General features: G+C 49.1%; 37 protein-coding genes and 1 pseudogene (1 of these 38 only partly in view). 11 read left to right on the plus strand and 27 right to left on the minus strand.

Features of this window, described 5'->3' with window-relative positions; genetic code table 11:
- The 4 genes from E6W40_RS26200 to E6W40_RS26215 all read right to left on the minus strand — a co-directional run.
- Positions 1-125, minus strand: the 5' portion of a protein-coding gene (locus tag E6W40_RS26200) for an HlyD family secretion protein (protein ID WP_136608915.1). Its footprint begins 511 nt before the window's first position; 125 of the gene's 636 nt are visible here — the first part of the coding sequence; the start codon lies at positions 123-125; its stop codon lies off the left edge, out of view.
- Positions 126-143: 18 nt separating this feature from the next.
- Positions 144-1,796 (minus strand): MFS transporter, encoded by a 1,653-nt coding sequence (locus tag E6W40_RS26205; protein WP_246073201.1) that lies wholly within the window; start codon positions 1,794-1,796, stop codon positions 144-146.
- Between the two features lie 226 nt (positions 1,797-2,022).
- Positions 2,023-2,448 (minus strand): MarR family winged helix-turn-helix transcriptional regulator, encoded by a 426-nt coding sequence (locus tag E6W40_RS26210; RefSeq protein ID WP_136608550.1) that lies wholly within the window; start codon positions 2,446-2,448, stop codon positions 2,023-2,025.
- A gap of 90 nt (positions 2,449-2,538) precedes the next feature.
- The gene (locus E6W40_RS26215; RefSeq protein ID WP_136608551.1) at positions 2,539-3,024 is read right to left on the minus strand and encodes a DinB family protein; all 486 of its coding nucleotides are present in this window, start codon (positions 3,022-3,024) and stop codon (positions 2,539-2,541) included.
- A gap of 142 nt (positions 3,025-3,166) precedes the next feature.
- Here E6W40_RS26215 and greA point away from each other — a divergent pair, with 142 nt between their 5' ends.
- The 4 genes from greA to E6W40_RS26235 all read left to right on the plus strand — a co-directional run bounded on the left by greA (position 3,167) and on the right by E6W40_RS26235 (position 6,006).
- Positions 3,167-3,640: a transcription elongation factor GreA gene (greA, locus tag E6W40_RS26220; protein WP_136608552.1), complete on the plus strand. Its 474-nt coding sequence runs from the start codon at positions 3,167-3,169 to the stop codon at positions 3,638-3,640.
- 233 nt (positions 3,641-3,873) lie between these two features.
- Entirely contained in the window at positions 3,874-4,623 is a 750-nt protein-coding gene (locus E6W40_RS26225) for an SDR family NAD(P)-dependent oxidoreductase (protein WP_136608553.1), read from the plus strand.
- A gap of 76 nt (positions 4,624-4,699) precedes the next feature.
- Complete coding sequence (locus E6W40_RS26230; RefSeq protein ID WP_136608554.1) at positions 4,700-5,305, plus strand: TetR/AcrR family transcriptional regulator; 606 nt, start codon at positions 4,700-4,702, stop codon at positions 5,303-5,305.
- Between the two features lie 272 nt (positions 5,306-5,577).
- Complete coding sequence (locus E6W40_RS26235) at positions 5,578-6,006, plus strand: VOC family protein (RefSeq protein WP_136608555.1); 429 nt, start codon at positions 5,578-5,580, stop codon at positions 6,004-6,006.
- A gap of 58 nt (positions 6,007-6,064) precedes the next feature.
- Here E6W40_RS26235 and E6W40_RS26240 read toward each other — a convergent pair whose 3' ends face one another.
- The 3 genes from E6W40_RS26240 to E6W40_RS26250 all read right to left on the minus strand — a co-directional run bounded on the left by E6W40_RS26240 (position 6,065) and on the right by E6W40_RS26250 (position 12,178).
- Positions 6,065-9,088: a glycoside hydrolase family 2 TIM barrel-domain containing protein gene (locus E6W40_RS26240; protein WP_136608556.1), complete on the minus strand. Its 3,024-nt coding sequence runs from the start codon at positions 9,086-9,088 to the stop codon at positions 6,065-6,067.
- Between the two features lie 101 nt (positions 9,089-9,189).
- Positions 9,190-10,644 (minus strand): sulfatase family protein, encoded by a 1,455-nt coding sequence (locus tag E6W40_RS26245; protein ID WP_136608557.1) that lies wholly within the window; start codon positions 10,642-10,644, stop codon positions 9,190-9,192.
- Between the two features lie 94 nt (positions 10,645-10,738).
- The gene (locus E6W40_RS26250) at positions 10,739-12,178 is read right to left on the minus strand and encodes an arylsulfatase (RefSeq protein WP_246073235.1); all 1,440 of its coding nucleotides are present in this window, start codon (positions 12,176-12,178) and stop codon (positions 10,739-10,741) included.
- A gap of 283 nt (positions 12,179-12,461) precedes the next feature.
- On the opposite strand from E6W40_RS26250, the gene E6W40_RS26255 reads away from it, so the two are divergent.
- From E6W40_RS26255 to E6W40_RS26270, 4 genes are all read left to right on the plus strand, one after another.
- Positions 12,462-13,076 (plus strand): chromate transporter, encoded by a 615-nt coding sequence (locus tag E6W40_RS26255; protein WP_136608559.1) that lies wholly within the window; start codon positions 12,462-12,464, stop codon positions 13,074-13,076.
- Between the two features lie 76 nt (positions 13,077-13,152).
- The gene (locus tag E6W40_RS26260; protein WP_136608560.1) at positions 13,153-13,689 is read left to right on the plus strand and encodes a chromate transporter; all 537 of its coding nucleotides are present in this window, start codon (positions 13,153-13,155) and stop codon (positions 13,687-13,689) included.
- Positions 13,682-14,908, plus strand: coding sequence for an ROK family protein (locus E6W40_RS26265; protein WP_136608561.1), 1,227 nt, complete (start codon positions 13,682-13,684; stop codon positions 14,906-14,908). The genes E6W40_RS26260 and E6W40_RS26265 overlap by 8 nt, the downstream gene beginning before the upstream one ends.
- Positions 14,909-15,046: 138 nt before the next feature.
- Complete coding sequence (locus tag E6W40_RS26270; protein ID WP_484217474.1) at positions 15,047-16,042, plus strand: formylglycine-generating enzyme family protein; 996 nt, start codon at positions 15,047-15,049, stop codon at positions 16,040-16,042.
- An 83-nt stretch (positions 16,043-16,125) separates the two neighbouring features.
- On the opposite strand, the gene E6W40_RS26275 is transcribed toward E6W40_RS26270, so the two are convergent.
- The 6 genes from E6W40_RS26275 to E6W40_RS26300 form a co-directional block, all read right to left on the minus strand.
- Positions 16,126-16,944 (minus strand): carbohydrate ABC transporter permease, encoded by an 819-nt coding sequence (locus E6W40_RS26275; RefSeq protein ID WP_136608562.1) that lies wholly within the window; start codon positions 16,942-16,944, stop codon positions 16,126-16,128.
- Positions 16,945-16,960: 16 nt separating this feature from the next.
- Complete coding sequence (locus tag E6W40_RS26280; RefSeq protein WP_136608563.1) at positions 16,961-17,866, minus strand: carbohydrate ABC transporter permease; 906 nt, start codon at positions 17,864-17,866, stop codon at positions 16,961-16,963.
- 61 nt (positions 17,867-17,927) lie between these two features.
- Positions 17,928-19,379 (minus strand): ABC transporter substrate-binding protein, encoded by a 1,452-nt coding sequence (locus E6W40_RS26285; RefSeq protein ID WP_168929062.1) that lies wholly within the window; start codon positions 19,377-19,379, stop codon positions 17,928-17,930.
- 136 nt (positions 19,380-19,515) lie between these two features.
- Positions 19,516-21,057: a response regulator transcription factor gene (locus tag E6W40_RS26290; RefSeq protein ID WP_136608565.1), complete on the minus strand. Its 1,542-nt coding sequence runs from the start codon at positions 21,055-21,057 to the stop codon at positions 19,516-19,518.
- Positions 21,045-22,736 carry a sensor histidine kinase gene (locus E6W40_RS26295; RefSeq protein WP_136608566.1) on the minus strand — a complete coding sequence of 564 codons (1,692 nt, stop codon included), beginning with the start codon at positions 22,734-22,736 and terminating at the stop codon, positions 21,045-21,047. Before E6W40_RS26295 ends, E6W40_RS26290 begins: the two co-directional genes overlap by 13 nt.
- Positions 22,737-22,773: 37 nt before the next feature.
- On the minus strand, positions 22,774-23,643 hold the full coding sequence (locus E6W40_RS26300) for an AraC family transcriptional regulator (RefSeq protein WP_136608567.1): 870 nt from the start codon (positions 23,641-23,643) through the stop codon (positions 22,774-22,776).
- A 206-nt stretch (positions 23,644-23,849) separates the two neighbouring features.
- Here E6W40_RS26300 and E6W40_RS26305 point away from each other — a divergent pair, with 206 nt between their 5' ends.
- Complete coding sequence (locus E6W40_RS26305) at positions 23,850-25,829, plus strand: beta-galactosidase trimerization domain-containing protein (RefSeq protein ID WP_136608568.1); 1,980 nt, start codon at positions 23,850-23,852, stop codon at positions 25,827-25,829.
- Positions 25,830-25,960: 131 nt separating this feature from the next.
- On the opposite strand, the gene E6W40_RS26310 is transcribed toward E6W40_RS26305, so the two are convergent.
- The 12 genes from E6W40_RS26310 to E6W40_RS26365 all read right to left on the minus strand — a co-directional run bounded on the left by E6W40_RS26310 (position 25,961) and on the right by E6W40_RS26365 (position 41,194).
- Positions 25,961-26,551 carry a TetR/AcrR family transcriptional regulator gene (locus tag E6W40_RS26310; protein WP_136608569.1) on the minus strand — a complete coding sequence of 197 codons (591 nt, stop codon included), beginning with the start codon at positions 26,549-26,551 and terminating at the stop codon, positions 25,961-25,963.
- 67 nt (positions 26,552-26,618) lie between these two features.
- Entirely contained in the window at positions 26,619-27,662 is a 1,044-nt protein-coding gene (locus tag E6W40_RS26315) for an alpha/beta fold hydrolase (RefSeq protein ID WP_246073203.1), read from the minus strand.
- Between the two features lie 288 nt (positions 27,663-27,950).
- Positions 27,951-30,029: a GxGYxYP domain-containing protein gene (locus E6W40_RS26320; protein ID WP_136608571.1), complete on the minus strand. Its 2,079-nt coding sequence runs from the start codon at positions 30,027-30,029 to the stop codon at positions 27,951-27,953.
- Positions 30,030-30,397: 368 nt separating this feature from the next.
- Positions 30,398-31,066 carry a ribonuclease H gene (rnhA, locus tag E6W40_RS26325; RefSeq protein ID WP_136608572.1) on the minus strand — a complete coding sequence of 223 codons (669 nt, stop codon included), beginning with the start codon at positions 31,064-31,066 and terminating at the stop codon, positions 30,398-30,400.
- A 132-nt stretch (positions 31,067-31,198) separates the two neighbouring features.
- Positions 31,199-31,666 (minus strand): acyl-CoA thioesterase, encoded by a 468-nt coding sequence (locus E6W40_RS26330; RefSeq protein ID WP_136608573.1) that lies wholly within the window; start codon positions 31,664-31,666, stop codon positions 31,199-31,201.
- Between the two features lie 59 nt (positions 31,667-31,725).
- Positions 31,726-32,445 carry an N-acetylmuramoyl-L-alanine amidase family protein gene (locus E6W40_RS26335; RefSeq protein WP_136608574.1) on the minus strand — a complete coding sequence of 240 codons (720 nt, stop codon included), beginning with the start codon at positions 32,443-32,445 and terminating at the stop codon, positions 31,726-31,728.
- Positions 32,446-32,502: 57 nt separating this feature from the next.
- A complete protein-coding gene (locus tag E6W40_RS26340; protein WP_136608575.1) occupies positions 32,503-33,999 on the minus strand; it encodes a VWA domain-containing protein in 1,497 nt (498 codons plus the stop codon).
- Between the two features lie 196 nt (positions 34,000-34,195).
- Complete coding sequence (locus E6W40_RS26345) at positions 34,196-35,785, minus strand: response regulator (RefSeq protein WP_136608576.1); 1,590 nt, start codon at positions 35,783-35,785, stop codon at positions 34,196-34,198.
- 9 nt (positions 35,786-35,794) lie between these two features.
- Positions 35,795-37,582, minus strand: coding sequence for a sensor histidine kinase (locus E6W40_RS26350; protein WP_136608577.1), 1,788 nt, complete (start codon positions 37,580-37,582; stop codon positions 35,795-35,797).
- A gap of 55 nt (positions 37,583-37,637) precedes the next feature.
- On the minus strand, positions 37,638-39,269 hold the full coding sequence (locus E6W40_RS26355) for an extracellular solute-binding protein (protein ID WP_168929063.1): 1,632 nt from the start codon (positions 39,267-39,269) through the stop codon (positions 37,638-37,640).
- 50 nt (positions 39,270-39,319) lie between these two features.
- On the minus strand, positions 39,320-40,210 hold the full coding sequence (locus E6W40_RS26360; protein ID WP_136608579.1) for a carbohydrate ABC transporter permease: 891 nt from the start codon (positions 40,208-40,210) through the stop codon (positions 39,320-39,322).
- A 12-nt stretch (positions 40,211-40,222) separates the two neighbouring features.
- Entirely contained in the window at positions 40,223-41,194 is a 972-nt protein-coding gene (locus tag E6W40_RS26365; RefSeq protein WP_136608580.1) for an ABC transporter permease, read from the minus strand.
- A gap of 199 nt (positions 41,195-41,393) precedes the next feature.
- On the opposite strand from E6W40_RS26365, the gene E6W40_RS26370 reads away from it, so the two are divergent.
- Both E6W40_RS26370 and E6W40_RS26375 read left to right on the plus strand, forming a co-directional pair.
- Positions 41,394-42,170, plus strand: a complete 777-nt coding sequence (locus tag E6W40_RS26370) for an ABC transporter ATP-binding protein (protein WP_136608581.1) — start codon at positions 41,394-41,396, stop codon at positions 42,168-42,170.
- Positions 42,171-42,286: 116 nt separating this feature from the next.
- Positions 42,287-43,426 (plus strand): phosphodiester glycosidase family protein, encoded by a 1,140-nt coding sequence (locus E6W40_RS26375; RefSeq protein ID WP_136608582.1) that lies wholly within the window; start codon positions 42,287-42,289, stop codon positions 43,424-43,426.
- A 97-nt stretch (positions 43,427-43,523) separates the two neighbouring features.
- On the opposite strand, the pseudogene wrbA reads toward E6W40_RS26375, so the two are convergent.
- Both wrbA and E6W40_RS26385 read right to left on the minus strand, forming a co-directional pair.
- A pseudogene (gene wrbA / locus E6W40_RS26380) lies at positions 43,524-44,144 on the minus strand (NAD(P)H:quinone oxidoreductase).
- Between the two features lie 352 nt (positions 44,145-44,496).
- A complete protein-coding gene (locus E6W40_RS26385) occupies positions 44,497-45,693 on the minus strand; it encodes a Gfo/Idh/MocA family protein (RefSeq protein WP_136608583.1) in 1,197 nt (398 codons plus the stop codon).
- Positions 45,694-45,754 lie beyond the last annotated feature (61 nt).

Raw genomic sequence — 45,754 nt, forward strand, 5'->3', positions numbered from 1 at the left:
ACGACAGCATCCTCTGTTTTAATAAAATTAGATTTTTCATAGTAAAAGTAAGCGCCGGCGGCAATAAAAAAGCAGATCACCAGCACCCCTATGATATTTGCAATGATCAAGCGACTGCGGTTAATCATATGAATGAACTCTCCTCACTTTGTAAAATGGGTTGTACTTGGATGCAGCTCTGTATTTTCAGATGTTGGCATCATTAATCTTTTCTCTTTTTGGACCAGCGATCTGCCTTTCCCCGTCACTATTTTCCCGACTGAAGCAAGCAGCATAATAACACCCACACAGGCCATGATCGTAAATAGATTGTGATATGCACCCAGGATCGCCGCTCTTTTGGTATGAACAATCAATTCATAAGATGCCATACTTTGCGCTTTCGCTGCTGGCAGACCCTCACTCATTAGTCCTCGGGTTAACTGTGTAATCTCCGATTTGGCTTCACCGCTGAACTGGCCGAGTCGGCCGCGGATCTCCTCATAATTCATTGCATTTAGCCGGGTCAGGTACCAGCCAAGCACCGGCGTAATAATCGCACCCGCAAAATTACGAATGGAGTGCAGCGTCACGGATCTCATCGAGGCCTGGTGAATATCACCCGCAAGGGCGGTTCCCAGCGCTCCGCCAACCAGCACCATACTCACACCCGCCCCCAGAAGGGCGATTTGGAAATACAGCAGATTCAGCGAAACCTCCGGCCCCATGATTCTCCACTGCAAGCTCACATAGATGACGGCCAATGAGCCGATAAAGCCCAGAATACCGGCACCCAGACGGTCATACAGCAATGTTTTGAGCACAGCCGTCACGAGAATTCCAACAAAAAACCAGATGTAAAAATGCACGAGATACCGGTAAGGCAGATCCAGGTTATTCCGCAGAAATCCGTTGATTCCGGCTATGGCGAAAATCAAGCAGATATGCGAGGCGATCGCCATTACGGTTCCTGACACCGGTTTGGCTGCCTTTAATGTCCTGAACGGAACGATCGGCGTCTTCGCCTTCAGATCAAACACAATAAACAGAATCAGAAGTACCAGTGCAGCAATCAAGAATGGCCACACGTAAAGGGATGTAAAGCCCTCTTGCATCAGATTGCAGAGAGGCACCGTCAGCATCAGCATAAGTGCAATCAGCAGAATTACGTTAAACTTGTTCACCGGCTGCGCATCATGCTGCTCCTCTTCGCCTTTTGGCAAACCGGTAAATCCAACGATCAGACATAGCAGCGCCGACACGATGTTCAATATAAAGAGCCAACGCCATGTATCCGCGCTAAGCGATACGGAGCCAAATATGGCACCCACCGCGCTTGCGCCGAACAATCCGGTAATCACCATCAGCAGGAAATAATTACGGATTTTATTCGGGAATGACTTTAAGCTGACAGGCAGAATGGTCAGAAACAGAAAGCCTGAGCTCAACCCCTGAATGATTCTCCCCAGCGTTAAAGAAACCGTATCCCCGGATATGACGTTGATAGCTGATCCCAACAAAAAGACGGTTACGAACATGAGATAGGTTTTTCTCACACCGAGCTTTCGGGATAACACCGGACCGAGCGGCACGCCAAGTGCAAAAGCTATATTGGACAAGGTGGAGGGGAGCAGCAAGTCGCTCGAGCTGAGGTTCAAGCCGTTTTGAATAATGACCTGATTCATAATGTAAGATAAGTTGATAAAATACTGCGGACCAATCGCAAATATCGTCAGGATGGATATCATCAGATATTTGGGCAGCGGCATTTTCATCGTTTCGGATATGGCAGTAATACGGCCTGATTGTGTTTTCATCAGACTCCTCCTTTCCTATAATGGTCTGAATAACACCGGACTTGTGACCTGAATGAATCTATATATTGTAAACAGCAAGTTGTATTATACAACATTATTTTCAAATGTGGCAATATCCATTTTTGAACAAAGCAGCCGGATTAAATGCCTTCACGCTTAGCAAATAGCAAAAAAAGCCGTCACAGGATCATCGTCCCGGGACAGCTTTGTCATATATTATTATCATTCACTTGCGCCATGCTTTAAAGTCTCGGTTCAAGCGCGTAAGACCGGTTTTCAACTGATCCAGCTCCTCGGGCGACCAATTATGGAGCACCTCGGCGTAGACGTCAAAACGCGCTTGTTGGACCTTATGCAGGATATCCAAGCCTTCTGGCGTGATCTCCACTAGGCTGATTCTGCCGTTATTCGTATCCGGAAAACGTCTGATGTAATTTTTCCCTTCAAGTACAGCAACCTGCCGGCTAGCCGTTGAGAGATTCAGCAACAAATGTTCCGCAAGAGCATTAATCGCAAGAGGGCTGTATTTTTCCAGCTCACTTAGCAAAAGATATTCCGAACGGTCCAGGCTTCCGAGCTTTGGACTATGAGCTGTTGTAAGACGTACCAGTAAAGCAATTTCATATTCAATCAAATGAAGCGGAGCATCCATTTTCTCTGTCCTTCCTCCTCTTATGCTGCCAGGATCCTGTACAAAAAATGCATTAGGACCAGTATAACATAAAGGAGACCGACCGCCGAGTCAGCTCTCGCTGACAGAAGCCAAACCCCGTCCAATTAAATTGGCAGATACAGGCTGCTTTCCGATCTCGCGTGACCATACGGACATCTGACCGATATGGTGGATTTCATGGGCAATCATATGCCGCATAACTTCTCCCCATGTATCCAGCGTTTCCCTGCCATCAGGGCTAATGTCACGGAACTCAACGTTCTCGAAGCTGTCACTCCAGCCCAAGACGAACGCTTCCACTTCTGGACGGAATGCTGCTTCCAGATCACGAACCTGCTGAATGCTCCGGTATTGATCGAAGCTTTCATTAAAGTCGCTTTTTCCTTGCAATGTCCGAACCCAGCTCCATTCCACATCAATAATGTGAAACAGCGTGTGCAGAATTCCGCCGACGCCACCTACGCGCTTTTGCAGAAGATCGGCTTCGTCGACTCCTTCACACCACTTGAACCAATCTTCACGCACAGCCCAGTTGTACTTAAACATCATATGCAAACGTCATTCCTCCACTTCTTTATTGAAAAGTATACAGGCTGAGAATCAAGGTTTTCCAGCGCAAAAATAGTTATAACGAATTAATATTATTTCGCTTTAGTCCGCTCTATCGTGTACAATTTAAGAAAGAGGAGTTGTAGACATGACCAATGATGAATTAATTTTAACCCCTGAGGGTCTGGCCGAACTGAAAGCAGAGCTCGAAGATCTGAAAACTGTAAAGCGGAAAGAGCTTGCAGAACGGCTTAAAGTAGCGATCAGCTACGGTGATCTGAAGGAGAACAGTGAATACCATTCCGCCAAGGACGATCAGGCATTTATGGAGACAAAAATTCTGCAGCTGGAGAAAACGCTGACCAAAGCACGGGTTGTAAAAAGCATCGATGCTTCCGTCGTAAGCGTGGGTTCCTATGTAAAGCTCGATGACATTGAGTTTAAGGAAACCGTGGAATACCGGATTGTCAGTCCGGCAGAAGCTGATGCCCATAACAATAAAATTTCTTACGAAAGCCCGCTCGGCAAAGAGCTGATCGGCAAGTCGATAGGCGATGTCGTCAGCGTAACAGCACCGATGGGCGTCATCAAGTATGAAGTGCTTGATATCCGCGCCAAATAAGAAAACTATAACTTTTATTATACGTAAACAAACATCAGAACCTTGTCTTTTCTGGCAATCAGAAAACAAGGTTCTTTTCTTTTGATTTGTCTATGACAAAAATCATTGAATTCCAGTTGACATTATGATTCTTAAGGAGCATAATCGATATTAGTTAGTAAGTACTAACTTATGATTAATGAATCAAGGCCACTTCATTTTATTTATTATTTCATTTCTGGGAGGCATCTTTTATGTCCACAACAAGAGTTGCAGTTATCACAGGCGGAGCCAGCGGTATTGGCCGGGAAACATGTCTGAAATTTGCTTCCAAGGGAGATCGGGTTGTCGTCGCTGACTTCAACGAAGCAGGCGGTCAGGAAACCGTCCAAATGATTATAGACGCCGGTGGCGAAGCCATTTTTGTACAAACCGATGTATCCAAGCCTGAGCAGGTAGAAGCACTCGTCAACAAAGCGGTTGAAACCTTCGGCCGTATCGATGTGATGTTCAACAATGCGGGGATCGGTCTGCAAACGCCCGTTATGGATCTGGATCTGGAAAAATACCATAAAACCATCAATGTGAACCAGCATGGCGTAACTTACGGCATCATCTATGCCGGACGCAAAATGAAAGAACTCGGCATTAAGGGCGTCATTATCAATACAACTTCTGTTTTCGGCATCCTGGCATCTCCTGCCACGTATGCATATCATGCCGCTAAAGGTGCTGTGAATATGATGACCAAATCTGCAGCACTCGAGCTTTCCCCTTACGGAATTCGCGTTGTCGGTGTTGCACCAGGTGCGGTGGATACGCCGATCATTTCAGGTTACAAGGCATCCGGCATGCTCGACAGCATGAAGGCGAAAGTTATGGGCGGCGAGCTCACCAAGCCTGAATCCATTGCCAGCTCCGTATATCTGATCTCTCTTGATGAGGCTGACGCGATTAACGGCAGTGTCGTGATGGTGGACCAAGGCTTCGCTTCTTTCAAATAATCCTGTTATAATAATTGCAAAAATGGAAGGCCAGCCCCTGCTGGTCTTCTTTCATTCATAAAGGGGATCCGGGACCGTGAACAAAGGGGAAATAACGAAGCAGCGGATTATTGAGCAGGCAAGAGACTTGTTCTCAAAGACGGGTTATGATGCGACCAAGACCAGTGCGATTGCCAAAGCCTGCGGAATATCAGAAGCCGCCATGTATAAGTATTTCAGCAGCAAAAAAGAGCTTCTCGAAGCCAGTGTGGTTATTGACTTCGCCTCTGAACCGTCCGCTGCGGCGGATTTCAGCCAATACGGAAACGAGCAATTGGTCGAATATTACATTAACCGGCTTATTACAACCATTCAGGAAAATATGGAGCAGTTCAACATTCTCTTCACCGAATCGCTTCATCATCCGGAGCTTTCGGATTACTTCGACCGTTCGGTGTACCGCAAGAGCGCCGAGGTACAGGAGATGCAGAAACGGATTCAGGATGGCACGATGAACCCGATTATGGATATTTTTCTGTTTGAGCTGGGAACCACAACCAGCATTTGGTCCATTCTTCATTATGATCGCATGAAGCTTGGACGTGAGGACGGGAAATCCGAACAATTCCGGAAGGAAGTCATCCGCTTCGTCAAATATGGAGTTATGGGAACTGGCAGCCAGGAAGCACCGCAACTACGGTAAGCATTCCGGCTGTTTTTTTTGCGTCAAAATCCGGTTTCCTGAAAATAATTATATGGTATTATTAGGAAAACGACACAGGTTATAGGAAGGCAGTGGTTTCCATTCATCCTCTCTCCGAAAAAAATCTTCAACCGAGCTGCTGCTTGCCAATCCTACCGGGATATCCGCAGCAGCGGAATGGAAGTGACGCGCGTGTCTCCCATTTCTTTTGCCAAAGGTAATCCGTTTAATATAGTAGAACAAAATCATGGATCCTTAGGAGGAACAATATCATGGCAGCAAAATCACTTCATATCCAGGTTATCGAATTGCCCGTTAAGGACGTAGCCAAATCAGCAAAATGGTACACAGAGGTGTTTGGACTTGGCTTCTGCTTCCCTTTTATCGAAGGGGATGACGCCGCGTGGCTCAATCTGAACGGTATGGCTCTCGGACTTGTGGAAGCCGTCGAAATCCCGAAATTTGAATTTGTCAGCTCCAAAGGCGAAACAAAGCCTGTCCTTACCTTCCAGGTGGATAACATCCAGGAGCTCAGTAAGGAGCTGGGGCAAAAAGGGATCGAGGTTGGAGAAATGGTCTACAAACAGGGCGGTGGCTATAGCTTCCAACTGGTAGATCCAAGCGGCAACCTCCTGGGAATTTGGGGCGGCTGGCCGAAGGAAGATGAATCGCAGCTTTTAGGGAAACCCGGAATTGTATAATTAATAGTAATAAAAAAACGGCTCCGTTTGATCGGAGCCGTTTTGCTCTTATAGCACTTTACTCGTCTTCTTTGAAAATAGGACGCAGATTCAGCGCAAATTCAAATTCCTTCTCATCAAGGCGATACTTCTCCAGCAGCTCCGGACCGCAGGAATTGGAGCCGATACCGCTCATCTTATAATCAAGATGAACGATGGTCTCTTTCCGCTTCACCAGCTCATGCAAATGTTCCGCCTGATCCAGATCCTCCGGCAAATAATGCGATGCATTGAACGAGAAAGGAAGATTTCCCGTAAACATCAGCCCCATGCCAAGCTCATTCGTAACGGAAACCCATTCCGTCCCGTATCGGGATCCATTCTCCTGGGGCATCACATAAGGCTCGAACATGTCATTCACACGGAGCAGGTACTTGCCCATCCGCACGCTATGCCGTTTGTCGACATAGCTTTCGTGAGGGCCAAAGCCGAAGTACTCCACTTCTTCCGTTCCCTGCGGCATCGTAATCTGGAGACCAAAACGCGGCAGGAATGGAAGTCCCTCTCTCACTTTAACCTTTACCGCCAGCGACACTTCCCCGGAACCGTCTACCCGCCATACTGCCTGACCTTTTAGTACCGGATGCTTCATATAGCCACCCAAGGAGAAATCAGCCGCGATTTCAACCTCATGATCCGTTTGGTTTTGAACTGAGCACGCATACAGCTTCATTCCAGCACGGTGATAGCCCTCTTCCATCCATTTATGCTTGATGTTGCGGTCATTATCCGTCGGAGCCCGCCAAATGCTGAAACCAAGCGGTGACTGAATCATATTCACATCCTGCTTCGATAGACGGACCCATGTCCCTTTTACCTTATCGAATACATGGCAGAATTCATTACCTTCCACCGTGATGAGCGCTCCGTCCTCCCTGATGTCAATCGGACGCTGTCTCAGCGCATCCAGCCAGGCATGTGCTTTTCCAGTTGAGTTCTGTTCCTCTCCGATTTCAAACTGGGCAAATGTAATCTCGTATCCAGTCTCTGCCCACACGGCTTCTTCTTTTAAACGCACCATTACCGTAAGGAAATACCGGCCTTCGGCCAAACTTTGCTTGAAAGGCACCGTGAATACAGCTGATTCATGCGGTCCTGCGTCAACCGCTTCCAGCACTCCCTGTTCCACAAGCATCCCTTCCGCTTCAAGCTTCCAGGTAAATGAAAGATGGCTTAAACCGTTAAAATCATACAGGTTCGTCACACGGATTTTTCCGGCTTCCAGATCCTCTGCTTCAATTCGGACCGGTGCGATAACCTGCTTCAGCTCCAGCAGCCCGGTATGAGGAACACGGTCCGGCGAGACCAGGCCATCTATACAGAAATTGCCGTCATTCGGATGATCTCCAAAATCACCACCGTATCCGAAGTATTCAGTACCCCCGATAGTTCTTGCACGAATACCGTGGTCATTCCATTCCCAGACACAGCCACCCATCAGCTTCGGATATTTGTAGAACATATCCCAATACTCCTTGAGATCCCCTGGTCCGTTGCCCATTGCATGACTGTATTCGCATAGGAACAGCGGCTTGCTGCGGCTCTCATCAGCACCATATTCGCCTACGTATGCGGGAGAAGCATACATTTCACTCTCGATATCCAGATCCTCCGTATCCGTGTCGCCTTCGTATCTTTTCGCTGCTCCCTCATAATGTACAAGGCGTGAATCATCCCGCTTCTGTGCCCATTTGGCCATGGCGATATGGTTGGCGCCATAACCTGATTCGTTGCCAAGGGACCACATGATGATGGAGGCATGGTTCTTGTCCCGTTCCACCATCCGCTGCATACGGTCTACAAAAGCCTTCTCCCAAGCCGGATCGCGCGTCAGCTGATGGAAATCGCCGGATACCGTGAGTCCATGGCATTCCAGGTCCGCTTCATCCACAACATAAAAGCCGTACCGGTCGCATAATTCCAGGAACCTAGGATCATTTGGATAATGGGAGGTCCGCACCGTATTGATGTTATGCCGTTTCATTAGCATGAGATCCTCAATCATGTGGTTGAGTGGTATCGTCTGCCCCAGATCCGGATGGGAATCATGGCGATTGACCCCTTTTAGCTTGACCGCTTGCCCGTTTATGGTGAAAATGCCGTTTTCCACGGATACCGTCCGGAATCCGACAGGGAAATGAAGTACTTCATGTCCATCGCTCAGATACAATTCATACAGATATGGCGACTCTGCATTCCACAAAACAGGCTCGGACACGTTCAGCGTAAGTTCAGCCTGCCCGTCCGCCTGTACCTGCCCCGTCGTACACACCTTTCCATCCGCGTCACGCAGCTCCGCTTTCAGTGTAAGCGGTCCTGTCGTATCCAGCTCGCAGCGGAGAACCCCTTCGGTAAGATCACTGGAAAGCTCCGGATTAATAAATGCATCACGAACATGCGCCCCATCACGTCCCAGCAAATAAACGTCACGGAATATTCCCGAGAAGCGCCACAAATCCTGATCCTCCAAATAGGTTCCGTCACACCATTTCAGCACCATAACAGCCATACGGTTTATACCAGGTTGTATATGCGGGGTAATATCAAATTCTGCCGGAATGCGGCTTCCCTGGCTATAGCCGACAAATTGACCGTTCACCCACACATAGAAGCAGGAATTAACTCCCTCAAATACCGTATAGGTCTTTTTCCCGCTCCATGATTCTGCAATACGAAAATCCCGAACATACAAGCCGGCCGGGTTCTCATCCGGCACATACGGGGGATCGCAGGGAATCGGATAATTCACATTGGTATAATGAAGCTGGTCGTAGCCCGCCGTTTGCCAACAGGATGGCACTAATAAATCATCCCAATTCGCAGCATCGAAGTTTTTATCATAAAAGGATTCTGTAATGTTATGTACACTGTTGTAATATTTAAACTTCCAGCCGCCGTTCAGCGTCCGGTAAAACGGGGATCTCGATCTTTTGCCTGCCTTCGCCGATTCTGCGTCCGCATATGGAATGTAATATGCCCGCGGTTCTTGCCGGTTAACTTCAAGGATTTGCGTGTTTTCCCAATATTTCTCCAACTCTAGCATGTCATCAGCTCCTTTAACGTTATCCTAACAAATGAAAACGGAGCGGGGAAGCTCTGTTTTTTTGAAAAAGTATAACTTTTTCAAGATATGAAGGCGCTTTCCTACCAGAAGGCTTTACGTACCGGCAAAGGGTCCTGATCCCGCATCAGCCGGTGAACGAGTGTTTCCATCAGCTTATGTTTCATTTCCAGATAAGACGGATCGAAGAAACGATTATGCAGCTCATCCGGATCAGACTCCAGATCAAACAGCTCTCCATAAGCTTCATCCGCAAAAATAACCAGCTTATACCGGTCTGTACGCAAGCATTTGGCGTGAACACCGCGGTCATGGGCATCATAAGCCGTCATCGCGGATTCGCGTACCCGCTCAGTCTCCCCTGAGGCTACCGGCCGCTGCGAGATTCCCTGAATCCCTTCCGGTATTTCCGCTTTCCCGATCAGCTCCAGCAGTGTAGGTACGATATCCACATGCTCCATCAGCGCATCTGTCTTGGCCCCCTTTTTCACACCAGGTCCTTTAAGAATCATCGGGATGCGTGTGAGTCCCTCATAGAACCATGGCCCCTTATACAGAAGACCGTGATCTCCAAGGAGCTCACCATGATCGCTCGTAAAGACGATCAAAAGCTCATCGTCCATTCCTTTGTCTTTCCATGCGCCGAGAATCCTGCCGATTTCTTCGTCAATGAACGTAATCATGGCATAGTAATTGCGGATCAAGCGCTCCATATGCTGCTGATCCCAGGAATGAAGCTCCCCGCCCCCCGGCCAGTAGCTGCCTTTTTGAAGAAGGAGATGCTCCGGGCGTCCCTTCACATCTGAAGCATCTCCTGCCGGTTCGGGAATTTCTGTATGCTCATACAGCCTGCTGTATGCCTCTGGAGGATTAAAGGGATGATGGGGATCCACGAAGCTGCTCCATAAAAATAAGGGTTGCTCCGGGGAATGCTCCTCGATTGCGCGTATGCTTCTGTCAGAAATCCAGCGTGTCTGGTGAAGCTCGGGCGGCAATCCGCTCTCCCACACGTCACCTGCAGCATCATCGGACCGGAACAGATCCTTCCGCAAACGACCTGCCACATCCGGATCGCGTTCACCAATCTCATCCAGATATTCGCCGATCATGTTGTCTTCCGAAATATGGTGCTCATCAAAACCGTAATAAGTACCATCCCGCTCCCTCCCCCGGTCACGGACGGACACTTCCTCCGCTTCATAGGTGAACCCCGTTTTACACTGCTCCCTGAAATGCATTTTGCCGACCCCAATCGTGTAGTAGCCGGATTGCTTCAAATGATCGCAAAGCGTCAGTTCATCCTCGTTTAACGAAACCCCGATATTCCAGGCCCCATGAATATGGGGATAACGTCCGGTAAAGATCGATGCACGGGAAGGCGTGCAGACCGGACTTGCACAGTATGCTCTGTTAAAAACCATTCCTTCGCGGGCCAAGCCGTCCAGATTAGGTGTGATGACCGCAGGATTTTCATAGCCCAGCGCATCCCCTCTCATTTGGTCGGTCGTGATCAGCCATATATGTTTTTTACTGGACATGGGCAGGAAATTTCCCCTTTCAATAACTGCAAAGTCAGCCTGATCAGGAACATTCACTCGCGACCAGGCTTCGATGTTCTTTCGGGTACGGTACTTATCCGTTCCGCATATGTGAGAGAACGGTAACCGGTTTGCGGCCGACAAACAGCTGCTTGCCATCGGAGTATCCTTCTTCCCGTCCCTCCAGCTCCTGAATAAGAACGGAGCGCCAATAATCCATCCGCTCTTGATATGCCTGATCACGCGCAGCATTATGAAGTTCCTGCGGATCGTCCGTAAGCAGGAAGAACTGCTCTTCTCCCGTTTGTGAGAACCAGATGTACTTTTCTTTGCCATCTGTCAGCCAATGGTTGGACTGCATACCCTGCGTATGCTCACCGTGCAGATAGGAGCGCCATGCTGCATTGCCTGATCCTTCCTCAGTAGAAGAAGCGGCGAGCTTCAGGACGCTCCCTCCATCCACAGAACCTGGTATGGCTACACCTGCCGCATCCAAAAGTGTCGGCATAATATCGCGCATTTCCACAACCTCCTGCACCACTTTGCCGGTGCCAAGGCTCAGACGGTTCCCCGGATCGTTGACGATAAACGGCACCCGGGCACTTCCTTCGTACGGCAGCGATTTTCGGAACAGATGATGATCTCCCATCAGTTCGCCATGATCTGACGTGAACAAAATGACGGTATTGTTCCTCTCTCCGTATTCTGCCAGCACCTGCATGAAGCGCCCGATCTGATGGTCAATATGGGTAATAAGCGCATAATAGGCAGCCATGGCGTTTTGCAGACGACGTTTGGGCACAAGCCCCTTACTCGTATACGGACTGAGCCCGTCCAAGTCAGGATCCGATTGAAGAGCCCAGTCTCCTACAGGCGGCTCGGGAATTTCAATATCTTTATACAGATCCAGATAAGCCTGCGGCGGATCCAGCGGTGAATGCGGCCGGACAAAGGACATCCATAAGAAGAAGGGCTTGTCCGGATCGCGGCGGCGGAGGAAATCGATCGACTCGGTAACGACCCAGTTCGTCGGATGCAGCTTCTCCGGCAGATGCCATGGACGGGCTACCGTAGAGGAATTGCAGTCGAGACCGAGATCCGTCAGGTCCGCCCCCGGCACTTGCTGGCGCAGCCAATGCAAATAATCATCCACCTCGTCATAATGCTCACGGACCGGAATGCTGTACTTATTGCGGTTATGATGCAAGTATCCGTCATGCAGAACAACATTGTGAAAGCCCATCAGATTTCTGGCAGGATAAACATGCATCTTCCCAACACACTGGGTGTGGTATCCTGCCTTCGCAAATTCTCCCGGCATCGTATGTTCATAGTTCCACGGTACACAATCCTGGTATCCCACTCGGCCATGGCTTTTCTGAGATTGGCCTGTAAAGATTGCGGCTCTAGCAGGCACGCATGTCGGCGTAGCCGAGTAAGCACGGTCAAAGCGGACCCCTGTGCGCGCCAGCTCATCCAAATTCGGGGTTTCTACTACGGGATGCCCGGCAATGCTCAGGCAGTCATAGCGCATTTGATCCACGGTAATCAGTAGAATATTCGGTTTAGAATCCGGTTTGGTCTGGTTCAAGCTTTTCCCTCCTTTAAGATGTAGAACAACCTGTACATCTGTAATTAATTCCATTTAACCTCCAACATGATAAAAAGTAAATGGATATATTGATGTATTTACCTGTATAAAAGTATGATTATTTATCAAATCACCTTATTAAACAATTCTTTATTCCAAAAAGAATTAAAGTGCGATATACTGATTTCGAACACCGCAGGATGAACGGAAAGAAGGAATATGGATCATGGAACTTCGCGATGAAAGTAAACTTAGGTTAAGCGGCAAGCTTTTTGTTTCTTTTCTTAAAATAGGACCTACCACTTTTGGAGGTGGCTACGCCATCCTTCCAGTGATTGATAAAGAAGTTACCGAAAATCGCAAATGGCTATCTTCGAAGGAAATGAGTGAGATTACTGCACTGTCAGGCGCGGCTCCGGGAGGAATCGGAGTCAATGTGGCCGCTCTCGCAGGCTACCGTATTGCCGGCATACCAGGTTTGCTCTCCGCTGTCGCCGGCATTTCCCTGCCAACCATTCTCATTATGCTGATTCTGTGCGCAGCAGCCACTGGCCTTAGCGACAACCGCTATGTGCAGGCTGCCCTCCATGGCATCAAACCTACGGTAGTTGCTCTGATCGTATATGCCGCCATTCGGATGAGAAAACAGGCCCTCTATAATCCGGTAACCTGGGGCGTCGCCGCTACTTGTCTGATTTTGCTCCTCTTCTTCCCTATTCAGCCTCTATTTGTTCTTGCCATCGGCATTGTCATCGGAATGGTAGCTGAAGCCGCTTCTGCCTCCAAAAGCTCAAACAGGATGAAGCAGAAGCAGGAACAAGACAAACATCATTCGATGTGACCTCGGGCATATTGGATACATCCGCACCCATTCAGGATTTATATCAAATCCTCATTCGTAGAAAAGAGGTTGAACCATGCTGTTCGAGCTGTTTTGGACTTTTTTTAAAATTGGCTTCATGTCTTTCGGCGGCGGTTATGCCATGCTTCCTGTCATTGAACACGCGGCTTTGAAGGAAGGATGGATGACTACTCAGCAGTATACGGAGGCCATTGCACTGGCAGGCATGGCTCCAGGGCCGGTGGCGATGAACAGCGCCGTTTATGTCGGTTATACGGCCAGCGGTTGGATCGGCAGCCTGATCGCCTCACTCGGCATCGTTTTCCCTTCGGCCATCATTATGTTTCTGGTTGCCACGATTTTTTACCGTGTGTATGATAATCATTGGGTACAGGCTGCGCTGAACGGCATGAAGCCGGCTGTCATTGCCTTGATTGCCTACGCAGCCTATACCATGACGATACATTCCGGTTTCATAACCGGTTTTTCCGTAAGCACCTTTGCCAGCATTGCGATCTTCATTGCTGCACTGATTGCAATGATCCGTTTTCGCGTGCATCCGCTGGCGATGATTCTGGTTTCAGGAATTGTGGGGATTTTAATATATGCTTAATGAGAAGAAACAACGAATTGACGCTGAAAAACGCATCCCCTCGCCAAAGGCGAAGGAGCTGTTTCACGATATCCGCCGCAAGCATGAAATTGGCAAAAATGATCTGCTCACCTCAAGCGGCCTGACGGTAAGCACGCTTACACGGGTGCTGGATGAGCTCGTCAGCATCGGGATTATTTCCGAAAGCGGGCTTGGTGCCTCCACCGGAGGGCGCCGTCCTATCCTGTATCAAGTCAAAGCTGACTACGGCTACGCGTTCGGACTGGATATTTCCCGGGTGAGCTCCAAGCTGGTACTGCTCGATCTGGCAGGAACAAAGATAGATTCCAGGGAATGGCGCATGACTGAAGAGACAACACCCGAAGTCCTTATGCAGGAGGTCACCGCTCAGGTGAAGTCATGGATGGACAAGCATCTCATTGCTTATGAGCAGGTGATCGGCATGGGAATTGGCGCGGTCGGGCCACTGGATCGGGAAGCAGGCGTTATTGAGGACCCTGAATGGTTTGCCGCTCCAGGCTGGAACCATGTGCCTGCAGTACATATGCTTGAAGATCGTCTCCGTTTCCCCGTCATCCTGGATAACGGGGCCAATACGGCACTGATCGCCGAATCCTGGGCGAACCGTACCAAAGATTTCGTGCATATGCTTTATGTGCACGGCGGTACGGGACTTCGCCTCGGCATGATGACGGACAATAAGCTGATTCATGGTGCAGCTGATATGGAGGGCTCCTTCGGCCAGATGATCATCCAGGCAGACGGGCTCCCTTACCGTACAGCACAGGGAAACTTCGGGGCGCTGGATACCTACGCTTCGGTGCATGCGATAGAGCGCGAGGTGAACTCCAAATTACGGACGGGGCGGAGCAGTTCTCTACGGCAAATGCTTCAACCTGGTGAACCGGCCAAATTTCCGGATATTATGCAGGCGCTGAAGCTTATGGATCCGATGGTTACTGAAATCGTGACACAGGCTGCAACGTATTTTGGCATCGGCCTGGCTAATTTACTGAATATTCTGTATCCGGAAAAGGTTATTTTGGGCGGTCCGTTGATAACGGACTCCAACTTGTTCTTTTACACCGCCACCCAAACCGCTATCCGAAAAACATATCATTATCCGAAATATCAGGTTATTTTCAGCAAAGGCACTTACGGCGAAGAAGCCATCGCCATCGGAGCAGCCCAGCTGATGCTAAGCCAATTAACCGTATAATCTGTTCGATTCATTCACTTTTTCTCAATTCAGAGAGGAGCTGTCGCCATGTCAGCGGAATCAAAATCTGATTTGCCAAACAAAACGGAGCCCGAAGCATCCACAGTCAAAGTCCCTTCCTGCTGTGCAGCAAGACGTATGGCCGTTGAGACATCATCCGGCTGCGGTACTCCTTCCATGAACATGGATCACAAGCAGACGGCGGCAGACATTAACGTTATTGAAGCCTCGGAGGCGAGGACTGCTGCGTTATCAGGCACTTCTTCACGGCCGGATACCTCCTCATGGCCGATCATTCCGGAAGGCATATATATTCTGGGCACCAATGACGGGGAAGGCTTTGCTTCCGATGCCGAAGGACCCGCAAGGCCGGTTCATGTACAGTCGTTCCGCATCTCGCCTCATACCGTAACCAATGCAGATTATGCCGAATTTGTTGCCGCAACAGGCTACATAACGGAAGCCGAGCGATTTGGCTGGTCCTATGTTTTTCATCTGCTTCTTTCTGATCCAGAGAGCGTCAACATTGTCGGTTCACCGCTGCAGACACCGTGGTGGAACGGGGTTGAAGGTACCTATTGGCGCCAACCCGAAGGCCCGGGAAGCCATGTGCTGGACCGTATGAATCATCCGGTCGTGCATGTCTCCTGGAATGACGCCCAGGCTTACTGCGAATGGGCAGGCGTCCGTCTGCCTACTGAAATCGAATGGGAAACGGCAGCTCGCGGTGGACTGGAGGGAAAACGATATCCTTGGGGTGATGTGCTGCGTCCGGACGGCGAGCATCGCTGCAATATCTGGCAAGGGGTATTTCCGACGAAAAACCATGCCAGCGATGGTTATCTTGGCACGGCTCCGGTAGATGCCTATAAGCCAAACGGCTATGGGCTGTATAATATGTCCGGCAATGTCTGGGAATGGTGTGCCGACTGGTTCACCCAGAATCCGGACAAGCGCGGCTCGACCGAACAGCCGCAAGGACCGGTTCAAGGAACCTCGCGTCTCATGAAGGGCGGATCTTATCTCTGCCATCAATCTTACTGCAACCGCTACCGCATCGCGGCGCGAAGCAGCAACACGCCGGACAGCTCTACAGGGAATATCGGTTTTCGCGTGGTTGCAGATATAGAATAAATAAACTAGTTATAGCAAAAAAGAGTCATGCCTGGCATCTGATAAACAGATCCCATGGCATGACTCTTTTCATATGCACCCGGCTACATTTTCATGGCGCTGCCTGCCAATCCTTCGGCAAACTGCTTGCTTGCAAAGATAAACAGGATGATCAGCGGAATCGAAGCAATCACATAGCCTGCGAACAGCGGTCCATAATTGGTGACGAACTGCTGCTGGAAGGATACCAGCCCGAGTGTGAGCGGCTTCAGCTTGGCGTTGTTAATGACCATCAGCGGCCACACATAATCATTCCATGTATTCAGAATATTGAGAACGCCAAGCGTTGAAATAATCGACTTAGACAGCGGCATAACGATAGTCAGCAGAATCCGGAGCTCTCCGGCCCCGTCAAGCCGCTCAGCTTCAAACATCTCCTCCGGGAGCGAGGCGAAAAATGAACGAAGCACAAAGATGCAAAAGACTTGTCCTCCTGCAATGTACGGACCCCAAAGCCCAAGCCAGCTGTCAACCAGATGAAACTTATTCACCAGCCCGAATAAAGGTACCAGACTGAGCACGCTTGGAATCATCAACAGTGCAATAATCAGGAAATAGATCTGTTCTTTCATAAAAAAGCTCATCCGCGCCAGCGGATACGCCGCAAGGCAGGAAAAGACCAGCACGCCGATCACCGTTACCCCGCTAATGATGAAGCTGTTCCAGATATAATCCGAAATGGCTGACCAGGCATCTTTGTAATTGATCAGTGTGAACGGAAAGGTGACCGTCCAGCGGTGCAAATTGAACTGATTCGCATCCTTGAAGGATAGATTGATGAGCATCAATAGCGGGATAAAGGTTAATACTCCCAGAATGATCAGCACAATATTTCGGATCCATACTCCCTTATCAACTTTCAAATGGAGCCGCCCCCTCTCAATCCGGACTGTATTCCGTATCCGACTTCATGTATTTGTTATTGAGCAGCGTGAAAATAAAAATAAGAACAAACAATACGAGCCCGATCGCACTTGCATAGCCAAATCTGCTCGCGCTCATCGCCGACTGATACATAATGAAGCCCGGAACCGTCGTTGAATAACCGGGTCCCCCTCCTGTAAGAACCAGCTGATTCTGAAAGGCCTGGATACCTCCGATAATATTCAGAATCGCAATCAGCTTGATCTGAGAGGTTATCAGCGGTACTTCGATTCTCCATATCAGTGACCAGCCCGTGGCACCGTCCATTTTAGCAGCTTCAATAACCGATCTCGGAATGTTCTGAAACCCTGCAAGATAGATCAGCACCCCCACACCGTTCACCCATGGGAATCCGATGAGCATAAAGGAAGCCAGCGCCGTGTCGGGCAAGCCCAGCCAAAGCGGCAGCTGTTCCTTGCTTACCCCAAGCGATGACAAAACCGAATTAATCAGGCCGACTTCCGGATTCAAAAGAAACTGCCAGAGCAGCAAAATGACCATCCCGGGTATCACAAGCGGAAACACAAACATCAACCGGTAGAAATGCTGGAGCCTGGCCTTTTGGATTTTATATATGAACTCCGCGGCGATGGCGGGAATCGTAACGGAAACAAAGACCGAGAATACGGTAATGATCAGCATATTGACAAAACCGGTCTGAAAATCCAGGGACTTCACCATCTCCACAAAATTATCAAAACCGATAAAATGGGGCGCATTAAAGCCGTTCCAGTCTGTAAAGGAATAATAAAGTGCGGACAGCGCCGGATAATAGTTGAACGTTAGCAGGGAGATCATCGTGGGTGCAAGAAACAGATAGGGAATCCATCGCTTCATGCCATACAAGCCACGGGTCTTCATGGATGCCACCCCTTTGTGCGGGAGAGGCTGAAGACCTCTCCCGCAAGTTTAATGAATTGCATTACTTCGTCCAATCCGGATTTTGCTTAATCAGGTTCTCCGAAGATTTCTTCGATTGCTCGATTACCCTGCCTGTGAACTTCTCCAGGGAATCCGATCCCGTCAAATATGTCTGGAGCGAAGCCAGGAATACATTCGAATAGGATTTGTCGAGACGGGAATTATAGCCCTGCATATTGGCAATATCCATATCCTCGTGGAATACTTCATGACCTGGCGGTGGCGATGCCCCCACGATATTCGGCTCACCGTCGGACTCGAGATCAACCTTGCTGACGTTCTCCGGCTTGCTGAGGAACATCAGGAAATCCATGATGACCGGAATTTTCTCCGGATCCTCTTTGGCCAGATACCCTGGTACCAGCCACTGCAATGCGCCCCACGCACCGTAAATTTTGGTCTGTTTTCCAGTTGCAAGTGACGCATCCTGTGGTGTTATGACCGGGAAATTAAAAGCCCCGAATTCAAATGGAACCTTTGCCTGCTTCAGCTGCCCGTTCGTCCAGCTGCCGCCGAAGATCATGGCCACCTTGCTCTGTGCAAACATCTGCAGCGAATCCGTTGCGCTCGTAAAGCCTTTGTTCCAGTACTGAGACCAATCCTTCACCAGCTTCCACTGCTGGGACAGCTGCTCCTGATTGGGGTATTTCCCGTCCTGAACCGCGAGCGCAATCTCGTTAACCTCCAGATTATTGTTATTATTGCGGTCCATATCTGTAATTTTCCCCATATAAAACTGGCTGCTCATTAATGAATCAATCCAGTGTAAATGACAGCAATCGCCTTTGCCTTCAACGGCAAAAGGTGTAATGCCTGCTTCCTTGATTTTGGCTTGCGCATCCATAAACTCAGACCAGGTTTTCGGAATGCCGAGTCCGAGATCATTGAATATTTTCTTATTGTAGTAAATCGCTACCCCGACACCATCTGCCGGAACAACATACAGCGCCCCGTCGGGAGCTCTGACCGAATCCAGAATGCCTGGCACGAACATATCCTTCCAAGGCGTATCATTCTGATATGGATTCGGTTTTTGCAGCCAGTCATCCATTTTCAGGAACCACCCCTTCTGATAATGGAGCCATGTATCATCGTAGTTATCCCAGAACACATCCGGTGCATCCTTGGACAGCATTCGGGCCTGCATCCAGGCACTGCGGTCCTGATTGCCCACGTCGACGAATTCGATTTTGACGTTGGGCTTCAGCTTTTCATATTCGGCCACAATCTCCGTAAGCGCTTTAATCTCACGCGGATCGGTTGCCGTCGCTTTTCTGGGCAGATTGTTCTGCGGATCAATTTTTATGACCCACTGCTTTTCCGCTGGCTTCTCCTGGCCCTTATTTTCCCCGGTGGTTTGTTCCTGCCCACCGCCTCCGCCCGAGCACGCGTTCAGCAGCAGGATGATGGATGTGAAGAAGGCGATCATAAAGCCATATTTACGTTTGAACATGTGCATGAACTCCTTTCTTGGTATGAAGCTGCATCATTCTTATCCCGAAGTATAGGTGCTTCTGCATGGAAACGACATATCTGTGCTTTACCTGACTAGGCTGGAATTGACTATTTAATGTTTTAGATCAAAATACTTACTTCGCCAGCATGGATTCGCGATATTCCGTCGGAGTGACACCAACCATTCTTTTGAACAATTGGCTGTAATGGGCCGGGTCCTTGAATCCGACTTGATAAGCAGCCTCATAGGCTTTTATGCCGCTCTGCTTCAGCAGCGCCTTGGACGCTTCGATTCTGTGTTCCCACAGCAAGTCACGGAAGTTGCGTCCGGTTTCTTTTTTGATAAGGCGGCTTAGGTAGGAATGGTTCATATGCAAATGCTGCGCAAGCGATGTCAGCGTAATCTCACCCTGATAATGGGCCTCAAGGTAATCGGTTACCCCTTTCAGCACTCTGGCCGCTGCATGATATTCTCCGGTCCGGCATTGCAGCGCGGCTTGTGTCAGCAGGCTTTCCAGATAGGCCATCAGATCCTTGAGCGTGTCATAGGACAGGAGGCTTTTATGGACATCCCCAAGCCCCTCTTTCCCATTGGCAGGCATGTACTCTTCCATGATGCTGCTGGCTTCGTTCACGAGCATCGTGGCATATCGCTGCACCTGTGATTTGTTCAGTCCCTTACTGAGCATTTCTCTGTATATAGACCGCAGAAAATCCTTAACGGCCGCGGTATCGCTCTGGCGGATGATTACGGACAGCTCCCGCATTCTTGCAGCTTCGACCTCCATCTGCTGCCGCTCCAGAATCGTGATCACATCGCGTGATACAACGGAGCCTTTGCCGAGCAGCATCCTGTAATCCAGACATTCCCGGATTTCTTCCTTCGCATGCCCTAGTTCTATTGGAGAAGTGAGGCAGTCGCTGATCCCCATGGAAACCGTATGACCAAATGACCCTTCAGCTGCGGTGACGATCTCCCTTGCCATTCGGATACCGGCATTCTTAAACTCATCTGCGGATATCTCATGCCCGATGAGAAGCACTCCAATCCCTTTGGGTTCAAGGTATGTCCAGTAAGGAAAAGGATGATATTTCAACATACAGCACACCGTTTCCCGAAGGGCCAGCATGGAGACAGGCTTTCCGGTATGATGCAGCAGCTCGATATTGTCCACCTCGACCGACATTAGGAGCAGCTCTCTCCCGCATAATTCGGCGTAAGCAGGATCAGCGGGATCCGGCCGTTCACCTGCAAACAGTGACTGTAGGCACTTTTCCTGGCGCAACCTCATGTCCTCGTTCAAATGCCGAACCCCCTGCTTCAACAAGTCCACCGCAAGAATCACTTCCTCGATTTGCACGGGCTTCGTAATAAAATCGGCCACGCCCAGCTTAATCGCATGCCGGGCATACTCGAAATCACCGAATGCCGTGACGAATATGACAAAGATCGAAGGGTACATCATGCGTACCTTTTCGGCAAGTTCCAGTCCGTCCATCACGGGCATCCGGATATCCGAGATGATGAGATCCGGTCTGGTGAGCGAAATACTCTCCAGAGCCTCCCTGCCGTTGCAGGCTGCCGCAACGATCTCACATCCCATCCCGCTCCAGACAGGATGATGAGCCAGGCTATCCCGGATTACCGCTTCATCATCTACGATCATAATTCGCATGCTAGCTCCTCCTCCATAAACTGCATGGGAATGGTGACTCTAACAACAGTTCCCATGCCTGCATCTGTTTTTTTGATTGTGAGTCCATACGTTTCGCCATACAGTAATTGAATCCGCTGGTTGACCGTTGCCAGTCCCGTACCCAAACCTTCGGAGCGATAGCTGTCGTCACTTTTGTAACCGGGTCCGTTATCTTCCACCTCAAGCACAAGATCGTATTGATATTCGTATGCCCGAATGCTAATCCATCCCTGGCGGTCCGTTTGCTGGATACCGTGAATCACGGCATTTTCAATAATAGGCTGAAGCAGCAGCTTGGGAACATGAATCATCAGCAGCTCCTCTGCAATATCAGTTTCCCACTGGATTTTGTCATGGTAGCGCTGCTGATGCAGCTGGAGATAGTAAACGGCAAAGGTAATCTCTGTCTCAAGCGGAACATAATCCAGACCCGGCGCGATCGAGAAACGCAGAATTTTGGACAAAAGCTGGACGGTCTTCGGAACGGAGTCGAAACCTGATTCTTTAGCCATAATGGAGATGGATTCCAGGGTGTTGTATAGAAAATGGGGATTGATATGAGCTTTGATGGCGGATAGCTCCGCTTCCTTTTTGACCAATTCTACTTTGTATACTTTTTCAATCAGGTTCTTCATCTGAGTAATGAGACTGTTGTAGCTGCGGCAGATTTGAGCGATTTCATCGGTGGTATGGATACCTGAAATGGTCTCGAAAATTTGCCTTTCCGCCTTGCGCATCAGCCGGTTCAGCCGCAGCAAGGGACTCGTGATATGCCTCAGAATACCAATGGTAAGCACCAGCACCCCCAGCCAGGTGATCACAGTGATCAGAACGGCGTAGTATGCGAGCTCTCGGATTTCCTTGCCGAAGGCATTTTTGGGCATGTGGCTGATGTAGTTATATGAAGAGTAAATCGATGTACGTTTGTTGATGATGCTTTGTCCTGCTCCAAGCGATTTGTAGAGGGTGTTAATCTGTGCCTCGTCTGTAGAAGCCAGAATAAGTCCGTTCAGGTTCGTAATAAAAAATGCTCCCTGCTTGTAGGAGGCCAGCGCCTCAGACATCCCTTTCGTGCTCAATGTGATAGCCAGCAATCCGTATTTGATCCCGCTCCGTTGATCGTATATTTCCATGGCTGATATCATGCGTCCCTGGTCAATAAAAGGTGCCCATATCATATGCCCTGGAGTTAGATGAGCTATTCCGGCCAGCGCATTGTCCGACTCCGATCCAGATGCATTCGTGCTGGTGTACATATCACCGCTGTTGTTGAAAATATAAATGGAATCGATCAGTCCGTACGCTTCCCTTTCCCGGTCCAGTAAGGATCTGACCTCCGATTGGTATACCCTTTGATCCAGATCGCTTAATGGATATAGTGTGCTGTCATTGCTGTTCCGGAGCAGCGCTTCCACTTCACGCTGGATCGATATATTTTTAGCCTTCTGATCGATACTGTTCAGCATTTCATCCAGCTTGTCGGATGTCTCCACAATGTTTTGTTTGCTGGATTCACGGATTTTTGTTTCGATAATTTGCATGGAACGGTAATAAAATAGCCCTGTCACCAGGGCCAGCGGAATAACGGTCAGAAGCGAGTAAATAATGAGCATCTTGTAAAAAAGCTTCGAATTGATATGATTCCACAGCCTTCGCATGATAAGGATCCCTCCCTTGGTTCTGGTACCCTGTCTCCTACAATTGATATTGCCTTCGGAGCCGGTATTGTCCGGGCGGCATACCGATGCGCTCGCGGAACAACCTTCCGAAAAAACTCACGTTGGGTATACCCACACGCTCAGCAATTTCCTGGATAGAGTACGTCGTTTGTTCAAGCAGGATTACCGCATGGTTGATCCGCAAATGATGCACATATTGAAGCGGCGTCATACCCGTATTTTTTTTCATGCAGCGCGTAATATGGTCAAATTGAAAATGCAGAGCCTCCTCCATCTTTTGGGAGTGAAAGGCTTCCATCCAATGCTTCTGCAGATAACCTACCGTTTCCCGGGCAAGCGCTGACGAGGGTGATCCCGGTCTCGCTTTGGCCTCCGATTGAAGTGTTTCCAGCAGCTCGCAGAACAGAGATTGAAGCTGGAGGGAATGCTCCACGGACAGCTGCATATGCAGCTGAACCATACGGTCTAATGTCGGCTGCAGCCGGCTAAAGGGAACCGTCCCATGCTTCGGAAGATACATCGTCTGATCCGATGGCAGGGTATCGCTGTCTCTGCCCTGTGGAAGAACCGCTGACCATGGGATATCTTCGGCATTCAGCGTTCGTAGCGCAGCCGGATGCTTAAAATGTACCCAGTATACCTCCGTCTCTTCTGTACAAGGCGTTGTGCCGGAATGTGTTTTTCCGGGTTCAAGCACAAGCAATTGCCCTGCCTGTACCGTATACTCCGCCTGATCTTCCTGCATGTACATAGCGCCTCTCTTCACGAAAATCACGTCATATACATCAAATGACCGTCTAAAATGACAGTTCCCCGGCATCCATACCGCATGACCTACGGTCAGAAGTGACGGCAGCGGCGGAATTGCAAGCTCCAGACATTTCATGAACAACCCCTCCTTTGGTTTGCATCGATATTGTTTTAATGAATAGTCCATTTTAGTTATATATTAGCACCCCGCAAGGCATAGGTCATGAATCCAAAGTCGATATTGTACTAGTTAAAGTCGCTATTTCATGTAGTCCAATATCTTTTTTTCCGTTACCTTATGGAAGAAACAACTTTTTCGGAAACCAGGAAGGGGATTACACGATGCGTTTTCGCCAGGTTCATCTCGATTTTCACACCTCGGAGGCCATAGACCATATCGGCAGCCGCTTTGAAAAGGAACAATTTCAGCAGATGCTGAAGCTAGGACATGTAGACTCCATCACCATTTTTTCCAAATGCCATCATGGCTGGGCCTATCATCCGTCCAAGGCAAACCTGATGCATCCGGGACTTTCCTTCGATCTTCTTGGTGCCATGATCGAAGCCGCCCATGAAATCGGGGTTAAAACTCCCGTGTATTTATCTGCAGGGTTAGATGAGCAGCTGGCGGTCCGTCATCCCGAATGGTGGATCCGTCCGCGTTACGCGGATGGCGAAGATCTGTTCAGACCCGGATATCATCAGCTGTGCTTGAACACGCCTTATCTCGGTATACTGCTGTCCCAAATAGCTGAGGTTGTACAAAACTATGACGCGGATGGTATTTTTCTCGATATCGTAGGTGTGAGGGAATGCTACTGTGCAAGCTGTACAGCTGCAGCCCGGGCAAAAGGAATAGACCCGCGGGACATCCACGCCATGCGTCCATTGTGGGAGGAAACCTACGCCAACTATACCAATCAGGTCTTTGAAACCGTGAATATCTATAAGCCTGGTCTGCCCATTTTCCATAATGGCGGCCATATTCGGCGCGGACGCCGTGATTTAGCACGCATGAACACCCATCTGGAGCTGGAGTCACTGCCAACAGGAGGCTGGGGCTACGACCACTTCCCGCTATCGGCAAGATATGCACAGCCGCTCGGCATGCCTTTTCTAGGAATGACCGGAAAGTTCCATACCAGCTGGGGGGAGTTCGGGGGCTACAAGCATCCGAATGCCCTTCGCTATGAAACGGCCCTCAGTCTTGCGCATGGCGCAGCTTGTTCCATCGGTGACCAGCTGCATCCGCTCGGCCAGATGGATGAAGCGACCTACCGTCTGATTGGTAGAGCTTATGCGGAAGTGGAAGCGAAGGAAGAATGGTGCAAAGATACGGTTCATGTAGCTGATGTTGCCCTTCTCTCTGTTGAAGCCGCTGGTTCCCACACCGCTGATGGAGGCCATGACAGCTTTACCGGCCAATCTGATGCTGGTGCTGTACGGATGCTCGTCGAAGGGAATATCCTGTTTGATGTCATCGATCTCGAAAGTGATTTTGATTCGTATCAGGTGATCATTCTGCCCGACTATGTGCGGATCAATGAGCCGCTTCAATCCAAACTTCATCGCTTTATCGATCAGGGTGGGCGACTGCTCGTGACAGGGGAATCAGGTCTGCAGGCGGACTCTGATACTTTTGCTCTCGATCTTGGAGTAAAACATATCGGAATCAATCCATACCAGCCCGACTACTACCGTCCTCTGCAGCCCCTTGATCATTTGGGGGAGGCCGCATTTATTTTCTATTCAACAGGTCAAAAGGTAGAACTGACCGAAAACGGAACCGAGCTCGGCAAAAGGGAAAACCCTTATTTCAACCGGGATTCCTTTACCTTCTGTTCCCATCAGCATACGCCCGACAGCGGGGATTATGGGGGACCGGGAATGGTAGAAAGCGCCAATGGCATATACATCGCCTGGAATGTATTTGAGGATTATGCAACCAAAGGGAGCCTGGCGCTGAAAGAAACCGTATTATTCGCGCTGAGCCGTCTGCTGCCGCAGCCTTCCATGCGCACTGCCCTGCAAGCCCAAGGCTCGGCAACCCTGCAGAAGCAAGTGGACAAATCCCGCTATGTGCAGCATACCTTGTACGCATCACCGGTAAAAAGAGGAGACGGCATTGAAATCATCGAGGATATTTTGCCTGTGTACAACATTGCCATGGATCTGAGGATTCCGGAAAAGGTACAGCAGGTTTATCTGGCTCCGCAGATGACGCCGCTGGATTTCACGCAAAAAGGGGATCGGGTGATGTATACCATTCCTGAGCTGGAATGTCATCAGATGGTCGTGCTGGCGTATGAGAAAGAATTGTAAAGCTGATCTAGTGGATAAACGTGCATAAAAGCATCGCAATTCGCTTTTATATCGGCGAAATCCAAAAAAGGCAGGCCCCGTCACATTCGGGCCTGCCTTTTTTGCGCCTTCAACCATCGCTTCGGATTGCCTTACCTTTTCAACATCTTCATCAGCATATCGGATGACGGCATTCCGTACGGATTCTCATCCACTTCCTCGATGATCAAAGCGTTCACGATGTGGAAATACCGATGAAGCAGCTCTTGAGGGTCACCTTCGGCAAGCTCCCCCGCTTCCTGTCCTTGCTTAAACAAAGGAATCAGCGGCGCGATCATGGCGTCCGCCGAATGCTCCTTTAAAATATCCGCGGCGTCCTTTGGAATGACATTAAAGCTGCGGATGGCGCGGAGAATGAGCATAAAAGCAAGTTTGTTCTCGCTGAGCATATTCTCCGTCAGCGCCTTAATCTGCTCATAAGGCGTACCCGGCAGACTTGGCACATTCCCCGTCTCTCTCTGCCCTTCCTCCATCAGTTCCCGGACGATGCTGGTAAACAGCTCATCCTTGGACGTGAAATACCGGTATATCAGTCCCTCGCTCACACCGGCTTCCGCCGCGATCATGCTGGTCTTCGTTCCTGCAAAGCCGCTGCGGGCAAAAAGCTTTAATGCGGCCTGCTGGATCTGACTTTTCCTCTCATCCCGGATTTGGGCAAGCTGTTCCTTTTTCAATGGCGACAATAGATTCCGAACTCCCATCTCTCGAAAAATGACTTATTCCTATTGTACCATGATGTTCCGGCTGGGTTCACCGTACTTGCTTCGCTTCAGCATCCATAGCCAGGGGCAGGACATGCTTCTGCAGTACACCGAGAAACTGTTCCGGCCGGGCAAAGCACGCCAAATGCCCTGCCTGATGGATGAGAACGAACTCTTTATAAGGGGCATCAATGCGGTCGAGGTACTTTTTGGCCGTTGCCGTTGGCGTAATAAAATCCGAATCCCCTTGAACAATGAACACGGGCAGCTCGAAGCGGTATCCGATCTTGTCAAAATCAAAATGGATCATTTCTTCATGAAGCGCTTCGGCGGAAAAATTCATCCCTTTAAACAGATCCATCATATCTCCCAGCGTATGTTCCGGCGATGGCAGCATTGAAGGCATGATCAAATCCGTGATCATGTTGGGAACGCCGCGGATCGCCTTCACCATAAGACGATTACGTCTATCCACATCCTTACTGTTCCAGGCGAATGGATCGGTCCCCATTCGCTGAAGCAGCGCTGTTCCCTCCTTGTTGCCAGTCGTTCGAAAAGCATCCAGCAGAAGTTGATGGCCAACATGTTCGGGATCAGGAGCGTTCTGATCCGTCCCTACATAAGCGTGGTATAAATCCGGACGCCTCTTAGCCATCATGATGCCGGTAAGGCTGCCCGCCGAGCTGCCCACCAGAATAAGCTGCTGCTGCTGGAGCCTGCTGCAGAGATACTCGGATAACTCGATCCCGTCCTTCGCCAGCCGGTCGAAGGTCAACAATCTTCTGTCTTGTTTGCCGCTGCGCCGAAAGGTCTTTCCCGCTCCCCGCTGGTCCCACTGCACGATCGTAAAATCCTTTTCCCAGGATCGGAGCAGCGGACTGAAAATTGAATACACCGATCCCGGTCCGCCATGAATGAACAGCAGCACCGGATTGCGCCGGTTTTCTCCCCGAATGCTCACCCATTGATCGATCCCGCCAATACGCATAAAGCCGGATTCGGCGATGCCTTCGGATGTTGTTAAGCGGAGCAGCTGCGCATTCTTCCGTTGGTTTCTTTTCCGCATTACGATTTGAACCAAAGCATTGTTCATTTCAATTCCCCGCTTTCATTTTTATGATGAGTGAGTTACTCACTCATTAATTATTATTAAGATAATGGAATCTCGGATCCGTTGTCAACGGGTAATTTACATTTCTTTCTGTTTATAAGAAAAACGTCTATCGACGTACTTTCTAAGGAGACAGACCGCATCAAGATGTTGTTTTTCTTGCGATATCAGGAAGGTCTCGCTTCGAATCTTATACTTTCTGATATCTTGAACCAAAAAAACGGCCAACGCCTTTTGGCATTGACCGCTTTTTGTTAACTTTTCTAGATTTTAAGGATTCGTTGGCAAATGGTTCGCTTTCCGAATGAGGGAGAAATATTGGTCAGCCAGCACCGGCTGGTATTCCGGTCCGAGAGAATCCGTCAGCTTCACCACATCGGTCGGCGTCATGTTCCAGGCGAGCAGCCCGAGGGATACGAACAGCGGGGAATTGCCGTCCCACTTCGCTTTCGCTTCCGCCAGAATCTTTCGCCCGTCCTCTACGGTACTAATGCCCTGAATCGTCGAAACCGGCAGATTCCCTTTCAGGATGTCCACGCCGAAATGATCCTCCCAGCTCAGGAACAGCCCGTTCGGACGGTAGTTGTCCTCGTACGCTTTGATGACTGAATCGCTGAGCGGGACGTTTTGGTTCGCGATGCGGTTCAGCACGTAAGGTACGGTCATGCCGGTCTTTTTCAGGTACGAGGAAGTCTCCTTCAGAAATGCGGGAAGCGTCTTTTCCGGCCAGGCGTTCGGGTAGAAGTATCCGCCGCCGGAAGGTCCGGCGATCAGTTGGTCATTCGCGGTTGCCGTGCTTCTGTAGTAGTTCAGCATCGCCGGTGCCCCGTCATACAGCAGCGGACTGGACGTCCAGTTGATCGGCACTTGGCCGCGGTTCGGGTCATCCCACAAATTGCGCAGCCGGTGCTGGTTATACTGGAAGTTGTCGCCCTCGCTGAAGGTGTACGTCACATAAATTTTGTTCTCGAGCTTCGGCGTCTTGACCTTATCCGACGGCAGCGGCCCCTGCCCTTTATTATCCGTACCGGAAAATACCGTCAGATTGCTGAACCAATCGGCAGCAAGTACGTAGATGCTGTGGTTCGACAGCAGCTCAACCCCGTTGAATTCCCCTTCGGTATCATTGCTGAACCAGCCGAGGTATGGCGTGCCTGCAGGAACATCGGACAGGATTTTATCAAACAATGCCTTTTGCTCGGGCGTATTGGAGCCCAACCAGAAAACCATCGCCTTATTGGCAACCGCATAATCGCGGAGATAACCGTACGGCTCTTTCTGTTCCGAAGAAGGCGGAGCTTCGTTGCCCGCGTACACCTTAAATTGGTTCCACATGTCGACCGAAGCGGTCAACGACTTCGTGCCTGCAGGTACTTTAAACCCGTAGACGAAGTACCGCCCGTTATCCGCGAACCGGTGTCCTCCGCTGCCGCTGGAGAGCTGCGATTCTTGGGCGTCGTACAGGAAAGGCTTCTCGTCGTCGGTTCCGGGCACGAACCGGGCAATCGTCTGGCCATCCGCCTTCACGGTCACTTCATGAACGGCCGCGCCCCATCCATCCTGCTGGAACGCATCCTCAAAGCGGAGGTATACCGCATCCGTGCCTAGGAAAGATGTCAGATCCATGTCGTAGGTTTGGCGGTTCTTCGCATCCCGCTCCTGCGTCTTCTCCTCGGCTACCGCCTTGAACGACTGCGGAAGTCCCGGAGGCAGCTTCACCGACGTATCCGGGCTGAGCCCGATCAGCATCCGGTGCGTTGTCTGCTTCCACAAGTTCTCGTACTGCCAGGTGTAGGCATCCATCTTATCCTTAAACTTGCCCTGCAAATCATCGAGCACTTTCAGGTTGTAAGGAGCCGCCGTCAGCCTGGCGCTGAGCTCCGGACTGGCTACCACCGCATCCTTGAGTCCGGCAAGGGTTGTCGCCACGTTGATGCTGTCCGGAACCTTTGGATCGTAGACGATGATTCCCTTCACTTCCTTCTTAAATTCGGCCATCAGTTCCCATGGATCGTTATGCAACGTATAAGGTACCTTGAGATCGTTCAGCCAGGTCATCTTGCCTTCTTCCTGGTTTTCAAGCAAATAAACTCGGGGCTGGTTCCTGTTGACGATGCCCTGCAGGGTCGCAAGCATAATCTTGACGTCACCAGGGGCATCATAAACATCCGCTACGTCCAGACGCTTCACCTTCGCAAAGGTTGGGAGCGCTTTCGATTCCGGCCACTTGATGCCGCTGATGCCTCCGGGCGAGGATGAGGAACTTGGCGCCGGCTCGGCGGATGCGCCCATGGAGATGGACAGCGCGCAGACTGCAGTGAGACAAACCGTGGTAAACTTACGAAGCATAAACAATACACCTCAACTTTACGATGATTTGGTTGGCAGATGAAAGAAACATCTTTCCTCCCGGCCCGAATCCGAAATCTCCCGCATGCTGAACGCCGAATGGATCGAAGATCTCCTCCACAGCTAATATATATAATCTATATTTAATATATATAATATGATTTTACAATATGTTGAATAAAAATAGCCCTGTCGGTCCATTCGCTTAGTGCTTTGTTCCGAATGTTCATGCCAAATATCGACAATCTACACCATGTCGTCCGGGCTATATTCTGAAGCAGATTCCGTTCCATAGGAACAGCCGCCTGGCTCCAAAGAGCCGGCGGCTGTTTTTGCTTTCATATCCCTGTGCCTTCATCGACGCGTTTTTATTTCCGCCCAAAATCAGCCTTGATTTCTCCCCATTTTTCGGTGTTCCATTTGAGGATTTTATTCTCGTATTTATTGTCCTGCAGCCACTGAACCGCACGGTCGGTAAGCTCCCAAATCTTGCGTGTGGACTCGTTTCTCGCGAGCGTTGTTGCTGGCTTCTTGTTTCTGATCCAGGCGAGAGCGGTTCTCGAATCGGTATAGATCGTCTTCGTGCTGCCCTGCTGTTTCAAATATGCCAAGCCATGTACAATCGCGATGAATTCTCCGAGATTGTTCGTACCGTTCTCTACCGGCCCCACATAAAACAGGATCTCTCCCGTTTGCGTATCTACGCCCTTATACTCCACAGGTCCGGGATTGCCGCGGGTACCGACATCTACGGAGATGCTGTCATAAATGATCTCTTCCTGATCCGCGGCAGACGACCGGCTGCCGGCAGATTTGCCGCTGCTGGCCTTTCCTTTGGATGATGAGGAGGATTTGCTGCCTTGGCCCCAGTTCCCTTTCCAGCCGCCTTTAAAGGCCGCCTCGGCGTCTGCCCGGGATTCATAGGATTTATATTTTGCATCCGTATAGCCGTTCACCTGTGCTTGGCATTCCGCCCACGTTGTGTAGATTCCCGGCTTCTTTCCTTCCCATACCACATAAAATTTGGATTTGGCCATATGTAAAACTCCTTAAGTGAAAATATGCTGCATACTCTTTTTTCTAGAATCGATCATTTCGCCCTTAGTATCTTCTCACAAAAAAACACCTGCCGCAAACAGGTGCTTTTGCCAAAAAGCCTTTTCAGTCTCTCAGGCTTCGCCTAAACCTTCCTTCTCAAAAGCAGCGATGACTTCGCGGACCTCCTCCGGAAGCGGGGTGCTTTTCCCGCTTGCCGTATCAATCAGTACGATGGCTCCTCGTCCTGCTGCCTTCAGCGTATCTTCCACCACTACGGCATATTCCACATCCAGGGACGATCTTCCGATCGACGCCACCCGTACATGAAGGTTCACCTTGTCACTACGGTACATTTGCGCCAGGTATTGGCATTCCAAATCCGCGACCACGGCTACCTTTTCTCCGCCAAACATCGAGTCGAACAAGCCCAGATTTTCAAAATATTCAATGCGCCCCTGCTCAAAATACATAAAATAACTCACATTATTCACATGTCCCAGCATATCCGTCTCACAATAACGCACTTTGATCGGGATGGAAAAATGGAACTTTTTCAACCAGTTTTCAGGGTTCGGCTGAATGAAGCTTTCCTTGCGCATGTCTACTGCCCCTCTCGAGAAAAATATACTACTTACTGCCTTGATGTTTATTACCCTTCTTATTGTAAAATCTGAACAATGCCTTTCTCAAGGCCTTCGGCAATTTTCTCCTGATAGCTTGCCTGGTTCAGCTTCAAATCCTCCTGTGGATTGGACAAAAACCCCACTTCCGCCAGCACCACCGGAACCTTGGACCAATTAAATCCGGTCAGGTCCTTGCGTTCGACAATCCCGCGGTTTTTCATCCCCGCCGTGCCAACCAGTGCCTTTTGGATAACCTCACCGTATTTCCTGCTGGTTGCGGCGATCGGCTTGGCATACCCGACAGACGCCGGCACCAGCATCGTTGATCCATGAACCTCCTGGTTCGTTACCGAGTCCGCATGAATACGGATGACCAGATCCGCATGGTGACTGTTGCCGATTTCCGCCCGTTCCCGGTTGCCGGGATTCTCGGAATCTTTGGTTTTCGTCATCACGACAGTGATTCCCTGGCTCTCCAGCCTTTTCTTCAGCTTCAATGCGATCGCCATATTAATCTTGTATTCAGGGGTTTTGTTGCGGACACCCACAGCACCGCCCGGGTCCTTGATTTTCATCGTCTTGCTGCCTGGAGATACACTCTCCTTACCTTTGTTGCCTTTCTCAGAATGACCTGGATCAATGACGACAACATTCCCTTTCAAAGCAGACTTATCCGTGGAAGCCGCGCTCGCAGCCATAGGAACCGATGTTACCATGAGCACCAGCATAAGCAAGTATGCCAACCATTTTTTCATTTTTTTTATCACCCTTTTATTCTGAATGAACCTACCCGAGGCCGATTTACGCGCGCCTTACGTATTAGCCGGTTTCTTTTTTGCTTCCCATGCTTTGATCAGACGATAGTTGGAAATTTCCACGTCATTCAGCACGCTGTCGCTGCCATCATAGCCCGGATTGGCCGTATACCAGCTCTTGCTTTCAAAATACTGGGCAAACTGCTTTCTCTTAAACGAATACCCATGTCTGGCAAAAATCTCATTTCTGGCAATCGCCAGCTCGCCCAGCGACAAATTCCGAAGATCATCATCGGTCAAATATCTGCTCGCACTGTCCGCGAAAAGGAAACTATCATCACCAGCGTATGAATAATCCCGGTAGATATTATAATCAATCGCATAATCCGGAAGATAAGAGACCATGCCTTCTCCCATATACTGTTCATTATGAATGCTCAGCTTGAGATCATGAAAGCTTTGGTCCGTTGCCGGATCGCTCATGCGCACGGACAGCTTGAACTGTTCTTCCTGCTGCGTATAGATAGACTGATAGGCTTTGAACAGCTCGCTTATACTGTCGATGCGTATGAATTTGCCTCTTGTATCCTCACAAATACGGATCAATGGATTCAAGTCCGCTTCGTTGCCCAGGGCCACGATGTAAATAGGAATGCCCAGCTTCTTCGATAATTCCGTAATTTCCTCTGGCGAGGTATAACTGCTGTTATCCATGCCGTCCGTGAAGGCAATGATCATTTTGGCGCCTTCCTGTTTGCTGGTGCGGATCAGAGCCGTGCTGAGCGCGTCATAAATAGCCGTCTGGTTATCCACCTGAAGCCCGCGTATGGCATTTTTCAGCAGCTGCTTATCGCTGGTAAAATCCTGATCCACAAAAATATTCGTATCAAAAGAGATGAGTCCTACCCGGCTCCGTTCATTGACCGGAATATGATCCAAAAAGTCGGTTGCCGCCTCTTGCGTACGCTCGATGTTCTCACCCTCCATACTGCCGCTGACATCAATCAGCAGATTCATGGAGAAGGGTTCGCTGCCGCCGCTCATATAACGAAGCGAGCTGTTCTGCAGGGAAACCGGCTTGCCGTTATCCGTTATGGATAGGCCTTTGTTTTCCAGCTTCGTGATCTTGCTGCCTTTTTCATCTGTCGCGGAAAGATAAAGATCCAGGAGCGGGTAACGGGATGTGTCGACCTGATTGATCCGAAGCTGCACTTTTTGAGCCGGAACTTCAGGTACCGTCACCGCTTCTGTTCCTGTGTTGGCCACGGTTGTCGTTGTCGCTGCGGCTGCATCTCCCGGCGTCGCAGCAGGCTGTGCCGCAGCCAACTGATCTTTTACTGGTTCTTGTTTGTCGTTCATTAACAGTAAAATAATAATGATGGCCATACCTAGTATGATGCAAGATCCGGCACCAATGCCAATGCCGATGCCGATCCACAATCCCCTTTTCTTGGATGGCCCTGATTTTTCAAAAGCCTTAGTCATGGCTGTACCACACACTCCGCAGAATTTCACATGGTCAGCCACGTTGGATTTACATTTTGGACATTGCAACGTTGTTTAGCTCCTTTGGCTCTAATCGATTAAAATGGCTATGTAATTTTGCTTTTGCTGAATCTATGGCTAAGAATCCCCTACCTCCTGACAATCGATGAATGGATACTTGAATAGGTATACAATACCATATTTTAGGCTATTGGAATGAAAAAAAGTGCCGGAGAGCAGCAGGCCGGGGCATGAGCGGTTCGACTCATCCGCTGCACTGCTCGGCACGCAGTTCTCCGGCACTCTTGCCGGTGTAATCCTTGAATTTCTTATAAAATGCATCCAGCTGGCGATAGCCAACCTCCATGGAAATCTCATAAATCCGCTTGTCCGTATGCAGAACGAGGAATTTGGCCCTTTCCATTCTGACCTTCATAAGGTAATCGTTGAAAGATTCTCCTGTTACCGACTTAAAAATCTGTCCAAGGTAAGTTGGATTCATGTGTACCTGTTCTGCTATCATTTTCAAATGCAAGTTTTCCACGTATCTTTGCTTCACGATATTTTTAACGATATCGATGACTTTTTCCGAAGAAGACATCTTGAGACGTTTCAAATGAATCATGACTTCCCCGCACTTGGCAGCAGTAAAAGCGATGACCTGGTCCAGTGTTTTGAACTCCATCGCTTGCTGAAGCTCGGGTGTCCCGCTGCCAAATATAGGAGGATAAGGCTCCTCAAGCTCCCGGATGAGCTGAAATAAACGGGAAAACAGCTCCAGTACAAACGTCTGTACCGTTGCTCGGGATGCCTGGCCGGTTATAAATATTTGCTGCTGCTGCTGTAAGAGTCCTGCAACCAGCTCGCTGTCTTTATTTCGAACCGCCTCTATAATCAAATCTGCGCTGTGCATGAGGGAATTATTCCCATATGCAATTTCTCCACTCTGACTGCTTTGACTGGAAGCTCCGATGATCTGTCCTTGAAACAGAAACTTCATCTCAAGCCGAAGTTCAGCTGTTTTAAATGACTCAGCCAGCTGGCTTACACCTCTGATCATTTCCCCGATTCCGATCGTTACCGATATTTTGACGTATTCGACTACACTAGCCCGGATTGATTTTGCCAATTGGATTATTTCGGACGGGCATGCGTAATCCCGCAGTATAATCACGCCTACGCGGTCTTGGCCTTCCTCAAACGCATACCCGGTTCCCTGCAGGAGCTCCTCGACTACATTCATCACAGCAAACCGCTTGATACCAATCTCATGGTCTGTCCAGGAGGAATCCGTCATGTCCGGAAGATCCAATTCAACCAGCAGTACACCCACCGGGCTGTCATCCTGCACTTGAATATGAAGTAGCTCCAGCTCCTGTCTGATCTCGTTGGCGGGCAAGAGACCATGCGCTATTCGTTTGAGGGTCCTATCCAATAATGCGGGCATTCCGCGGTACAGCTTCAAATCGGTTAAAAGCTGCCGCACCAGCTCTTCCCGTATTCCCAGCAGCAGCTCAGTGAGCTGATCCTGATCAACGGGTTTTAACAAATAATCCTTTACCCCTTGCCGGATACACTCTTTCGCATAGGAAAACTCCTCATAGCCGCTCATCACAATGACCGGAATGTCATCCGATATCCCACGTATCTCGGCAATGAGTTCAAGTCCGCTGATGCCCGGCATACGGATATCCGTAATGATGAGGTCAAAGTGCCCGCTGCGAAGCAGATCAAGCGCCTGTTTGCCATTCTCGGCTTCCCCTGCAATGGCATATCCAATATCTTCCCATTCCAGCATATATTTTAAGGATTTAAGCGCGCCCGGTTCATCATCAACGATCAATACCTTAAACATATGTTCACTTCATTCCTCCTGTCGCTCCCAAGTGCTGGGCATGTTCATCACAACCTCAGTTCCTTCACCCTGCCTGCTGCGAATGGCTAGCCCATATGCTTCTCCAAACGTCAACTTGATCCGCTGCTGTGTATTCAGCAGTCCAAGATGCTCCGTGCCCTGCTGCTCTTCGTCGCACTGTGCAATCATAGCCTCAATTTCCTTCAGGCGTTCTTCCGTCATACCCGGGCCATTATCCGCAATCGTCAGACGATAGCTGTGACCACCTGCCGCTTCAGCGGAAATACAGATCACTGTGATGCCTTCATTATGTTCCAGCGCATGGATGATGGCGTTCTCTACAATAGTATGCAGCGCAAGCCGGAGCATCGGATATCCAAGCAGCGGCGCCGGCACTTCACATCTGTATTCCAACCGCTTCCCATACCGGAACATCTGCACGCGCATATAAGTATCGATCATCTCGAGCTCGTCTCCAAGCGGGACGATATCCCCTTTTCTGCTGAGCAGATTACGGAAGGACTGGGCAAACCACTTGACGATGTCCGCATTTTTCCGATCTCCGTTCTCCAGCAAGTTACCGCGGATCGCATTGAGCGTGTTAAACAGATAGTGGGGATTGATCTGCGTTTGCAAGGCATACAGCTCAGATTCCCTTTTCTTCAGCTGCAGTTCTTTCCTCTGAATTTCCGCTTCGTACACCTGCTTGATCAGCATATCCATCCGCATCATCATCTGATTGAACTTATGGCTGACCTGAGTAATCTCATCATTACCTTTAACATCGATGAATGAATGCAGGTTATCCGTATTCATCTCCTTGATCTTCATGACAAGGACAGTAAGTCGTTTGGTGAATCCTGCGGAAATAAAATACATAAAGATAAAGGAAATTCCGAGCGAAGCCGCATATAAGATCAATGCCAGCCATTTTAGCTTATTGACTTTGCTGATGTATTCATCAATCGGAACCAAAAGCACAACCTTGAAGCCGGTAATGCTGCTGCGCGCGTTCAATGTGGCTGACACTAACAGATACTTCCGCCCATTTTCTGTGTACATCTGGCTGCTTTTTTGGTGCCCGGCAATTTTGTCATAAAATCCGTAATTCTCAAGCCGAAGCCCGTTTAAGTTGCTGCTGCCATGATCCACAACTACCTGGCCGTTGCTCAATGCAATAATCGTCCGCTGATTTTTGTTCTCTGCTGAAGTCAGGTTCTCAATAATCCGCTGCTCTACATCCACTGTAATGAATATTTCTGATTTATTAAAAATATTGTACAGTTTGCCCACCAGCCGCAGCACGTCTGCCTTATAAATATCAGAGCGCCCCATATACATCCAGTCCCGCGACAGCCGCTTTTTTGTCTCAGAGGCCGCCTGGTACCAATCCGTATCCCGCACTTCATCTCCAATAAGCTTTACGTCAGAAAATTGAAAGGTATCATTATTCGTATATATCATGAGATGCAGGGTGTCCGTCGTTGAACGAATGACGTTCATATATGGCAGGACGGTATCAAAATAAACGGCCTGCGCTTCCGCGGCCGAATCATACTTTTTCAATAGAGCTGCCTGAAGATCGTTGTTGATATAAAAAGCGTCGACTAACTGCTCATACACCTTGAGCGTGTTATCCACATTTAAAGCCAGCTGAGAAACGGAATAATCAGCATTCTCCTTGGCTTTATCCAGCAGGATTCCGCTCACGTACTCCACCATGGCATTCGTAAGAACGCCCAGCAGAATCGTGACCACGAGCATATTGGCCATAAAGATTTTTGTCCTGATTTTCATATTCCATTCCCCGGCTGGCTTAGATTTGGGCGCGTTGATATATGCTGCCTATGCCTTATTTAACTGCTTTATTATAACGCTCCATGAAGTTTTGCCATACCTCGGTCATACTTTGGTTCAGCTCATCTTTACCGTTTTTATCAATTTGCGCGACCGTTTCATTCCATTTCTGCTCAAACTCCGCATCAGATTTGGCCAGAATCGCTTTTGAAATTTCCTTATGCCAGATTTCCTCCAGCTTGATCGCAATCGGCTTGGCATCCTCAGGCGTGTTCAGCTGCCACAGCATGGCTGGATAAATTTCCGGCTTTGCCATAAAATCTGCCCATGTCTGCTTGCCGTATTTCGCCAAAACTTCTTTGGTTGTACTATCGTAGGTTGAAACTACATAATCCTTCGTAATTGGCGTTGCATAGTCCCCATCGGACAGCTTGGCGCCATTGCCGAATGTAAACCGGTTAAAAGGGCCCTGGAGGCCTTCACTTACCGCCACACTGGGATCAGCCTGCAGCTTGGCATCAAAATCCTTATTTCTTACTCTTTTACCTTCTACGACATCATAATGTTTGCCCTCGATGCCCCAATTCGCGAGTACTTGTCCTTCATCCGTGAAAAGGTAATCCAGCATTTGGATGATTTTTTCCGGATGCTTGGCTTTGGTGGTGATGGCCAGGTTCGTACTCGAAGAAGTCGGCGGCATGCCATTGGAATGATCCTCCATGCCTGCGCTTTGCATCACCGGTAATTTGGCGTACATTTTATCAAATTGGCCACTTGCGATAATCGACTTTTCATATCCCTTCATGAGCCAGCCGGGAATATAGCTCGCAAGCACGCGTCCCTGGCTGATCTTGGCACCTTCGGTTTCGGCATTCAGACTGAATACCTCTTTGTCCAGCATGCCGGTATTTTGCAGCTTGTTGAGAAACTTGATGTACTGCTTGGCATAGTCATTCGTCATCGCAAAGTTGACTTTATTATCCTTGATTTCATAGAAACCATGATCCGGAAGTCCAGCCGCATTCAGCGCGGGGTTAATATCCAGCAATCCGCCGCTGATGCCGGAGAACGGGATGATTTCCTTACCGTCATCGGTTTTTGGATGCTTTTGGTAATAGGACTCCAATACGGCGTACAGATCATCCAGCGTTTTGATTTCCGGGTAGCCGGCTTCCTTCAGTACATCATATTGAACGATGAATGAAGCCTGGGAATCCGGAGATGGCTCCGTGGCCAAATTCACGCCATACAGCGAGTAGATATGCCCCTCATCGTCTTTGAGCAGATCGTAATATTTGCCGAATTTCTCCTTGATGTGAGGTCCATATTGATCAATCAGTTCTTCCAGCGGAATCACGGCACCCGCATCCTTATATTTGCCGATGGTCAGCGGAGAGTCGTTGATAATGTCGGGATAGTCGCCGGAAGCGAGCCATACATCCACTTTGCCGGTTGCATTCGATCCGCTGTCTATGACGGGTATGTAGTCCATTTTGACGCCGGTCTTTTCCTCCAGCTTCTGATTAATCGCGTTGTCCCATTTCCAGCTTGAATCCCATACCTGCATGGAATAGTTGGTCACTCCGCTGCCTGTGTCCGCATTCTCATCTGTCTTGCTGCTGCCGCAGCCTGCGAACAAGGATGCCGAAAGCATAAGTGCAAGGCCTGTAATTATACTCTTTTTCATTGTTGTCATCGCCCCTTTTCATTGTAAATTAATCTATTATGCGGCACCAGCTACTCTTTCACGGCACCGATCATAATCCCCTTAATAAAATACCGCTGCAGAAACGGATACACGAACAGGATCGGAATCGTGACTATAATGGTCATCGTAGCCCGGATGGACTGCGGCGTAATCTGCCGGAGTGACTCGCTCGACAGCGAGCCCGTGGCATTGCTCGTAACCTGCTGCGTCGACTGCATCAAAATCTTCATGAGCTCATACTGAAGCAAATTCAAGTTATCCCTTGTGTTGTACATATAGTTGTCAAACCAGGAATTCCAGTGACCCACCGATACAAACAAGGTAACGGTAGCCAGGACTGGCATGCTGACCGGGATAACGATCCGGAACAAGGTTTGAAACTCATTGGCCCCATCGATTCTTGCAGCTTCAACCAATCCGTCCGGCAGCTGGTCGAAATATGTCCGGATGATAATGACATTGAACACGCTAATCAGACCGGGAATGATATACACCCAAAAGCTGTTGGTAAGGCCAAGATTTTTGATCAATATATACGTAGGGATAAGGCCCCCGCTGATATACATGCTGATAACCATGATCAGGTTGATCGACTTGCGCAGAAAGAATTCCTTCCTCGACAGCGTATAAGCCAGCATGACCGAACCGATGAGCGATAATGCCGTACCCAGGACCGTTCGGGCCACAGACCGCAGCGTTGCCCCGAGAAGCATTTCATTTTGAAAAACAACGCGATAATTATCCCAGGTCAGCGCATTTGGCCACAGATAGACCTGCCCTCTCAGCGTATCCGTTGATTCATTCAGCGAGATGGCGAGCAGATTAATAAATGGATATAGTGTACAAACCATCAACGCGGCCAAAAACATGTAATTTAAGATGTTGAATGTTACGTCGCCGGCACCCAGCTTTCTCCTCATTCTCTTCCCCCCTTAGAACAATGATGCTTGTCCGGCTTTTTTGACCAGTTTGTTGACGGACAGTACGAGAATCAGGCTTACGACGCATTTAAATATACTCAGCGCAACGCCGATCGAATATTGCCCCGATCCAAACGAAATGTTCAGCGCATACAGATCAAGAACTTCATAGAAATCCGTGGTCAAGGAATTGCCGAGCAAAAACTGCGATTCATAACCCGTGTTAACGATCGAACCTAGAGACAGAATCAGCAGCATGGTAGCCGTAGGCAGGAGCCCGGGTATAGATATATGCCAGATCTTCTGGAATCTTCCCGCACCATCCACTTCCGCGGCCTCATACGTTTCCGGATTAAGCCCTGAAATCACTGCCAGATAAATAATTGTGCTCCAGCCAAGCTCCTTCCAGAGTACGGTCAAGGTATGAATCCCCCAGAACCACTCCCCCTTGGACATGAAGTAAATCGGTTCATGAATGATGCCGGTAGCCATCAGAATCTGATTGACGAAACCTCCATCCGGCGATAAAAAGGTAATGACAATATTGGCGATTACGACCATCGATACGAAATGCGGAATATAGGTAATGGTCTGCACCGCCCTTTTGAACAGCACATGCTTAACCTCATTTAATAACAGCGCTAAGGTAATGGCGCCAACAAAGCTCGTGACCAGGCTCAAGATGCTCATCACCAGCGTATTCCGCAGCACCAGGAAGAATCGGTCGTCATGAAACAGCTTGATAAAATTATCGAATCCGACGAACGGACTGCCGCTGATGCCTTTGCCGGGCGAATACTTTTGGAAAGCCATTATCCATCCCCAAAGCGGTACATAACTGAACAAGATCAGAATAATAACAAAAGGAATAGACATCAGAAGCAGCTGATATTGCGATTTGATCTTTTTACCGAGCAGCTTGCCCCCTGTTCTCACGCGTGCTTGGCCTTGAACATCCTGCTGTAATGTGGATCGGATATTCATCGCCCCCCTCTCATGTGTGACTGATACTTCTATTATGGGAAATCGCTTTCAATCCCGAAACCCTGCGCATTTTAGAATTTAACCTGCAATATTACATGTTCTTCCTTGTAAAACTATGCTTGAAGCCTATATGCCTGTTGTGTTATACCATTAAAAAAGGTTTCGATACCGTAACCGGCAGGAAAAGAGGAATGAAGTCATGATCATTGATGTGGAACATATTACATGGAAAAGCGGGCAGCACACCCTCATGAACGACGTCAGCTGGCAGGTGCAGGAAGGGGAACACTGGGCCTTGCTCGGCCTGAACGGTTCCGGAAAGACGACGCTGCTGAACATCGTCAACGGCTATATCTGGCCCTCGGAAGGCTCCGTCAAGGTCCTTGGCCATTTGTTTGGCGAAGTGGATCTGCGTGAGCTGCGTAAATCGATCGGCTGGGTAAGCAATTCGTTCCAGGAACGCCTGTATGCCTCGGACCGCACGCAGCATATCGTGATTAGCGGCAAGCATGCCACCATTGGCCTCTACGATAAGACCAGCGACGAAGATTATGAACTCGCCCGTGAGCTGATGACCACGCTTAGCTGTGATCACTTGTGGGATCGCGAATACCGGACCTGCTCGCAGGGGGAAAAACAGAAGCTTCTCATCGCGCGCGCCTTGATGGCCAATCCCCGCATTCTGATATTGGATGAGCCATGCAACGGACTCGATATTTTCTCGAGAGAGCGTCTGCTGGAGAGTATTGCGGAGCTGGTACGTAAGCCGGACGCACCGACCCTGATTTATGTCACGCATCATACGGAGGAAATTTTGCCTGTTTTCAGCCATGTGCTGCTGATGAGAAATGGTGAGGCTGTAGATAGCGGCAAGACCGAGGATATTCTGACGGCAGAGAACCTGAGCGGATTTTTTGAAGCGTCTGTTGATGTAGACCGGCATGGGGATCGCTTTTATGTACGCGTAGCTGAGTAGTTCCCCCTCGTCACTACAAGAGAATAAAGTCCCATTTACCCTTCAACTTAAGGATGATTTTTCCGATATTACAATAGCAGGAATAAATCACACAAAAAGGGGACTCACAGTCAAACATGTTCAAAAAATCAATTGCTCTCGTACTGCTTGCATTTATCTGTCTTATTCCATCAACGTTTGCGGCAGCGCCTGCCAAAAACTTGGTCATTATGGATGCCAAAAGCAATCACTCCTTTGCACCCGTTCGCTTTTTAAACGGTTTCGATGCCAATCAAGTACAATGGGATGAAGCATCCAAACAAATTCAAATAACGCACGGCAATGTACATATCACCATGACCCTCGGACAAAAGACAGCGAGCGTCAACGATCGCTCCGTCTCCCTTCAGGATGCACCTTTCAAGGACAATGGGTCTGTTTATGTACCTCTTCAAATCATAAGCAAAGAGCTAGGCTACCAACTGGAGTGGGTTAAAGAAAGCAATGCCGTCAAAATTTCCTCAGGCAGCTCCTCTTCCATACTCCCTGTGGTAACGCGTACCGCTGGCCAATCGCTTTCCAAACCGGTTGTCAGTGAAAAGAAAACCATTAAAGCGAGCGGCAGATCGTTTAGCGTACAGATGGTGACTGTATCCCTCATGCATCCCCAGGTTCAAATGGACGTGGTGCTTGCCGGAAATACGCCCGGGAATGTGGAAGATCTGAGCAGCATCGCCAAACGAAGCGGCGCGACCGTAGCTATTAACGGCACCTTTTTCAATGCTTATACATCAGGCAGTTATAAGGCCCCTTACGGGTATATCTTAAGCAAGGGTGACATTAAAATGTCGAGCCCTGGCGATCAGCGGGCCATATTCACCTATGATGAGAACCATCTTGTCAGCCTGATCGCAGGCTCTGATTTTAAGGACAAATTCGGCCAAGGACTCATTGAAGGCGGACTGCAGGCGGGACCTCGGCTGTTGGTCGACGGCAAGGTATCGCTGAATGTGAAGCAGGAAGGATTTAAAGACCCGAAGATTCTGACAGGCGGCGGTGCACGCAGCGCCCTTGGCATTACCAAGGACCATAAGCTGATCCTACTGACCACGGGCGGTGCGACCATTCCGCAGCTGGCAGAGATCATGCGTCAGGCTGGAGCCTATCAGGCCATGAATCTGGACGGGGGAGCGTCGAGCGGATTATATTTTAACGGCAAATACTTAACAACCCCGGGACGCAAAATCAGCAATGCAATCGTGATTAAAGTCCAGTAATTTTTTCTGAATGAAACTGGAATACACAAAAAAGGCTGAGCCTGAAGTCATCATCGATGCTTCGGGCCCAGCCTTTTATTGTTAGCATGTTCTACATTTAGTTGTTTCCGTTAAGTCCTTTTTTCACCCAATCTGCTACGGTAACTGTACGTTTTGCCTGATGAACAACTGCCGCCTGCACATCCTCAACCATTTTGCCGTCCTGACCAACGGTCACGGAAGTGCCGTAAGGATTGCCGCCTGCTGCGAAGATGGATGGGTCTGTGAAGCCCGGTGTCGCTACGATAGCTCCCCAGTGGTACATGGTTGTGTACAGGGAGAGGATGGTAGCTTACTGACCGCCATGAGGATTCTGTGCAGAGGACATCGCGCTGACAACCATGTTCACCAATTTACCTTGGAACCAAAGTCCGCCTGTAAGATCGAGGAACTGTTTCATTTGAACCGGCATGTTGCCGAAACGGGTAGGAATACTGAAAATGATGGCATCTGCCCATTCCAAATCAGCAAGTGTAACTTCCGGAACGTCTTTGGTTGCTTCATGGTTGGCTTTCCAAGTAGGGTTGGAATCAATCGCAGCCTGTGGAGCCGTTTCAGCCACTTTCAGAACCTTCACTTCAGAGCCAGCTTGTTTAGCCCCTTCTGCCGCCCATTGTGCAAGCTGATAGTTTGTACCGCCGGAGCTATAGTAGATAACAGCTGTTTTTACGTTAGACATCTTGAATTTCCCCCTTATCAATTTAGTTTATGTTGAACATGAGTTTTTCCTATCTTGCCATGCTTACCCTTGAAATATACTTTGTTAACAATATGGAACAATGCAAAATACACTAGTTACATATCATCTCTTAACATTATATATTTCGAATTAAAGATTTTTACTCAAAAAAAAATATTTCCCTTCAAGTAATATATCTCTAACATGAGATAATATTATCACTCTGTTTTCTTGTTGTCAACAGCGTAACCATTCGATGCTGCCGCATACGGAAGTACCCGATACGTAAAAAAGGCTGCACAAGTTTATAGCTTGCCAGCCTCTTCATAACCTTATGATATGTTTTCAATGATTAACGTGTCATCCACTTGCCGTTCGTGAAATCGGGAATTGCGACCGGATGCCCTCCCAAGGCAATCGATTCTTCTGATAATGCAGAGATACACATCCAGGCAGCCATGTCGTATACATCAAGCGGTGTCTGGGTGCCTTGTTTCACACTTTCAAAAAAGTCAGAGAATACAAGCCAATCCATCCCGTCATGGCCGCCCTTGACACCTTCCTCGATATATTTTTTCCATAATGGATGATCATATTGCTCTCTGAACTGCTCTACATTGCCCCATTGCTCTTTCCAGCCCATATGAAAATCATCATGTGTACCTTCCAGATAGATAGAATGGTTGTCCTCCATATACATCCCCTTGGTACCACGAACGGTGAATCCCCGGGAATAATACCGCGGCAGCGTAGTATCCAGTGTGATCGTAATCGTCTCTCCATGAGCGCATTTGATAATGGTGGTGACGATATCGCCCTGCATAAATTCGGTTTGCGCCAGTTCGGTATCTTCCCCTTTTTCCTTGCGGATATAAGCTTGCATGCCCTTCGCCTTGGAAGCCATCGATACCAGCGAAACCATGCGGTTACCATGATTAATATCCAGAATACGTGCAATCGGGCCAATCTCATGCGTCGGATAGTTTTCACAGTTGCGGTGAATGTAATTGTTCAAGCGGTAGTGCCTGTTTTCTTTTCCAAAAGCAATCTCGTCTCTCAAATCATGATGATAGCCGCCCGCACAATGTACAACCTCTCCAAGCGCACCCTGCTTCACCATGTTCAGTACCATCATTTCATCGCGTCCGTAACAGCAGTTCTCCATAATCATACACGGCACACGAGTACGTTCGTAGGCCTCTACAAGCTTCCAGCACTCTTGGATTGAGTAGGCCCCGCCTACCTCGGAGGCGGCATATATACCTGCTTCCATCGCAGCAATGGCTATCTCCGTATGGTCTGCCCAGGAGGCGCCGATGACGACGGCATCAATATTCCCCATGGCCATGACTTCCCGGTAATCCTGAGTCACCAAAGGACGGGATATGCCGGTTTCTGCAACACTATCAGCCGCCTGATCGCAGCGATCCTGATACAAGTCGCATACAGCAGCTACCTCCACATCTTCCATATGCAAAATAATGCCCTTTAACAGTCCCATTCCGCGTGCGCCCAGACCAATCATGCCAACTCTGATTTTGTTCTTCATCGTAACCTCCCAGGAAATAATTTCTTTTATTCTGATGTTGACCTTTTAGTGCGAATAAGTC

It is taken from the genome of Paenibacillus dokdonensis, assembly GCF_004916975.1.
Classification (GTDB): domain Bacteria; phylum Bacillota; class Bacilli; order Paenibacillales; family Paenibacillaceae; genus Paenibacillus_AQ; species Paenibacillus_AQ dokdonensis.

Bases quoted from the DNA above. Each gene is read 5' to 3' on its own strand.
- E6W40_RS26205 (WP_246073201.1), bottom strand. From the start codon at position 1,796: ATGAAAACACAATCAGGCCGTATTACTGCCATATCCGAAACGATGAAA.
- E6W40_RS26210 (WP_136608550.1), bottom strand. From the start codon at position 2,448: ATGGATGCTCCGCTTCATTTGATTGAATATGAAATTGCTTTACTGGTA.
- greA (WP_136608552.1), top strand. From the start codon at position 3,167: ATGACCAATGATGAATTAATTTTAACCCCTGAGGGTCTGGCCGAACTG.
- E6W40_RS26225 (WP_136608553.1), top strand. From the start codon at position 3,874: ATGTCCACAACAAGAGTTGCAGTTATCACAGGCGGAGCCAGCGGTATT.
- E6W40_RS26235 (WP_136608555.1), top strand. From the start codon at position 5,578: ATGGCAGCAAAATCACTTCATATCCAGGTTATCGAATTGCCCGTTAAG.
- E6W40_RS26240 (WP_136608556.1), bottom strand. From the start codon at position 9,088: ATGCTAGAGTTGGAGAAATATTGGGAAAACACGCAAATCCTTGAAGTT.
- E6W40_RS26245 (WP_136608557.1), bottom strand. From the start codon at position 10,644: ATGTCCAGTAAAAAACATATATGGCTGATCACGACCGACCAAATGAGA.
- E6W40_RS26250 (WP_246073235.1), bottom strand. From the start codon at position 12,178: ATGCGCTATGACTGCCTGAGCATTGCCGGGCATCCCGTAGTAGAAACC.
- E6W40_RS26255 (WP_136608559.1), top strand. From the start codon at position 12,462: ATGGAACTTCGCGATGAAAGTAAACTTAGGTTAAGCGGCAAGCTTTTT.
- E6W40_RS26260 (WP_136608560.1), top strand. From the start codon at position 13,153: ATGCTGTTCGAGCTGTTTTGGACTTTTTTTAAAATTGGCTTCATGTCT.
- E6W40_RS26265 (WP_136608561.1), top strand. From the start codon at position 13,682: ATGCTTAATGAGAAGAAACAACGAATTGACGCTGAAAAACGCATCCCC.
- E6W40_RS26270 (WP_484217474.1), top strand. From the start codon at position 15,047: ATGGCCGTTGAGACATCATCCGGCTGCGGTACTCCTTCCATGAACATG.
- E6W40_RS26280 (WP_136608563.1), bottom strand. From the start codon at position 17,866: ATGAAGACCCGTGGCTTGTATGGCATGAAGCGATGGATTCCCTATCTG.
- E6W40_RS26285 (WP_168929062.1), bottom strand. From the start codon at position 19,379: ATGTTCAAACGTAAATATGGCTTTATGATCGCCTTCTTCACATCCATC.
- E6W40_RS26290 (WP_136608565.1), bottom strand. From the start codon at position 21,057: ATGCGAATTATGATCGTAGATGATGAAGCGGTAATCCGGGATAGCCTG.
- E6W40_RS26295 (WP_136608566.1), bottom strand. From the start codon at position 22,736: ATGCGAAGGCTGTGGAATCATATCAATTCGAAGCTTTTTTACAAGATG.
- E6W40_RS26300 (WP_136608567.1), bottom strand. From the start codon at position 23,643: ATGAAATGTCTGGAGCTTGCAATTCCGCCGCTGCCGTCACTTCTGACC.
- E6W40_RS26305 (WP_136608568.1), top strand. From the start codon at position 23,850: ATGCGTTTTCGCCAGGTTCATCTCGATTTTCACACCTCGGAGGCCATA.
- E6W40_RS26315 (WP_246073203.1), bottom strand. From the start codon at position 27,662: ATGAACAATGCTTTGGTTCAAATCGTAATGCGGAAAAGAAACCAACGG.
- E6W40_RS26320 (WP_136608571.1), bottom strand. From the start codon at position 30,029: ATGCTTCGTAAGTTTACCACGGTTTGTCTCACTGCAGTCTGCGCGCTG.
- rnhA (WP_136608572.1), bottom strand. From the start codon at position 31,066: ATGGCCAAATCCAAATTTTATGTGGTATGGGAAGGAAAGAAGCCGGGA.
- E6W40_RS26330 (WP_136608573.1), bottom strand. From the start codon at position 31,666: ATGCGCAAGGAAAGCTTCATTCAGCCGAACCCTGAAAACTGGTTGAAA.
- E6W40_RS26335 (WP_136608574.1), bottom strand. From the start codon at position 32,445: ATGAAAAAATGGTTGGCATACTTGCTTATGCTGGTGCTCATGGTAACA.
- E6W40_RS26345 (WP_136608576.1), bottom strand. From the start codon at position 35,785: ATGTTTAAGGTATTGATCGTTGATGATGAACCGGGCGCGCTTAAATCC.
- E6W40_RS26350 (WP_136608577.1), bottom strand. From the start codon at position 37,582: ATGAAAATCAGGACAAAAATCTTTATGGCCAATATGCTCGTGGTCACG.
- E6W40_RS26355 (WP_168929063.1), bottom strand. From the start codon at position 39,269: ATGAAAAAGAGTATAATTACAGGCCTTGCACTTATGCTTTCGGCATCC.
- E6W40_RS26360 (WP_136608579.1), bottom strand. From the start codon at position 40,210: ATGAGGAGAAAGCTGGGTGCCGGCGACGTAACATTCAACATCTTAAAT.
- E6W40_RS26365 (WP_136608580.1), bottom strand. From the start codon at position 41,194: ATGAATATCCGATCCACATTACAGCAGGATGTTCAAGGCCAAGCACGC.
- E6W40_RS26370 (WP_136608581.1), top strand. From the start codon at position 41,394: ATGATCATTGATGTGGAACATATTACATGGAAAAGCGGGCAGCACACC.
- E6W40_RS26375 (WP_136608582.1), top strand. From the start codon at position 42,287: ATGTTCAAAAAATCAATTGCTCTCGTACTGCTTGCATTTATCTGTCTT.
- E6W40_RS26385 (WP_136608583.1), bottom strand. From the start codon at position 45,693: ATGAAGAACAAAATCAGAGTTGGCATGATTGGTCTGGGCGCACGCGGA.